This window comes from Paracoccus versutus (assembly GCF_000763885.1).
GTDB lineage: Bacteria > Pseudomonadota > Alphaproteobacteria > Rhodobacterales > Rhodobacteraceae > Paracoccus > Paracoccus versutus.
This window is the reverse complement of record NZ_JRKO01000039.1, coordinates 1-55,028: the sequence shown is the minus strand read 5'-3', so window position 1 is coordinate 55,028 and position 55,028 is coordinate 1. Positions and strand designations below refer to the sequence as shown.

Here is a 55,028-nt window from a genome sequence, read left to right as displayed (position 1 = left end):
CATACAAGATCGCCTGCACGCAGAGGATCGCGCCCCCGACAAGCGCGCCGCCCAGCAGCATCAGCCCCAGATTCGCGGGCAGCATCGCCAGCATCAGCAGCGCCGCGCCGGCGGCGGCGAAGCACAAGGCCACCGGGATGGCAGGGCGCGGGCGATCCAGCATCCGGCCGCCGACCAGGCTGCCCAGGACGCCGCCGATGTTGAACAGGATCTGCACGGTCGAGGCCTCGGACCGTTCCAGTCCGCGCGACACCAGAAGCTGCGGCATCCAGTTCAGCAGCAGGTAAACCACCACCAGCCCAAGGAAGAACGACAGCCACAAGGTCACGGTGGTCATCAGCGTGCCCGGCGCAAAGACCTTTGCCAGGGCGTTGCCGGCCGAGGCGACCTGGTCCTTGACCACCGCAAGCGGCGGCAGCAGGCCATGGATGAAGGGCGCCAGCACCAGCGGCATGACCCCGCCGACCAGGAAGATCGTCTGCCAATCCCCGCCATGCAGTCCCAGAATCGAGACTCCGCTGGCGATGGCCCCGCCCAGGGGCACCCCGGCATACATGATCGCGACGGCCTTGCCGCGGTCCTTCGGCTGGGCCGATTCGGCGGCGATGTTGACCAGGTTCGGCAAGGCCCCGCCCAGGCCGACGCCGGTCAGGAAACGCATCGCGACAAGCTGTTCGAAGCTGGCGGCATAGGCGGTGGCGATCGAGAAGACGCCGAAGGTGACAAGCGAGATCACCAGCCCGGCGCGCCGTCCCCAGGCATCGGCGATCCGCCCCCCCGCCAGCGCGCCGAAGATCAGCCCGAAGGTCGCGGCCGAAAAGAACAGGCCGACCTGCTGGGGCGTCAGCGCGAAGGCCGGCACCAGCTTTGGGGCCGCGACGCCGGCGGCCTGAAGGTCGAAACCCTCGATCACGGCGGCCAGGAAGGCAAGCGTCAGCGCCCGCCCCCCGCCGTGGCGGTGGTCAGAAATGGTCTGCATGTCATCCTCCCAAGGGCGGGGCTCCCTCCCCGCAGGTTTTTCGGCGCGGCCTAGCCGTCGCCGTCTTCTTTCCAGATCAGCGCCAGCATCCGGCGCAGGTCGTCACGCTCGGCCGGGGTCAGGCGGGCCAGCATCCGGTCTTCATGCGTGGCGACCAAGCCCAGCATGTGGCTGGCCTCGTCGCGCCCCTTGCCAGTGGGAAAAAGGCGCTGGATGCGGCTGTCGTTGGGGTCGGTTTCGCGCAGGAACAGCCCGCGCGATTCCAGGTCGGCAAGCACCGGAACGATGTTGGCGCGCTGCATCCGCAGCACGCGGCAAATGTCGGCGGAACTGATGCCGGGCTGTTCGGTGATCGTCAGCAGCACGCTCATCTGCACGGTCCGCAGGCCCGACGCCTCCAGCGCAGCATTGGCGCCGTGCAGGTCAAGGGCCGAGGCCCGCTTAAGGTGATACCCGACCAGATCCCGCAGCTGCCGGGGCGATTCGCCCCGGATGTACTTTGGTTTTCCTGCGGATTCACGGGACATCCCTGTCCTCCCGAGCGAGTTCTGACAATCCTGAAATTAATGCTATGAAGCATAGCAGTCAATCGCTATGTTGAATAGCAAGTTGCCCGTGCTGCGATTCGCGATCGCGCCACGAGCAGACCATGGAGGAGGAAACCATGAGCTTTGTCAGCATGAAGATCGCCGGTGCCGCGCGCATCGCATCCGATGGACGCACGTTCCGGCGCCTGAATCCGATCACGGGCGAGATGGCCAGCGAGGCGCCCGCCGCCAGCGTCGCGGATGCCAATGCCGCCGCTGATGCCGCGGCTGCCGCCTTTCCGGCCTGGGCCGCGCTTGGTCCCAATGCCCGCCGCGCCGTGCTGCTCAAGGCCGCCGATGTGCTGGCCGGCAAGGCCGATGCCTTTGTTGCCGCCATGGCCGAGGAAACCGGCGCGACCGAGCCCTGGGCGCGCTTCAACGTCACGATCGCGTCTTCCATGCTGCGCGAGGCCGCGTCCCTGACCACGCAGGTCGCGGGCGAGGTCATCCCCTCGGACAAGCCGGGCTGCATTTCCATGGCGGTGCGGGAACCCGCGGGTGTCTGCCTGGGCATCGCGCCCTGGAACGCCCCGGTGATCCTGGGCGTGCGGGCCTTGGCGACGCCGCTGGCCTGCGGCAACGCCGTGGTCTTCAAGGCATCCGAAATCTGTCCCCGCACCCATGGCCTGATCGTCGAGGCGCTGGAGGAAGGCGGCCTGCCGCCCGGTCTGGTCAGCCTTGTCACCAACGCCCCCGAGGATGCGGGCGAGATCGTGGGCGCGCTGATCGACCATCCGGCGGTGCGGCGCATCAACTTCACCGGCTCGACCAAGGTCGGGCGGATCATCGCGGAACGTGCCGCGCGGCAGTTGAAGCCCGTGCTGCTGGAACTGGGCGGCAAGGCGCCGTTCCTGGTGCTGAAGGACGCGGACCTGGACGAGGCGGTGAAGGCGGCGATCTTCGGCGCCTTCTTCAACCAGGGCCAGATCTGCATGTCCACCGAACGGATCATCCTGGCGCCCGAGATCGCAGACGACTTCGTCGCGCGTTTCACCAGGCGCGCCGCCGAACTGACGGCGGGCGACCCGCGCGACGGCAGCGCGCCGCTGGGCGCGGTGGTCGATGCCCATACCGTACAGAAGGTCATCGCCCTGATCGAGGACGCCCGCGCCAAGGGCGCGACCGTGCATAGCGCCGGTGCCGCCCAGGGCGTGCTGATGCCGGCGCAGGTGGTGGACCGCGTCACGCCCGCGATGCGCATCGCTACCGAGGAAAGCTTCGGCCCGGTCGTCGCCATCTTCCGCGCCGCGGACGAGGACGACGCCATCCGCATCGCCAATGACACCGAATACGGCCTGTCGGCGGCGGTGTTCACCCGCGACATCGCCCGCGGGCTGACCGTGGCCCGGCAGATCAAGTCCGGCATCTGCCACGTCAACGGCCCGACCGTGCATGACGAGGCGCAGATGCCGTTCGGGGGCACCAAGGATTCCGGCTATGGCCGCTTCGGCGGCAAGGCCGGGATCGCCGAATTCACCGAACTGCGCTGGATCACCGTGGAAACCCGGCCCGGCCACTATCCGCTGTAAGCCAATCCCATCGCAAACCGCATCCCCGCGCCGGACCCTTCGGCGCGGACCGGCCCCGCATATCCCGAAGGAGAACAAGAATGGCCAACGATCACGACACCGTCGCCTATGATGTCCAGGACGGCATTGCCTGGCTGCGCTTCAACCGCCCCGACAAGCGCAACGCCATGTCCCCCACGCTGAACCGCGCCATGATGGAGGCGCTGGACGAGTTGGAGTTCCGCGACGACGTGGGCGTCCTGGTCCTGACCGGCGAGGGCCAGGCCTGGACCGCCGGAATGGACCTCAAGGAATACTTCCGCGAAACCGAGTCGCAGGGCCTCAAGGGCACCCGCAAGGCGCAGCGCGAAAGCTATGGCTGGTGGCGCCGCCTGCGCTGGTATCAGAAGCCGACCATCGCCATGGTCAACGGCTGGTGCTTCGGCGGCGGGTATGGCCCGCTGTTCGCCTGCGACCTGGCCTTCTGCGCGGACGAGGCCAAGTTCGGCCTGTCGGAAATCAACTGGGGCATCCTGCCCGGCGGCGGCGCGACCAAGGTGGCGGTGGAACTGCTGCCCTTCCGCAAGGCCATGTATCACGCCATGCTGGGAGAGCCGATCGACGGCAGGACCGCTGCCGACTGGGGCCTGGTGAACGAAAGCCTGCCCCTGGCGCAGCTTCGCGACCGCGTGACCCAGGTGGCGCGCGCGCTGCTGGAAAAGAACCCGGTCGCGCTGAAGGCCACCAAGGACGCCGTCCGCCGCGTGGGCGCCATGACCTATGACGAGGCGGAAGACTATCTGGTGCGCGCGCAGGAAGCCGCCAACGCCTATGACAACGAGGGCCGCAAGGAAGGCATCCGTCAGTTCATCGACGAGAAATCCTACAAGCCGGGTCTGGGCGCATACGACAAGTCACGCGCAGCAAGCTGAGCCGAGGGAAAAGGGGAGGAGGAAAACAAATGCTGGACTTCATCTCGCCCGACCCGGTGGCGCTTCATGCGCGCCTCCGGCCCGGGGCGCTGGCCTGCATCGACCTGTCAGGCGACCGGCGCTGGAGCTATCGGGAACTGGACCGCGACATCCAGCAGGCCGTCGCCGTGCTGCTGGATGAAGGAGTGGGCCGGGGCGACCGGGTGGCCGTCCTGGCCCGCAACAGCGTGCATCAGGTGATCCTGCAACAGGCGCTGATGCGGCTGGGCGCGATCTTCGTGCCCCTGAACTGGCGGCTGACGCGGCCCGAACTGGGACAGTTGCTGGCCGATTGCACGCCGGCGATCCTGTATACGGACGATGACCTGCCTGCCTTGCCCGCGGGATGCCGCGGCGCCAGCTTCACGGGCTTCGCGGCGGCGGTGGATGCGGCGCGACCCGCCCCGCGCCCCGCGCCCCATTCGGGGCACGATACGTGCATCATCCTTTACACCTCGGGGACATCCGGCGTGCCCAAGGGGGCGCTGCTGACCTCGGCGTTCCTGCTGGCCACCGGCGTGAACTTCAACGTCCTGGGCGAGGTGGATACCGGCGCCGTGTTCCTGTGCGACAGCCCGATGTTCCATGTCATCGGCATCGTCACGCAGATCTGGCCGCCCATGCTGCGCGGAGGCACCTTCATCGTCTCTCCGGGGTTCGAACCGGAACGGACGAACGACCGCCTGGGCCATCCCGCATGGGGGGTGACGCATTACTTCTGCGTGCCGCAGATGGCGGATGCGCTGCGCCATGCGCCGAACTTCGACCCTGACCGCTGGACCCGGCTCAAGGCGCTGTTCACCGGCGGCGCGCCGAACCCGCCCGCCAATATCCGCTGGTGGCTGGACCAGGGCGTGCGCATGGTCGATGGCTATGGCATGACGGAAACCGGCACCACGCTGGGGATGCCGCTGTCGCCCGACCTGCTGCGCGAAAAGGCGGGCGCGGTCGGGCTGTGCGGGCCGCTGACATCCGTGCGCCTGGTGGACGAGGAGGACCGCGACGTTCCCGACGGCACGCCGGGCGAGATCCTGGTGTTCGGCCTGAACGTCATCGGCGGCTATTGGAACCGCCCCGAGGAACGCGAGCGCGCCTTCACCGAGGACGGCTGGATCCGCACGGGCGATATCGGCTGCCGCGACAAGGACGGCTTCATCTCGGTCGTGGACCGGCGCAAGGACATGTTCATCTCGGGCGGCGAGAACGTCTATCCGGTCGAGGTCGAGGCGGCCCTGCGCGAACATCCCGCCGTCCGCGAGGCGGCGGTGATCGGCATCCCAGACGACCGCTGGGGCGAGGTCGGCCGGGCCTATGTGATCGCGGCCCCCGGCCACGACCCGCAGGCCGAGGATCTTGGCCGCCACTGCCAGGCGCTGATCGCGCGCTACAAGGTTCCCAAGGAGTTCGTCTTCGTGTCCGACCTGCCCCGCACCGGATCGGGCAAGGTGATGAAACATATCCTGCGCCGCGAGGCGGTTGACGCCTGAATCTATGCCGCCTGCCCGCCTGGGGTCAGCCCCCAGCCGGCAGGCGGCGGCGAAAGGCGCCGGGGCTTAGTCCCATCTGGCTGCGGAACCGGCGGGTGAACGCGCTCTGGTCGGAATAGCCGCAGGCCTGCGCAACCTCGGCGATCGGGTCAGTGCCGTCTTGCAGCAATTGGATGGCATGGCCCAGCCTCAGCTTGTGCTGGAAATCGCGCAGGGTGGTACCGAAGACCTTCTTGAAATCGCGTTCCAACTGGGACGGCGAAATCTCGGCCATTTCCGCCAGCTTGTGCAGCTCCAGCGGCTGTTCGAAATGTTCCCGCACATGGTCGGCGGCCGTGACAAGGCGGCGCAACTGCATCGTGTCGGCCAGCCATCGCGCCGTGCCGCAGACGCCGACCGTCGTGCCCGCCACGTCGCGCACCGGCGTGCGCGTGAACAGCAGCGCGGCCCGCCGGCTGCGCCGGGTCGAGGTCAGGTGCAGGTGATTGGTCACTGCGGTGCCGGCGGCCAGCACCCCCAGATCAAGCTGTTCGTAATACTGCGCCAGATGCGGCGGGAAGAAATCCCCGGCCATGCCGCCGATCAGATCCGACGCCTGCCGGACCCCGCACAGCTTTGCCATGCTGCTGTTGGCCGCGACATAGCGCAGCTTGTCGTTCTTCACGAAGAACGGGCAATCGGGAAGCGGCTCGAGAATGGCTTCCAGAAACTCCAGATCGGCAAGTCCCAGCAGGCGCGGCATGGACGTTCCTTGTTGTGCCGGTATGAGCAGCGCATCCTAGCAAGTTTTGCATCGGCATGGAATTGGCATGGCTGCGGCTGCGCGCCGAAAAGACGCGCGGATCAAGCCTGGCTGAACGAATCGGAATGGCGGATGCAGCGTCGGCGCGATGCGACAAGGGAACGCTTGTGCCGAAATCGGCATGAAATCCGCCTAGAAGGCGCAAGAACGGGCCGGGCCGTCTTCCCTATTCTGCTCCGACACAGCTATCGGGAGAGTAGCCATGACAATCGCGCAGGTTTCCTTATCGGATCGGTATGACCGGCGCGAGGGCCGCATCCTGATCAGCGGCGTCCAAGCCCTGGTCCGGCTGATGCTGGTGCAGGCGGACCGCGATGCCGCGGCGGGGCTGCGCACCGGCGGTTTCGTCAGCGGCTATCGCGGCTCGCCGCTGGGCACGCTGGACGCGGCCTTCGCCTCGGCGCGCAAGTTCACCGAGACGCGCGACATCGTGGTCAGGCCCGCCGTGAACGAGGAACTGGCCGCCACCGCCATCGCGGGCAGCCAGCAGATCGACATGACGCCGCAGGCCCGCGTGCAGGGCGTCTTCGGGCTTTGGTACGGCAAGGGACCGGGGCTTGACCGGGCCGCCGACGCCATCCGGCACGGCAACTATCAGGGTTCGTCGCGCTTCGGGGGCGTGGTTCTGGCGGTGGGCGACGATCACGTCGCGAAATCCTCGACGGTGGTTTGCTCGAGCGATGAAACCGTGGCCAGCCTGCATGTGCCGCTGTTCTATCCGGCGGATGCGGCAGAGGTGGTGGAATACGGGTTGCACGGCTTTGCCCTGTCGCGGCACAGCGGATCCTGGGTCGCGCTGAAGATCGTCACCGACATCGCGGACGCGACCCGAGTCGTCGATACGGGCCGCGAGGGCTTCGCGCCGGTCCTGCCGCCGATCGCGGCGCCGGGCGGCGTCCACAGCCGCTGGCCCGACACGCCGCTGGAACAGGAACGCCGCGTGCATGACATCCGCCTGCCGGCGGTGCTGGACTATGTGCGGGCGAACCGCCTGGACCAGTCGTTCGGGCGCCGCCCGTCCAGCCGCATCGGCATCCTGGCCGCCGGGAAAAGCTGGCTGGACCTGCGCGATGCGCTTGACGCGCTGGGTCTGGACGAGGCCGCGCTGATCGAACGGGGGATCGCGCTCTACAAGCCCGCGATGATCTGGCCGCTGGAACCTCAGGGGTTGCTGGAATTCGCCTCGGGCCTTCACACGGTGGTGGTGGTCGAGGAGAAGGCGGGCTTCCTGGAACGGCAGGCCAAGGACATCCTCTATGGCCGCCCGGACGCCCCGGCAATCCTCGGCAAGCTGGACGGGACTGGTGCGCCGCTGATGGCGCAGACCGGCGATCTGTCGCCCGAAACCATCGCCGCCGCCCTGGGCCGCGTGCTGCCGGGCCTGCCGCGGGACATGGCCGGGACCGGCCGGAAACTGGCGGACCTGGCCGAATACGCCCTGCCGCCGGTGGTGCGCAAGCCGTTCTTCTGTTCCGGCTGCCCGCACAACCGGTCCACCGTCCTGCCCGACGGCAGCCGCGCCTATTCGGGGATCGGCTGCCACGGCATGGCCGCCCTGGGACGGCCGCGCCATTCCTCGTTCTGCCAGATGGGCGGCGAGGGGGTGCATTGGGTCGGCCTGGCGCCCTTCACGGACGAGCCGCATGTCTTCGCCAATCTGGGCGACGGCACCTATTTCCATTCGGGCATCCTGGCAATCCGGCAGGCGGTCGCGTCGGGGGTGAACCTGACCTACAAGCTGCTTTACAACAGCGCCGTGGCGATGACCGGCGGCCAGGCCGTCGATGGCGAGTTGTCGGTCGGCCAGTTGATCGCCCAGGTCAGGGCCGAAGGCGTGACCGATGTCATCCTGGTCACCGACGAGCCCGGCCGCTACGGCGCCGCCGACCCGCTGCGCGGCCAGGTCCTGCGGATCGCGCACCGGGACGAGATGGACGCCGTCCAGAAAGACATGCGCACCCGTCCCGGCGTCAGCGTCATCGTCTATGAACAGATGTGCGCCACGGAAAAGCGCCGGCTGCGCAAGCGCGGCAAGCTGGCCGAACCGGCCGAACGCGTCTTCATCAACGATCTGGTCTGCGAGGGCTGCGGCGACTGCTCGGCCAAGTCGAACTGCCTGTCGGTGGAGCCGCTTGAGACCGCCTTCGGCACCAAGCGGCGCATCAACCAGTCCAGCTGTAACAAGGATTTCAGCTGCGTGACTGGCTTCTGCCCCAGCTTCGTGACCGTCGCGGGCGGCACGCCGCGCAAGACCCGCAGCGCCGCCCGGCTCGAGGACCTTCCCGTCTTGGACAAGCCGCCCGCCGCCCCCCCGCCCCCGATCCAGCGGACGGTGGTGGCGGGCATCGGCGGCACCGGCGTCGTGACCATCGGCGCGCTTGTCGCGATGGCGGCCCATATCGGCGGGCGGCAGGCGGGCGTCATGGACCAGGTCGGGCTGGCGCAGAAGGGCGGCGCGGTCGCCAGCCACATCACCATCGCCGACCGGCCGATTGCCGCGCTACGCATCCCGGCCCGCGGCGCCGACCTGATCCTGGTCTGCGACCAGATCGTCGGCAACGGCCGCGACATCATGGCGGCGGTCGATCCGGGGCGGACCCATGTCCTGGTCAATTCCGACACGCCGATCACCGGGGATTTCACGCAGGACCGCAACGCGCTTGTCGATCCCACGCTGCTGGGCCGGCGGATCGAGCACCGGGTGGGCACGGGGCGGGTCGCGGCGCTGCCCTTCACCCGGCTGGCGGACCGGCTGTTGGGCGACGCCATCGGCTCGAACCTGATGATGGTCGGCTATGCCTGGCAGCGGGGCTGGATCGCCTTCGACCGCGCGGATTTCGACAGCGCCATCGACCTGAACGGCACGGCGGTGGCGATGACCCGGATGGCCTTCGAATGGGGCCGCAGGCTTGCCGCCGATGCCGATGCCGTCATGCGGATCACCGGACTGGCGGGAGCGGAGCCCCAGGCCGAGACGCTGGACCGGATCATCGCCCGCCGGGCCGAATTCCTGGCCACCTATCAGAACTGCGCCTATGCCGACCGCTTCCTGACGAAGGTTGCCGCCGTGCGCGAGGCCGAGACGCGGATCTCGGCCGATGGCGCGCTGACGCAGGCGGCCGCCCGGTCGCTGTTCAAGCTGATGGCCTACAAGGACGAATACGAGGTCGCGCGCCTCTATGCCGACGGCAGCTTCGCCAAGGCGCTGACGGAGCAGTTCGAGGGCGATCTGAAACTGTCCTTCCATCTGGCCCCGCCCCTGCTGGCGCGGCGCGACAAGGCCACGGGCGCGCCGCGAAAGCTGCGGTTCGGGGGCTGGATGATGCCGGTCTTTCGGGTGCTCGCCCGGTTCCGGGGACTGCGGGGCACCCCCCTCGACCCCTTCGGCCGGACCGGGGAGCGCCGCACGGAACGCGCCCTGATCCGCGAATACGAACAGGTGCTCGACCGGCTGCTGGCCGGGCTGGACGCGGACCGGCTGGCCGAGGCCACCGCCATCGCCGCCTTGCCGATGGAGATCCGCGGCTTCGGCCACGTCAAGGACCGGGCGGTGGCGGCGTTCCGCGCCGAACTGGCGCAACGAATGGCGCGCTACGAGGCGCCTCCGGGGGAGGCCGGGGAGGACCGCGAGCCGAGAGTCGCGCAAGGGGCCGATAGCGGCACGCAGGAGGGCCATCCGACAATTCACGCAAGGGAGGAGAACCATGGGCTACACAATCACGCGGGTGCCGCCCGATGATACGGCACCCCGATCCACCGGACAGTTCGTCTTTCTGGTGGCGACCTGCATCCTGATCATGGTGCTCGAGGGCATCGACATCCAGGCGCTCGGCGTGGCGGCGCCGGTGCTGATGCCCGCGCTTGGCATCGACGCGGCGCAGTCGGGGATCATCTTCGGGATTGCCCAAGTGGGCGGCGTGTTCGGCGCGGTGCTGGGCGGCAGGCTGTCCGACATCTGGGGGCGGCGCAACGCGCTGCTGCTCTCGACGCTCCTGTTCGGCGCGGGCACCCTGGCGACCATCGTCGCCTTCGATTTCAACAGCCTGCTTGTCATCCGCACGCTGACCGGCTTCGGGATCGGTGCGGCCCTGCCCAACGTGATCGGCCTGGCGGCCGAGGCGGCGCCCGCGCGGCACCGGATCAAGACCGTCACCGTGGTGCTGGCGGGAATGCCGCTGGGCGGGGCCGTCGTGTCGCTGTTCGCGGCCGTGATGATGCAGCGGCTGGGCTGGCAGTCGCTGTTCGTTCTGGGCGGCGCCCTGCCGCTGGCGCTGATGTTCCTGCTGATGCTGGTGCCGAACCACCGGCCCGTGCGTCCGGCGGAGGCCGCCGAGCGGGGCAGCGTCGTCCGGCTGCTCAGCGAGCGGCGCCGGGCCACCCTGCTGCTGTGGGTCGTGTTCTTCCTGACCTCGGGCGTTCTCTACATGATGCTCAACTGGCTGCCGAGCCTGATGCACGCCCGCGGCTTCACGGTGGTCGATGGCCAGATGGCGGCGCTTTATTTCAACATCGCCAGCGTTCTAGGGCCGGTGACGATGGGCTGGCTGATCGACCGGCACGGCTACAGGTTCATCCTGCCGCTCTGCTACGGCGGTCTTCTGGCGGGGATCCTGGGCATGGCGCTGACGGCGACGCTTCCCACGCTGCTGGCCAGCGTGACCGTCGTCGGCTTCTTCCTGATGGGCGCGCAGTTCTCGCTCAACGGTGTGACCTCGATGCTCTACCCGCCCGAGATCCGCGGCTTCGGCGTGGGAGCGGCCTTGGCGGTCGGGCGTGTCGGCTCGATCATCGGTCCCTTTGCCGCCGGTGTGATCCTGCAGGGCGGCGGCGGGACCGCGGGCGTGCTTGCCGCGATCATCCCCTTCGTCGCCATCGGTGCGGTGACCATGGCGCTGCTGGGCCGGTCCGAAGCGCGGGCCCCGGCACAATCGGCCTGACGCCGCCGCGGCGGGCCGTCCGCCACCGGGCGGCCCGCAAAGCCGAACCGATAAAGCCACCGATGGAGCCGCATATGACGACCCTTCAAATCCTGCGCGAGCTTCGCAGGGAACTTCCTGCCGAGGTGGTGATCTGCGACCCGGACGCCATGGCACGCTACAGGGACGATGCCTCGGGCGAGCCGGGCGGGATGCCCCTTGCCGTGCTGCGCCCCGCCTCGGTCGATGAGCTTGCCGCGGCGGTGCGGCTTTGCAACCGCCATGCGGTCGGGATCGTGCCCCAAGGCGGGCGCACCGGCTTGTCGGGGGGCGCCTGCGCCCATGCCGGCGGCGTAGTCGTCTCGACCGAGCGGATGAACGGCATCATCCATCTGGACCGCAGGGCGATGACCCTGACGGCATGGGCGGGCACGCCCCTGCAAGTGATCCAGGAGGCGGCGCTGGCCGCGGGCCTCGAATATCCCGTTGACATCGGCGCCAGGGGGACTGCGACGATCGGTGGCACGGTCGCCACCAATGCCGGCGGGATTCGCGTCATCCGGCATGGCATGACGCGCAGCCACGTCGCGGGCCTGGAAGTGGTGCTGGCCGACAGCACGGTCATCGACGATCTGCAACGGCTGGAAAAGGACAATGCCGGCTATGACCTGAAGCATCTCTTCACCGGCAGCGAAGGCACCCTGGGCATCGTGACCCGCGTCTGCCTGCGCCTGAAACACGCAATGCCCTATACCGAAACCGCCCTGCTGGGCCTGCGAGACCACGAGGCCGCCTTTGCGCTGCTGGAAGCCGCGCGGGCCCAGTTGGGCGAGAGCTTGGTGGCCTTCGAGGGGATGTGGCCGGATTTCTTCGCCCATGTCTGCGACGAGGCCGCGCTGTGCCGCGCGCCGCTGGCCGGACGGCAGGGCTTCTATGTCTTGGTCGAGGCCGCCCATCGCAGCGGCGCGGGCGCGGAGGGGTTCCATGCCTGGCTTTCCGAGATGCTGGAAAGCGGCCGGGTCGAGGACGGCGCCGTTGCCCGATCCGGGGCGGATGCGGCGGCGCTGTGGAAGATCCGCGAAAGCGTGACGGAACTGCACCGATCCTTCGGGCCGCACCTCAGCTTCGACATCGGGCTGCCGCCCCCTGTGGTGGGCCATTTCGCCGAGGCGGTGGCCGGGGTGCTGCGGGACCGCAGAACCCTGCAATTCGGCCATGTCGGCGATGGCAACCTGCATCTGCTGGTGGCGAGAGAGGCGGGCGATACGGATCACGACATAGAACAGCCGGTTTTCGAGCTGGTGCGGCAATGGCACGGCACGGTTTCGGCCGAACACGGCATCGGTCTGCTGAAGCGGGACTGGCTAGGGCACAGCCGCAGCCCCCAACAGCGCGACGTCATGCGGCGCATAAAGCACGGGCTGGACCCGGCAGGGATCATGAACCGGGGCAAGCTGCTGACCAGCCCTTCCTGTCCGGAATCGGTCCTAGAAGACCCGACTGCCATGTCGATGTGAGAGGTTGACACTATGGTCAGATCGCAGCCCATGGCACAAGACCAAGGGCCACCGCCAGCGGCACAGGACCGGCTCCTCGGCTCCGGCGCTGATCGGAAGGTGCCTTCCCATGAGACGAGTCCCCTTGTCCACTCGTCGCAAAAACGGACTGCCGTCAGCATCCCGATCCGGTCTCGGGGTGGCCGCGTTGGCAACAAGGACAGGACGAATTCAGCCTCCCTCCCAGTACCCTGCGGAACTTGGACACTGGATGAGTTTGCGCCTTGCCAGCCGTTTTCTTGATATCGCCCAGCATTTGCCCCGTCAGCCCAGATGACCCACCGGTAACAGCCCCACGATGGGACAGCAGGGCAGCGGGGTTTAGGGTGGACAAGCTGGTCGACCCGGCCCAAGATCCTGGAGGCGGTGGTTTCGCAGCGTGCCGGGTCTCGGCCAGATTCCCTACATACGGCAAAGCCCGCAGCCTGCGACGAAACATTCGGAAAACCGCTCAACCGAAAGCCCTGTCATATTTGCTGTCGCGGGTGATCGCGAAACGCAGCCTCGAAAGTCGGGCTGGTTCCGTCCGAGATCGACAAACCGCATCGGGCTGTGGCCGCAAGTGCTGCTGATGATCTGGGTCGGATCGGCGCGCTGAAACATCATGGTGTCGCCTCCGATTTTATCACCTTTTTGGATCGATTCGGTGATCGAGCGTTCCGCGTCGATGACAATGGTGTGGAAATCCTCGTATTGCCGGTTTGGGCGATCAATTGATGGCAGCGCATCGCCACATGGCTAAGATCAAGAAGCGCCCGAAGGCTGTCCAGGACCGTGCATGTTCTGACGGGACAAGGCGTCACGCGCGGCGACCAAGGTGGCGGCGCAGGCCCGCAACAGCGTCTATCAGGTTATTCTGCAACAGACGCTGTTGCGCATCGGCGCGATCTCCATGCCGCTGAACTGGCGCCTGGAGCGGGCATAAAAATCTGTTCGAAGTTGCTATCAACAGCAATTTTCTTAGGCAAGTCAGGTTACGCAGAACTCATCAGATGCTCACCTGGCCACCGACCTTCAGCCACGGTATCGGCCAAGATTGTGGAGATGAGCTTGCGCATCTCGTCATCGACCCTTCGCCGCGGTTGGTTTGCGCGAACGACGAGATAAAGCGTCCGGGTCAGTTCGGGATCTTTAATCCTGCGCGCATGCAGGTGGCCCTGCACAAGCTCTCCGGCCACCGTGGCACGGGCGAGGATCGCACAGCCCAGGCTGGCCCGCATCGCCTGGATCAGCGCGCTAAGTGATTCGATCTCCAGTCGCGGATGCGGGGTGATCTGCCGGCGCAGGAACTGGCTGTGCACGATGGACCGCGAGGATCGCACTAAGTTCAAGGCCAGCACCTTGCCCCTCGGGATCTCCTCGAAGGAGATCGGCGTATCCTGTCGCCCGATCATCTGCGGAAGACCAATAAGATAAAGGTGTTCGTTCAGGACGGGCGTCGCGTCGAAGCGGCTATCGTCCGGCGGATGATAGGCCACGGCCAAGTCGATCTCGCCCCGTAGCAGCATCGCCAACAGGTTGCCGCTGACGCTTTCGACGATGGTCAGGTGCATGCCCGGCAACCGTTCGGCCGCCTTCTGCATGATCGTCAGCGCCGCAACTTCAGTCGCCGTATGGCAGAGACCCAGCACGAACGGCCCGACCGCTTGTTCGGTAAAATCGCGCACATCCGCTTCCGCACGCTCCAACGCGGCAAGGATCGCCTGAGCATGTTCGTGCAGCCGCTCACCCGCCGGGGTCAAGGCGACGCCGCGCGGCCGGCGGTTGAACAGGCGCACGCCCAGCTGCGCCTCGAGTTCGGCGATGTGATGACTCAGCGCGGATTGCGCGACGCCCAGATCCTGGGCGGCATGGCCAATAACGCCGGTGCGGGCGATATGCTCGAAATAGCGAAGCTGGCGCAGGCTCAGCGGCATTCATGACCATCCATCTGATTTACAGATATCGTAGATCTATATCTTCTATTTGTCCGATGCCTTGATGCTTGGCAACCTCCGCACCGAGAGAAATGGGAGAAATCGATGAATCTGCCTTTGAACGGCATCCGCGTCGTCGAGATGAGCCATATGGTCATGGGACCGTCCTGCGGGATGTTCCTGGCCTTCCTGGGCGCCGAGGTCATCAAGATCGAGCCGCCCGAGGGCGACAAGACTCGCAACCTGACCGGCATGGGGGCGGGGTTCTTTCCGACCTTCAACCGCGGCAAGAAATCCGTGGTGCTGGACATCAAGGCGCCCGAGGGCCGCGCCGACCTGGACCGTCTGCTGGCGACCGCCGATGTCTTCGTCGAGAATTTCCGCGCCGAGAGCCTGGCGAAGATGGGCCTGGATCCCGAAAGCCTGCGCCAGCGCTTCCCGCGGCTGATCGTGGCATCCTGCAAGGGTTTCCTGGAAGGCCCCTATGAAAACCGCGCGGCCATGGATGAGCTGGTGCAGATGATGACCGGCATGGCCTATATGACCGGGCCGACCGGGCGGCCGCTGCGGATCGGATCCTCGGCCAACGACATCATGGGCGGGCTGTTCGCGGCCTATGGCGTCCTGGGCCAGGTCATCGCCCGGGGCCGCGATGGCAAGGGCAGCATCGTCCGCTCGGGCCTGTTCGAGAACTGCCTGCTGCTGGTCGCACAGCACATGGTGCAGTTCGACATCGAGGGCACCGAAAGCCCGCCGATGCCGGAACGCATCTTCTCGTGGCCGGTCTACGACATCTTCCAGACCCGCGACGGTCGGCAGATCTTCCTGGGCGCCGTCACCGAAACGCAATGGACCGCGCTGTGCCGCGTGCTGGGGCTGGAACCGCTGCTGTCCGACCCGCGGTTGCGGACCCGCCCCGACCAGATCGCCGCGCGGCACTGGACCCTGCCTATCGTCGCAAAGGCGGTGGCCGGCCGCGACTATGCCGACCTGCTGGCCGTCTGCGACGCCGCCGCGCTACTGTGTTCCCCCATCGCCCGCCCGGCCGAGATGTATGACGACCCGCATGTCACGCGCCCCGGCGGGCTGATCTGGTCGCATTACGCCGACAAGAAGGATTTCCGCGCGCCGGGACTGCCCTTCTCGGTCGATGGCGCGGCGCCGGTGCCGGCCAATGCCGACCTGCCGTCCATCGGCCAGCACACGGCCGAGATCCTGTCATCCCTGCCGCAGATGGAGAAGGCGTGATGGCCGGCGATGTGACGCGCGTCTATCCGGCGGGCCGGGTGATCCTGCGCGAGGTCGGGCTGCGCGACGGGTTGCAACTGACGAAAAGCTTCCCCTCGACCGAAGCCAAGTCCGACTGGATCCGCCGCGAACATGCCGCCGGCGTGCGCCATTTCGAGGTGGGGTCGTTCCTGCCGGCCAACCGCTTTCCGCAATTCGCCGATGTCCGCGACCTGACCGGCCTGGTCAACGGCCTGGGCGCGCACTCGCTGGGCCTGGTGCTGAACGAACGCGGCGCCCGCGACGCGCTGGCGGCCGGGGTGACGGAACTGACCGTGGTTCTGTCGGCGACCGAGGCGCATAACCTGGCCAATGCCCGCCGCCCGCGCGAACAGTCGCTGGCCGAGATCGCCCACACCGTGCGCCTGCGCGACGAGGCAGGGTCGGCGACGCTGATCAACGTGGGAATCGCCATGGCGACCGGCTGCTCGCTGTCGGGCGCCGTCGATCCCGCCGAGGTCGAGCGGCTGGCCGAGGCTTGCCTGGCGGCCGGCGTCGATCTGGTTGGAATCGCCGACACGGTCGGCTATGGCGGGCCGCGCCAGATGGCCGACCTGTGCCGCCGGATGACCGCGCTGATGGGCGACCGGCCCTATGTCGTCCACCTGCACGATACCCGCGGCATGGGCCTGGCGAATGCTCTGGCGGCTTACGACGCCGGGGCTCGGGTCTTCGACGCCTCGCTGGCGGGTCTTGGGGGCTGCCCCTTCGCGCCGGGCGCTACCGGCAATGTCGTCTTCGAGGATCTCGTCTATCTGTTCGAGACCGCCGGCATCCGCACCGGCATCGACCTGGAACAGGTCATCACCATCCGCGAGATCCTGTCGCGCGAAATGCCCGACGAGACGCTGCATGGCAGCCTGGCGCAGGCCGGGCCGCCCAAGGGAATGAGCTGGCAGGCTGGCGCGGCCTGACGGACAACAAACACAGGGGAGGAGGAACCCACATGAACGCACGCACCCTTCTGGCCGGCACGGCCCTGGCCGTTGTCACGACGCTTCCGGCGATGGCGGCGACGCCGATCCGATGCAGCCACCAGTTGCCGCCGCAGCACGAGGTCGCCAAGGTTATCGACCGCTGGGCCGCCGAGGTCGAGACGCTGTCGAATGGCGAACTGGACATCCAGCTGTTCGGCGCCAACGCCTTGGCCAAGCCCGAAGAGAACATCCCCTCGGTTGCCAAGGGCAGCTTCGAATGCGCCTTCTCGGTCAACTTCCAGTGGGGCAAGACCTTGCCGGCGATGAACGTGACCCTGCGCCCCTTCGCCTTCAGCGACCCCGAGATCTGGCGCGACTGGCCGGATTCGGAACCCGCCGCCTATCTCGAGAGGCTGATGGAGGAGAAGCGGCTGAAGAACATCGCCTGGCTGTTCCAGACCCGGATGAGCGTCTTCACCTCGAACGACGAGCCGCTGGTGGCGCCCGCCGATTTCCAAGGCGTCAAGATCCGCGGCCTGAACCCGGCCTTCGACACCGGCCTGACCGCGATGGGCGCGGCGACCAGTTCGATGCCAGGATCCGAGGTCTATCAGGCACTGTCCACCGGCGTCATCGACGCGGCCATCACCGATGTCGCCGCCGCCTATGCCCGCAAGTATTACGAGGTGCAGAACCAGATGACCGTCACGCCGGTCATCTCGGTCTTCTTCAACGGCTACATGAACCAGGCCTTCTATGACGGGCTGACCGATGCGCAGAGGGCGGCCCTGGACGAGGCCGGCAGGAAGGCCGCCGCCTGGGCGGTCGAGGACGGGCTGGCCGCCGAGGAAGCCGCGCCCGGCCTGCTGGAGGCCGAGGGCGTCGCTCTGCATGTCGCCACGCCCGAGGAGAACGAGGCGATCCGCGCCGTGATGCAGCCGGCCTTCGACGCGGCCTTCATCGAGGAAGGCGGCGAGGACGTGACCGAACTGCTGAAGCTGGTCGACGGGATGGTGAAATGACGATGGCGCATCCGTCCGAAGGACAGGGCGCGGCGGGGATCGGGCAGGGTTCGATCTGGACCGTGCTGGCCTGGCCGATCCACGCGCTTGCCGCCGTCTCGGCGGCGCTGGTGGCGGCAGGCTTCGCCGCCGTGGTGGTCGCAGTCTTCTATCGCTATCTGCTGGGCGCGCCGCTGAACGGGGTGGACGAGCTGACCGGCTATCTGGTGGTCGCCATCGCCTCTTGCGGCTTAGGCAGCGCGCTGCTGCTGGACCAGCATATCGGCGTCGACATCCTGACCGCCTCGGCCCGGGGCCGGGCCCGGCGCGGGCTGGAGATCTGGGCGGCGCTCTGCGTGATGGGCGGCGCGGCGATGCTGACCTGGTCGGCCTGGCATACCGTCATCTTCAACCGCGACTTCGGCACCTATTCCACCGGCCCGCTGGAGATTCCGATCTGGTGGGTGCAGGCGCCGATGGTGCCCGGCAGCATCGTGCTGGGCCTTGCCGCATTGATGCGCCTGTTGCGCGCCGCCCTGGGGGATGCGAAATGACCGGATTGCTGATCGTCATCGGGCTGATCGCCCTGCTGCTGTCGGGCATCCCGATCTTCGCGGCCCTGTTGCTGACCGGATCGGCGGTGCTGTTCTTCGCCGAAGGCTCGATCGAGAGCGTCGCCGACACGGTGTTCGCGCATCTCAATTCCCCGGTGCTGCTGACCATTCCGCTGTTCATCCTGATGGCGCAGCTGATGATCCGGTCGGGTGCTGTCGATGACCTGTTCCAGATGGCCAATACCCTGATCGGCCATGTCAAGGGCGGCATCGGCGTGGCGACCATCCTCAGCTGCACGATCTTCGCCGCGATCTCCGGCTCGTCGGTCGCCACCGCGGTGTCGATTGGCCAGACCGCCATCCCGCAGATGAAACGCTATGGCTTCCCCGAGCGCAGCGCCCTTGGCCTGGTCGCGGCGGGCGGCACGCTGGGCATCCTGATCCCGCCCTCGGGGCCGATGATCCTCTATGCCGTGGTCGCCAATGCCTCGATCGGCGCGCTGTTTTTGGCGGGGATCATTCCCGGCCTGCTGCTGGCCCTGGTCTTCGCGGTCTTCTGCCTCATCAGCGCCCGCAGGTCCGGCGATATCGACCGCGCGCCCTTCCCGGGCTGGAAGGCGGTGCTGGCGGCGATGAACAAGTCGATCTGGGCGCTGCTGATGCCGCCGGTGGTGATGGGCGGGATCTATTTCGGCATCTTCACCGCGACCGAGGCCGCAGCGGTCGGCTGTCTCTATGCGCTGCTGGTCGGGCTGCTGGTCTATCGCAACCTGGGGCTGCGCAACCTGGGCCTGTGCCTGCGCGACACGGTGCTGACCTCGCTGATGGTCTTCGCCATCATCGCGGGCGCGGCGGTTTTCGGCAATGCGATCACCATCATCCGCCTGCCGAACCAGATATCCGAACTGATCGTGGCGATGAACCTGACGCCGATGATGTTCATCCTGGTGGTCATGGCGATGATCTTCGTGATGGGCATGTTCCTGGAAAGCATTGCCATCATCCTGATCACCACGCCGATCCTGCTGCCGGCGCTGATCGCCCTGGATATCGACCTGATCTGGTATGGCGTGCTGCTGATGATCAACCTGGAACTGGCGATGATCACCCCGCCGGTCGGCATGAACCTGTTCGTCATCAAGGGCATCACCGGCAGCCCGCTGTCCACCGTGATCCGCGGCGCCGCGCCCTTCGTGCTGCTGATGATCGGCGGGATGCTGACGATCATGGCGCTGCCCGACCTGGCGACCTGGCTGCCGCGCGTCGCCGGCTACAGGTTCTGAGGGTCCGGGGATGAGCATCTACAGGCTGAACGACCGCCAGCCTCGCTTGCCGGACGGGGGCGACTTCTGGGTCGCCCCCACCGCCACGGTGGTGGGCGAGGTGACCATCGGCCCCGAGGTCGGCATCTGGTTCGGCGCTGTGCTGCGCGGCGACAACGAGCCGATTACGGTCGGCGCCCGCACCAACATCCAGGAACACGCGATGATCCATGCCGATCCGGGCTTTCCGGCCAGGATCGGCGCAGACGTCACTATCGGCCATCGCGCCATCGTACACGGCTGCACCATTGGCGACGGGTCGCTGATCGGAATGGGTGCCATGGTCCTGAACGGCGCGCGGATCGGGCGTGGGTGCCTGATCGGCGCGGGTACCCTGGTCACAGAGGGGACGGAGATCCCGGATGGCAGCCTGGTCATCGGCAGCCCCGGCAAGGTGGTCCGCACCCTGAACGAAGCCGCTCGCCAGAGCCTGCTGCAATCGGCAGCGAGCTATGTTGCGAACTGGCGCCGCTTCGCTGCCGGCCTCGCTGAGACCTGATCTCGCATCAACCTGAATCGGGCGTCGTGACCAGACCGGGCGCGACGCCCTTTTCATCCTTCAACGTCCTGAGTACGATTTCCGAGCGCACCTGCGCGACCTGCGAATGTGGCAACAGTTGACGATGGATGAAATCCGAAAACGCCTCGAGGTCGCGCACCCGGACATCGAGCACGTAATCCGCATCCCCCGAGACCGAGAAGGCCGCGCGGATCTGCGGATGCGCCGCGACGAAGCGGGCGAAATCATCGTCCTTCCGCTGGCCGTGGCTGGACAGATTGACCCGAATGATGGCGCGTAGCCCAAAGCCGAGCCTAGTCGCATTCAGCCGCGCCGAATAGCCTTCGATGATCCCGGCCTGTTCCAGGTTCACCCGCCTGCGCGAGCATTGCGAGGCCGACAGGTTCACCACCTCAGACAGAGCGGCGTTGGTCATCGCGCCATCGGCCTGCAATGCAACAAGTATGGCGATGTCAAACTGATCAAGGCTCATTGCGCGCACGAATTCGGCCGATTCCGCTTATTTCATGCAAATATGGGGTAGTTTTCACCAAATTTGCAACCCCCTTGCAGCGACATTGTGTCACATTCCCACCCATAAGCGAACAGGAGGAAATTATGGGACCCTTCCCGCACAACGCCCCCAAGGCCACGATCAGCAAGGCCAACCCGGCTGGCACCGACGGTTTCGAATTCGTCGAATTCGCCCATCCGCAGCCCGAGATCCTCGACCGGATCTTCCGCCAGATGGGTTTCGTGCCGGTCGCGAAGCACAAGTCGAAGGAGATCACGCTCTATCGCCAGGGCGACATCAACTATCTGCTGAATGCCGATCCCGACAGCTACGCGGCGGGCTTCGTCGCCCAGCATGGCCCCTGCGCCCCGGCCATGGCCTGGCGCGTCGTCGATGCGCAGGTGGCGCTGAAGCGGGCGCTTGAGCTGGGCGCGCGGGAATATACGGGCGAGGGCAAGTCGATCGAGGCGCCGGCGGTCCATGGCATCGGCGGCTCGCTGCTCTATTTCATCGACCGCTATGGCGACGAGGGCAGCGCCTACGAGGCCGACTATGACTGGCTGGCCGAAGCGGACCCGCGCCCCGAGGGCTTCGGCTTCTACTACCTGGACCACCTGACCCACAATGTCATCCGCGGCAACATGGACACCTGGTACAAGTTCTACCACGACACGTTCAATTTCCGCGAGATCAAGTATTTCGACATCAAGGGCAAGCAGACCGGCCTGGTCAGCCGCGCACTGACCTCGCCCGACGGCAAGATTCGCATCCCGATCAACGAAAGCACCGACGATCACAGCCAGATCGAGGAATATCTGCGCGAATACAAGGGCGAGGGCATCCAGCACATCGCCATCGCCAGCGAGGACATCTATGCCGGGACCGACGCCATCGCGGCGGCGGGGATGGAATTCATGCCGGGGCCGCCCGATACCTATTACGAGATGTCGCATCGCCGCGTGAAGGGGCATCAGGAACCCATCGAGCGGATGAAGAAGCACGGCATCCTGATCGACGGCGAAGGCGTCGTGGGCGGCGGCATGACGCGGGTGCTGCTGCAGATCTTCTCGAAAACCGTGATCGGGCCGATCTTCTTCGAATTCATCCAGCGCAAGGGCGATGACGGCTTCGGCGAGGGCAATTTCCGCGCCCTGTTCGAATCCATCGAGGAGGACCAGATCCGCCGTGGCGTTCTCAGCGCCGACCCCGCCGAATAAATCGGTACCGCGCAACCTGCCTGCGCTTGCAGGCAGGTTTCTGTCGGAGATCGTTCGATGGCCTGGACCGATTATTCATCCGCCCCTGCCGCCGGCACGCCAGTCTGCGCCGAAGCGCAAGTCGAGGGCATCCTGTCGCTGTCCGTGACGACCGACAGGGGCTCGTTCCCGATGCTGGTGGTCCGCGTCGGCGATGAACTGCTGGCCTATGTGAATGCCTGCCCGCACCAGTATCTGCCGCTCGACTATCGCGGCGACCAGTTGGTCTCGGCAGACGGAACCAAATTGATGTGCACCGCTCATGGCGCCTGCTTTGACATTCGCTCGGGAGATGTGGTCGAGGGCGCGGATTGCGGCCTCGATGCCGTGCCGGTAAGCGTGCGGGACGGGATCATCGTTATCTCAGGCTGATCCTGTGACTTGGCATTGGCCGTGATTTTGCATCGCGCGAGGAGGTTTCACGAGCAAGATCGCTCAATACAGCAGGTCCGGCTACAAGATCGGGCTGCAGCCGGACATCCTCTTGATCTGCCTGAAGTTCCACCATCCGCCCACATGGCTTGGACACCATAATGGACCGATGTTTCTGCCGTGACCGTCAAGATGGCTGCCTCTTCGAGTGGAGTTCGGCGATATCACCTGAAAGCATCCACCGAGGAACCGCTGGACCATCTGGATCTGTCAAGCCGGATCGGTTGGATCAGGACGATAGCAGATCACACTTCCGTTCCGGTCAGCCGGGTCAGCGCCCGTCCGAGCACCGCGGCATCGTCGCCCAACTCGGCCAGCAGCTCCGCCTGGAAATCCTCGGCGATGCGGCCCAGGCGCTGCATCAGCGCCCGGCCCGCAGGCGTGAGTTCCAGCGCGACCAGCCGCCGGTCGGTGCTATGGCCGGATTTCCGCACCAACCCCGCCGTTTCCAGCCGCGTGGCGGCGCGGCTGACGATGGATTTCTCCAGGTTCACCCGCGCCGTGATGTCGCGCACGCTGACCGCGCCCGCCTTGTCCAGATGCGCCAGCACCCGCCATTCGGGGACGGTCAGCCCGGCCTCGGCCTCGTAGAGCGCGGCGAAGCGGCGGCTGATCCGGGCTGCCGCGACGCTGAGCCGATAGGGCAGGAACTGGTCCAGATCGAACGACATGCGTGCCTCCTGCGCGCAACACAGCAGAAATTCATTGCGGTTGCAACAAGCGCGCGCCGCTCGCAGATCGCCGTTGACATCGTTGCATATGCAACAGTATGATCGTTGCAATCCCAACGAATATGCAGGAGAGTTGCAATGACGACCCATGATCTTCCAGTGGGGATGATGCGGGCCGCGACTGCCACCGGCACGCATCCGGGCTACATGCCCGGCTTCGGCAACGACTTCGAGACCGAGGCGCTGCCCGGCGCCTTGCCGCAGGGCCAGAACAGTCCCCAGAAATGCGAATACGGCCTTTACGCCGAGCAGCTGTCGGGCACCGCCTTCACTGCGCCGCGCGGCCAGAACGAGCGGACCTGGTGCTATCGCATCCGGCCCTCGGTCCGCCATACCGGCGATTTCGCGGCGATCGAGCTGCCGCATTGGAAGACGGCGCCGAACCTGCGCGACGACATCGTCAGCCTGGGCCAGTATCGCTGGGACCCGATCCCGGTCCCGGAGGAGGAGCTGACCTGGATCACCGGCATGCGCACCATGACCACGGCCGGCGACGTGAACATCCAGGTCGGCATGGCGTCGCATGTCTACCTGGTTACCCGCTCGATGCAGGACGAATATTTCTTCTCGGCCGACAGCGAGTTGCTGGTGGTCCCGCAAGAGGGCCGGCTGCGCTTCTGCACCGAACTGGGCGTGATCGACCTGGAGCCGAAGGAGATCGCCATTCTCCCGCGTGGCTTGGTCTATCGCGTCGAGGTGCTGGAAGGTCCCTGCCGGGGCTTCGTCTGCGAGAATTACGGCCAGAAGTTCGATCTGCCCAGCCGCGGCCCCATCGGCGCCAACTGCCTGGCCAATCCGCGCGACTTCAAATGCCCGGTGGCGGCCTTCGAGGATCGCGAGGTCCGGTCCCGCGTGGTCATCAAGTGGTGCGGCCAGTTCCACGAGACCTGGATCGACCACTCGCCGCTGGACGTGGTGGCCTGGCACGGGAATTACTGCCCATACAAATACGACCTGCGGACCTACTCGCCGGTGGGCGCGATCCTGTTCGACCATCCCGACCCGTCGATCTTCACCGTGCTGACCGCGCCCTCGGGACAGGAGGGCACGGCGAATATCGACTTCGTGCTGTTCCGCGAGCGCTGGATGGTGGCCGAGCACAGCTTCCGCCCGCCCTGGTATCACAAGAACATCATGTCCGAGCTGATGGGCAACATCTACGGCATCTACGACGCCAAGCCGCAGGGCTTCGCGCCGGGCGGCATCAGCCTGCACAATTGCATGCTGCCGCACGGCCCCGACCGCGACGCCTTCGAGGGCGCCAGCAATGCGGAACTGAAGCCCGAGAAGCTGGAGGAGACCATGAGCTTCATGTTCGAGACCCGCTTTCCCCAGCACCTCACCGAATTCGCCGCCCGCGAGGCCCCGATGCAGCAGGACTACATCGAGGTCTGGGACCGGCTCGAGAAGAAGTTCGACGGAACGCCCGGCGTCAAGTGAGGCCCCAAGGTCGAAGGCCGGGGGCCGGGGATATTTGCACAAGAAAGAAGGAGGCCGGTTGTGGCTCTATTGCGGTCCTGGCTCGAAAGCGCCAATCAGGCGGATTGCCCGTTTCCCCTGAACAACCTGCCCTATGGGGTGTTCTCCGTGTCGGGCGATGCGCCGCGCTGCGGGGTGGCCATCGGCGACATGATCCTCGACCTGGCCGAATGCGAGGCGCGCGGGCTGGTCGATGCGGGCGGCACGTTCGCGCAGCCGGGGCTCAACGATTTCATCGCGCTGGGGCGGGCGAAATGGGACGAGATCCGCGCCCGGCTGACCGCGCTTCTGGCCGAGGAGGGCGACCGCAGCCTGCCGCTGGTCGCCATGGCCGAGGCACAACTGCACCTGCCGATCCGGGTCACGGAGTTCACCGATTTCTACGCCTCGAAGAACCATGCCTTCAATGTGGGCGTGCTGTTTCGCGGTCCCGAGAACGCCCTGCCGCCGCAATGGACGCATATGCCCATCGGCTATAACGGGCGGGCGTCCTCGGTCGTGGTCTCGGGCACGCCGATCCGCCGTCCGATGGGTCAGTTGAAGGGCGAGGCCGGGCCGGAATGGGCGCCTTGCCGCAGGCTGGACCTGGAGCTTGAGCTGGGCGCCATCGTCGGCGCGGACAGCGTGATGGGCCAGCGCCTGAGCGTCGAGGACGCAGAGCAGGCGATCTTCGGCTATGTGCTGCTGAACGACTGGTCGGCGCGCGACGTGCAAGCCTGGGAATACCAGCCGTTGGGCCCGTTCCAGTCCAAGGCGCTTGGCACCACCATCGGCGCATGGATCGTGACCCAGGCGGCGCTGGAGCCGTTTCGCTGCGCGGGTGCCGAGCGGGCGAACCCGCTGCTGCCCTATCTGCACGAGCGGCGGCCGGGGCTTTACGACCTGGAGATCGGCTGGACCATGAACGGCCAGGTCATGGGGCGGACGAATTACGGCGTCATGTATTACTCCAGCGCCCAGCAACTGGCGCATCACACCAGTTCCGGCTGCCCGATGCGGGTCGGCGACCTGCTGGGCTCGGGCACGATCTCGGGGCCGGAGCGCGAGCAGACCGGGGCGCTGCTGGAGATGACCGGGGGCGGCAAGGTGCCGGTCACGGTCAATGGCGCGCCCCGCACCTTCATCGAGGACGGCGACGAGATCGGGCTGTTCGCCCAGGCGCGGGGCGAGGGTTATCGCATCGGCTTCGGCCCCTGCACCGGGCAGGTCCTGCCTGCGCTGCCATGACGGTCGTGCTGCACGACTACTGGCGCTCTTCCGCATCCTACCGGGTGCGGATCGCGCTGGCGCTGAAGGGCATCGCCTATGAGCGGGTGGCGGTGGATCTGGTGGCCGGTGAGCAGCGGCGCGCGGATCATCTGGCGCTGAACCCGCAGGGGCTGGTGCCGGTGCTGGAGATCGACGGGCTGCGGCTGACGCAGTCGCTGGCGATCCTGGAATACCTCGAGGAAACCCGGCCGCAGCCGGCGCTGCTGCCCGAAGGCGCGGCGGCGCGGGCGCATGCCCGGGCGTTGGCGCTGGCGGTGGCCTGCGAGATCCATCCGCTCTCGAATCTGGGGGTGCTGGCGCGGGTGGAGGCATTGGCCGGATCCGAGGCGCGCACCGCCTGGAACCGCGAGAACATCGCCCGCGGCTTGGAGGCCGTCGAGCGGCTGCTGGACCATCCGGGCTTTGCCGGGCGGTTCTGCCATGGCGACAGGCCGGGCATGGCCGATTGCGTGCTGATCCCGCAGATCTACAACGCCAGCCGCTGGGGGGTGGAGTTTCAGGATCTAGCTCGCGTTTCGGCGGTGGCAACAAATTGCGTGACCGTTACGGCCTTTGTCGCCGCTCATCCCGACAATTGCGTCCCGCATAGGCGTCAATCAGATTGGTAAAATCCCCGGTCGGCTACCCTGCCATCACGCATGCCACCATCCGGGGCGGGAATTCTTTCAGGCTGCATAGTATGACAACTTTACCTGATGACCAAGTGGCGTGAGCAACCCCAGCATTTATACAATCTTTCCTAAGGCAACAGGATAGCGAGCTGTAGTTACCGCTACTGAACCGCAGCAGATTCGTTGCTAGGAGGGATTACCACTGCACGCCCGATCCTGGGAAATAGCTGCAGTAGGGGTGCGGGAGGCAATGAAGCCATGGTCATGCGGACTCATGCCGACGAGGTGAATCAACTCCCCATCGTGCCCTGGATCGAGTTTCGGGACCAGAGCGGCTGGAATGACGCGCTGCATCTCGGCCGTAAGGTGACGTGGAACGCGCGTTTCGTCGTCCAGCGGCCCGAGGACGCGGTGGCAAGCATCTTCCTGTTGCGCTCGGGCACGATCAAGGTCGCCGCCGCCAGCGAGACCGGCCTGCAACGGACGCTGTGGCTGAGCGGGCCGGGTTCGACCCTCGGCGAAGCGGCGATGTTCGGCCACCACCCCTACATGCACCACATCACCGTGATCGAGCCCTGCGTCGCCTACGAGTTCTCTCGCCGGGTGGTGCTGGAGGAGCTGCTGCCCCGCCATCCCGCCGTCAGCGTCGCGCTGATCTCGAATCTTGCCGCCAAGTGCTACGTGATGTCGACGCAGGTCGAGGAGATCACCTTCCTGTCGGTGCCCCAGCGGCTGGCCCGGTTCTTCTATGGCCTGTACCTGGCGCGCGGTTCGGAGCGGCTGCCGCTGTCGCACGCCGACATAGGCGACCTGCTGGGCCTGCATCGCGTGACCGTCAGCCGCACGATAAGCGCGATGAAGCGCGCCGGCCTGCTCGAGAGCGACACGCACGAGATCGTCGTAACCGACATCACCGCACTTGCCACCTTCGTCACGGAAACCACGCCGCAGGATATGCGGCCCTAAGGGAGAGAGAAATGACCAAACATTACGTCGCCGAGCCGTACAAGATCAAGGTGATCGAACCGATCTCCGTCACCACCAAGGCCGAGCGAGAACGCTTCATCGCCGAGGCCGGGTACAACACCTTCCTGCTGCGCTCGAACCAGTGCATGATCGACCTGCTGACCGACAGCGGCACCACCGCGATGAGCGACAACCAATGGGCGGGCATGATGCTGGGCGACGAGGCCTATGCCGGCAGCCGGAACTTCCTGCACCTGCAAGAGGTGGTGCGCGAATATTACGGGTTCCGCCACATCGTGCCGACGCATCAGGGCCGCGGTGCCGAGAACCTACTGTCGATGATCATGATCAAGCCGGGCGATTGCGTGCCGGGCAACATGTACTTCACCACCACGCGCGCGCATCAGGAGCGCAACGGCGCGACCTTCGTCGATATCATCGTCGACGAAGCGCATGATTCGCAGCTCGACCTGCCCTTCAAGGGCAATGTCGACCTGTCCAAGCTGGAGCGGCTGATCGCCGAGGTCGGCGCCGAGCGCATCCCCTATCTGTGCCTCGCGGTCACGGTGAACCTTGCCGGCGGCCAGCCAGTCAGCATGGCCAACATGCGCGCCGTCCACAAGCTGTGCGCCGCGCACGGCATCAAGGTGATGTATGACGCCACCCGCTGCATCGAGAACGCCTATTTCATCAAGACACGCGAGGAGGGCTATGCGGACGTGACCATTGCCGCGATCCTCAAGGAGATGATGTCCTATGCCGACGGCTGCACGATGAGCGGCAAGAAGGACTGCCTGGTCAATATCGGCGGCTTCCTGTGCATGAACGACGAGGAGCTTTACCAGAAGGCCTCGGAACTGGTCGTGCTGTTCGAGGGGATGCCCAGCTATGGCGGGATGGCCGGACGCGACATGGAGGCGATGGCCCGCGGCATCGTCGAGTCGGTCGATTACAACTATATCCATCACCGCGTGGCGCAGTGCCGCTATCTGGCCGACAAGCTGGACGAAGCCGGCATCCCGGTGGTGAAACCGACCGGCGGCCACGCCGTCTTCATCGACGCCAGGGCCTTCCTGCCGCATGTGGCACAGGACCGTTTCCCCGCCCAGACCCTGGCTGCCGAGCTTTATGTCGAATCGGGAGTGCGCGCCATGGAACGGGGGATCGTCTCGGCCGGCCGCAATCGCGAAACCGGCGACCATCATCGGCCCAAGCTGGAACTGGTGCGGCTGACCCTTCCGCGGCGGGTCTATACCTACGCGCATCTCGACACGGTCGCCGAGGCGTGCATCGCCGTCTACAAGCGCCGGGGCAGGATCGCCGGTCTGGAGATGATCCACGAGCCGAAGGTGCTGCGCTTCTTCACGGCGCGGTTCCAGCCGCTCGTTGATCTTGCGAAGACCAAGGCGAGACAGCCTGCAGATATCGAGAAAGACGACGTTTCGGCACAATACCGTCCTGCCGTTCTTCGATGAATTATCGCCTTGCTCAAAAGAATAAAGGTGTGGCTGCCACTACTGGCCGTGCGCACCATCAGAACTCGATCGTAAGGATCCCCTGATCCAAGCGCCGCGTTGTGTCGTTCGAATGCAACAGCCGGCCTACCGGAAGCGCTTCAGGAACAGGCAACAGTTCGCAGCTTGGCTCGGCTGGCCCTGAAACAGAGGTCATAGACGGCGTGACGGTACTCTGTACCGCCAGACGGGCTAGGCGATATCAGTACACGCTCGAAATTTTCCTAATGCTGCACGCCGACTCGAGATCCCGCGATTTATAAGCATCGCCCTTAAACGCCCCGTTTCGGGATCTATCGACAGAGACAATAGCGCGTATGGATCTTCGGCATCTCCGATATGTTGTCGCGACAGCCCGCAATGGCAGCTTCAGCGCCGCCGCGCTGGAACTGGAGGTCCAGCAGCCGGTCGTAAGCCGACGGATCCGCGAACTCGAGGAAGAGCTTGGCGTTGCCTTGTTCGACCGCTCGACAGCAGGGGCAACTCTGACTCCCGTCGGCGAGGATTTCACGGTCATGGCCGGACGCATCCTGAACGATCTCCAGCACCTGACCGACCGCACGCAGGCCGCTGTCCAAGGCAGGCGAGGCAGCGTCATGCTAGGCTTCTACAAATCGCTGTCCTCGGGCAACCTGCGCTTCATCCTGCGCCGCTTCCGCGAAAACCATCCCGACATCGGCCTGGATCTGCTGGAAGCGCCCTTCGTCGAACTGATGGCCGATATCCATTCGGGCAAGCTGGACGTCGCGGTCATCCTCGGCGATCCGGATCGGTGCCCGGTGCTTCACACCATGGCGATCGGCACCGAGCAGTTGGTGGTTGTTTTGCCTGAAAGCCATCCGCTGGCTGAAAAACCGTTCGTCTACTGGTCGGACCTGAAAGGAGAACGCCTTCTGATCTCGCATCAGGATCCTGGTCCTGACATCCGCAACATCCTGATCGGCAAACTCGCAGCGCCATCGGACAGCCCCGAGATCGTCAACCTGCACGTCAGCCGCGAGAGCATCCTCAGCCTGGTCGGAGCGGGTGAGGGCATCAGCCTGCAATGCGAATGCGCGAGCGGTTTGACGGGGCTGGGTGCGGTGTTCCGGCCGGTTCATGACGCCAATGGCGCGACCCGGATCGGCTACGTCGCCTGCTGGCATCCGGGGAACGACAATCCGGTTCTGAAGACTTTCCTGGAGGCGCTTCGCCCGGAAGTGTGAGAGGCATCGGAAGCTACCCTGTGCCGCCTGCGCAGAAAATCCTTGCCGCAGGTCTCCTGTATTTTTTCGCTCCCCTACGATCCACCACGATTTCAGAAAGTTAGCTGTTGCGCGAACCTGTTTTGAGGCTCTTTTAGTCGACCCCATCCGGGGATCTTCTCTCGCCGCCCCGGAGGAACGGGGGACGGGATGGCAGGTCCAGACCACAGACAGGCAGTGGTAGCGCGCGGTGTCCGCATGCTCCGCACCGCGCTGGGGCCTGCCATCTCGTCCCTGCTGCGCGATCCCGAGATCGTCGAGGTCATGCTGAACCCGGACGGCCGGATCTGGGTCGACCGGCTGCGCGACGGGCTGGTCGAGACCGGCCAGATCCTGTCCCCGGCCGACGGCGAGCGCATCATCCGGCTGGTCGCGCATCATGTCGGCGTCGAGGTCCATGCCCGCAGCCCGCGCGTTTCCGCCGAATTGCCGGAAACCGGAGAACGCTTCGAGGGTCTGCTGCCGCCCGTGGTCGCGGCCCCAGCCTTCGCCATCCGCAAACCCGCTGTCGCTGTCTTCACCCTCGACGACTACGTCGGCTCGGGTATCATGACCCGGATGCAGGCCGAGGCGCTACGTCTCGCGGTCGCGACCCGCGCCAACATCCTCGTCGCCGGCGGCACCTCGACCGGCAAGACCACCCTGACCAACGCGCTGCTGGCCGAGGTGGCGAAGACGCAGGACCGGGTGGTGATCATCGAGGACACCCGCGAGTTGCAATGCGCGGCGCCCAATCTGGTGGCGATGCGGACCAAGGACGGCGTCGCCAGCCTGTCCGACCTGGTGCGCTCATCGCTGCGGCTGCGTCCCGACCGTATCCCGATCGGCGAGGTGCGCGGGTCCGAAGCGCTGGATCTGCTCAAGGCCTGGGGCACCGGACATCCCGGCGGCATCGGCACCATCCATGCCGGATCGGGAATCGGCGCCCTGCGCCGCCTCGAACAGCTGATCCAGGAGGCCGTCGTCACGGTGCCGCGCGCCATGATCGCGGAAACCATCGATCTCGTTGCCGTTCTCGCCGGGCGCGGTTCCGCGCGCGAGCTGGTCGAACTGGCCCGCATCGCTGGGCTTGGGCCGGAGGGCGACTACCGCATCGCTTCCGTCATTCCTGACGCCGACACCCCACAAGATACTGGAGAACCAGAATGATCCGCCATGCCCTGCACATCCGTCATTACGTCGCGACGGCGGCGACCGCGCTCTATGTCAGTCTGTTCATCGCTCCGGCCGCACATGCCGCCGGTTCCTCGATGCCCTGGGAAGCACCGCTGCAATCGATCCTCGATTCCATCGAGGGGCCGGTGGCGAAAATCGTGGCGGTGATCATCATCATCGTCACCGGCCTGACGCTGGCCTTCGGCGATACCGGCGGCGGTTTCCGCCGCCTGATCCAGATCGTCTTCGGCATCTCCATCGCCTTCGCCGCCTCCAGCTTCTTCCTGTCCTTCTTCAGCTTCGGCGGCGGGGCGCTGGTGTGATGTCGGCGACGTTCGAACAGCTGGATACGATACCGGGCTTCTCGGTCCCGGTGCATCGCGCCCTGACCGAGCCGATCCTGCTCGGTGGAGCACCCCGAAGTGTCGCAATCCTGAACGGCACCCTGGCCGGGGCCGTGGGCCTTGGGCTGCAGCTTTGGCTCGCGGGTCTCCTGATCTGGGCCGTCGGCCATGTCGCGGCGGTCTGGGCGGCGAAACGCGACCCGCTCTTCGTCGAGGTCGCGCGCCGCCATCTGCGCCTGCCTGGGCGGCTGGAGGTCTGAGGGAGCCCGGTCATGATGAACCTCGCCGAATACCGTCGCACCACCAGCCGTCTCGCCGATTTCCTGCCCTGGGCGGCGCTGATCGGCGAGGGCATCGTGCTGAACAAGGACGGCTCGTTCCAGCGCACGGCCCGGTTCCGCGGTCCCGATCTGGATTCTGCCGTCGCGGCCGAGCTGGTCGCAGTGGCCGGACGGCTCAACAATGCCTTTCGCCGCCTCGGCTCCGGCTGGGCGATCTTCGTCGAGGCGCAGCGGTCTGAGGCCGCGACCTATCCCGATAGCACCTTCCCCGATCCGGCCTCGGCGCTGGTCGATGCCGAGCGCAAGGCGGAATTCGAGCAGGAAGGCAGCCATTTCGTTTCCGGCTATTTCCTGACCTTCCTCTGGCTGCCGCCCGCCGAGGAAGCCGCGCGATCCGAATCCTGGCTCTATGAGGGCCGCGAGACCACAGGCGTGAACCCCTGGGAACAGGTGCGGGGTTTTGCCGACCGCACCGACCGGATGCTGGCGCTGCTGGACGGCTTCATGCCGGAATGCGCCTGGCTCGACGATGCCGGGACGCTGACCTACCTGCATTCCACGATCTCGACCAACCGGCAGCGGGTGCGGGTACCGGAGGTGCCGGTCTATCTGGATGCGCTGCTGGCCGATCAGCCGCTGACCGGCGGGCTGGAGCCGCGCCTCGGCGACCGGCATCTGCGGGTGCTGACCATCACCGGCTTTCCGGGTGCCACCACGCCCGGCATTCTCGACGACCTGAATCGCATCGCTTTCCCCTATCGTTGGTCCACCCGTGCCATCCTGATCGACAAGGTGGATGCGACCCGGCTGCTGACCGGGATCCGGCGGCAATGGTTCGCAAAGCGCAAGAGTATCGCGGCCATCCTCAAGGAAGTCATGACCAGCGAACCCGCGGCGCTGGTGGACACCGACGCGGCGAACAAGGCCGCCGATGCCGACATGGCACTGCAGGAACTTGGGGCAGACATCGCCGGCATGGGTTTTGTCACGGCGACGATCACGGTCTGGGATGAGGACGCCCGCGTCGCCGACGAGAAGCTGCGGCTGATCGAGAAGATCGTTCAGGGCCGAGATTTCACCGCCATGATCGAGACGGTCAATGCCGTCGACGCCTGGCTCGGCTCTCTGCCCGGCCACGCCTATGCCAATGTCCGCCAGCCGCCGATCTCGACGCTGAATCTGGCGCACATGATCCCACTCTCTGCCGTCTGGGCCGGCGAGGCGAGGGATATGCATTTCGACGCGCCGCCGCTACTCTACGGGCGTACCGAGGGCTCGACGCCGTTCCGGTTCTCGCTGCATGTCGGCGATGTCGGCCATACGCTGGTCGTCGGCCCGACCGGCGCGGGCAAGTCGGTGTTGCTGGCGCTGATGGCACTGCAATTCCGGCGCTACGAAGGATCGCAGGTCTTTGCCTTCGATTTCGGCGGCAGCATCCGCGCCGCCGCGCTCGCGATGGGCGGCGACTGGCACGATCTCGGCGGCGGGCTGAGCGAGGGTGACGAGGCTTCCGTCGCCCTGCAGCCGCTGGCCCGCATCCATGAGACCGCCGAGCGGGCCTGGGCGGCGGATTGGATCTCCGCCATTCTTTCGCGCGAGAGCATCGCGGTCACCCCGGAGGTGAAGGAACATCTCTGGACGGCGCTGATCTCGCTGGCCTCGGCCCCGGTCGGGGAGCGCACCATCACCGGCCTCGCCGTGCTGCTGCAATCCAACGAGTTGAAGCAGGCGCTGCGGCCCTATTGCGTTGGCGGCCCCTATGGCCGACTGCTTGACGCCGAGGGCGAGCATCTCGGCGCGGCCGATGTCCAGGCCTTCGAGATCGAGGGGCTGGTCGGCACCAGCGCGGCGCCCGCGGTTCTGTCCTATCTGTTCCACCGCATCGGCGACCGGCTCGATGGCCGCCCGACGCTGCTGATCATCGACGAGGGCTGGCTGGCGCTGGACGACGATGCCTTCGCGGAGCAACTGCGCGAATGGCTGAAGACGCTGCGGAAGAAGAACGCCTCGGTCGTCTTCGCGACGCAAAGCCTGTCCGACATCGACAATTCCGCCATCGCGCCCGCAATCATCGAAAGCTGCCCGACTCGGCTGCTGCTGCCGAACGAACGCGCCGTCGAGCCGCAGATCACCGCCATCTATCGCCGCTTTGGGCTGAACGACCGCCAGATCGAGATCCTCGCAAGGGCGGCGCCGAAGCGGAACTATTACTGCCAGTCCCGGCGCGGCAACCGTCTGTTCGAGCTGGGGCTCTCTGAGGTCGGCCTCGCGCTCTGCACTGCATCCTCGAAGTCCGATCAGGCGCTGATCTCGAGCATCCTCGCCGAGCATGGCCGCAACGGTTTTCTCGCTGCTTGGCTCAAGGCGCGCGGCGTCGACTGGGCGGCGGAACTGATCCCGGATCTCGACAATCTGGCTCCCAATGAGGTTGGCGTGCCCCTTTTTGAACCGAGTGGTTCGAAGCCCGTGCCCGCTGACGCCGACATCGACGCCACCACCGCCCGCGAACCAGACGATTCCGTTCCGGCTGAACCGGAACCCGCACCCACTGACGCCACAGAGGAGATTCTTCCATGACACGAACCCGCATGCCCCGCGTCGTCGGCACCTCGCTGCTGGCGCTCACCCTTGCCGCCCCGCTGGCGCTGGCCCCGATCCTTGCGACGCCAGCCCACGCCTTCTTCGGCGGGTTCGGGCGCATCGTCTACGATCCGACCAACCATGCCGAGAACCTGCTGACCGCGGCGCGGACGCTGGAGCAGATCAACAACCAGATCGCTTCGCTGCAGAACGAGGCGCAGATGCTGATCAACCAGGCCCGCAATCTCGAAAGCCTGCCCCACAGTTCGCTGCAGCAGTTGCAGCAGAATGTCCAACGCACGCAACAGCTGCTGGACGAAGCACAGAACATCGCCTTCGACGTGCAGGACATCGACCGGATGTTCCAGCAGGACTACGGCACCCTCTCCCCGACCGCGAGCGACGCCCAGATCATCGCCGATGCCCGGACCCGCTGGCAGAACAGCATCGGTGGCTTGCAGGACGCCATGCGCGTCCAGGCCGGCGTCACCGGCAATATCGACAGCAATCGCGAGGAGATGGCGACGCTGGTCGATGAGAGTCAGAATGCCGTCGGCGCGCTGCAGGCCACCCAGGCCGGCAACCAGCTGCTCGCGCTCCAGTCCCAGCAGATCTCGGACCTGATCGCCGTGGTCTCGGCCAATGGAAGGACCGAGGCGCTGACCGAGGCCGAGCGCGCGACGGCCGCCGAACAGGGCCGCATCCAGCGCGAACGCTTTCTGACGCCCGGCAGCGGTTACCAGCCCGGCAATGCCCGGATGTTCAACAACTGAAACCCGAGGCGGCGCAACCATGGGAGGCAAGGCGATGGCCCGGCTCATTGCCATCCTGTTCCTGGCGATCGTGATGACCGTGACGCTGATCCGGATGGAACGGAGCGGCGATCTGCCGCCGCTGCCCGGGCGGGAAGATCGGTCGCAGCCGGAAGATCCGCTACGCGCCGATCAGCGGCGCTGCCAGCGCATGGGCGAGGCCGCAGCCAAGGACGCCGAATGCCTCGCGATCTGGGCCGAGACCCGCGACCGGTTTCTAGGGCGCTATCCTGCTCCGGCATCGTTCGGCCCATCCACTTCGCCCGAAGCGGAGTGATCATCCATGGGCGGCACCGGGGTCATCGACGAGTTCCTGGCTGTCTTCACCAGCTATATCGACTCGGGCTTCGGGCTGCTGGGCGGCGAAGTCGCCTTCATCGCCACCACCCTGATCGTCATCGACGTGACCCTGGCCGCCCTGTTCTGGACCTGGGGCGCCGATGACGACATCGTCGCCCGGTTGGTCAAGAAGACCCTCTTCGTCGGCGTCTTCGCCTGGCTGATCACCAACTGGAACAGCCTCGCCCGGATCGTCTTCGAGAGCTTCGCCGGGCTTGGGCTCATGGCCTCGGGCACCGGCTTTTCCGCCGCCGATCTGATGCGTCCCGGCCGCGTCGCCCAGACCGGGCTCGATGCGGGGCGGCCGCTGCTGGAATCCATCTCCGACCTGATGGGCTGGGTCGCGGTCTTCGAGAACCTGATCCAGATCCTCTGCCTGTTCTTCGCCTGGGCGCTGGTCATCCTCGCCTTCTTCATCCTCGCCGTGCAGCTTTTCGTCACCCTGATCGAGTTCAAGCTCACCACGCTGGCCGGTTTCGTGCTCATCCCCTTCGGATTGTTCGGCAAGACGGCGTTCATGGCCGAGCGGGTGCTGGGCAATGTCGTGTCATCGGGGATCAAGGTGTTGGTGTTGGCGGTGATCATCGGCATCGGCAGCACCTTGTTCGGCCGGTTCACCACCGGCTTCGGCGGCGTTTCCCCCACCGTCGACGATGCCATGGCCATCGTCCTCGCCGCCCTGTCCCTGCTGGGTCTCGGCATCTTCGGCCCCGGCATCGCCACCGGGCTGGTTTCCGGCGGCCCGCAACTGGGCGCGGGTGCCGTCGCCGGCACCGGCCTCGCCATCGGGGGTGCGGCGCTGGCTGCGGGCGGGGCGACGGTGCTCGGCGCCAAGGGCGTCGCCGCGACCGCGCGCGGCGGGGCTGCCACGGCAGGAGCCGCCTCCACCGCATATACCCTCAACTCCGCCGGGCAATCCGGGATCGGTGGCGCACTCTCCGGTGCCGCCGGCGTCGGCAAGGGCGCGGGCATCGCCGCCATGACCCCGCTGCGCCGGGCGGCGGCCAGTCTCAATGCCAGCCGCGAAGCCGGCGTGAAGGCCGGTTTCACCAGCACCGGAGGATCGACCACGCAAGGCACGCTTGGCGGCACGAGTGCCGGTGTTGGTAGCTCGAATGCCGGTGCCGGCGGCAATGCGCCCGCCTGGGCGCAGCGCATGCGCGGCCAGTCACTTGCCCGGGGCGCAGCCGTCACCGCCCATGCCGTGCGCTCCGGCGACAGCCATGGCCCCGGCGCCTCCGTCTCCCTTTCCGAAAGCGACAAGCCATGAATCTCTTCAAACGCCCCGCCACCCATTTCGGCAAGACCCCGGAACCGGTCACGCCCTATCAGAAGGCGGCGCAGGTCTGGGACGAGCGCATCGGCTCGGCCCGGGTCCAGGCGCGGAACTGGCGGCTGATGGCCTTCGCCTGCCTGTTCCTGGCCGGGGGTTTCGCTGCGGCACTGGTCTGGCAATCGTCGCGCGGCACCGTGATGCCCTGGGTGGTGCAGGTCGACGATCTCGGTCAGGCTCAGGCTGTCGCCCCGGCCGCGGCCGACTACCGCCCCACCGATCCGCAGATCGCCTGGCATCTCGGCCGCTTCATCGAGCAGGTCCGGTCGATCCCCGCCGATCCGGTGATCCTGCGCCAGAACTGGCTCAGGGCCTATGACTGGACCACCGACCGTGGCGCTGCGGCGCTGAACGACCATGCCCGCGGCAGCGATCCCTTCTCCAACCTGGGCGAGCGGCAGGTCTCGGTCGAAGTCTCCAGCGTCATCCGCGCCTCGCCCGACAGTTTTCGGGTCGCCTGGACGGAAAAGCGCTACGAGAACGGCCAGCTGTCCGCCACCGAGCGCTGGACCGCGATCCTGACCATCGTCATCCAGACGCCCCGCACGGCCGACGCCCTGCGCGCCAATCCCCTCGGCATCTACGTCAATGCGATCTCTTGGTCGCGGGAGATGAGCCAATGAGCATCGTTCTCACCGAAGGAGCGACCGGGAATCCGGTGAAGCGTTTGCCCGGATGCATGCTGGCCGCGGTCCTGCTGTCGGCCACCGTGCTGGCGGGCTGCGCTACCAGCAAGGCCCCGCAGTTCAGTTACGACGACCATGTCCCGCCGCTGCCGTCGCCGCCCGCTGCCGTTCAGGCTGACCCTGCCCCGAAACCGCTGCATGTGCCACCGGGCTGGACGCCAGCGAAAGGCGGCAATGTGGCGGAGAACCCCACCGGCCGGGTGGCCAATGCCAATCTCGCGGCCCGGGTGGAGCCGCGCCGCGAGGGCTATTACAATGCCATCCAGGTCTATCCCTGGTCCGAGGGCGCGCTTTATCAGGTCTATGCCGCGCCGGGACAGATCACCGATATTGCGCTGGAGCCGGGCGAGCGGCTGACCGGAACCGGTCCCATCGCCGCCGGCGACACCGCGCGCTGGATCATCGGCGATACCGAGAGTGGCAGCGGCGCGTCCCGCCGCGTGCATGTGCTGGTCAAGCCGACACGGTCTGAGATCACCACCAATCTGGTCATCGCCACCGACCGGCGCAGCTACATGCTGGAACTGCGCGCCGGCGAGGAGACCTGGATGCCGGCGGTGTCGTGGCACTATCCGGAAACCTCCTCGTCCACAGCCACGCAGCGGCGGGCGATGCCCATGACACCGGCGATTCCTGCGGCTGCCGCGCGCAACCACCGCTACGGCTTGCAGATCGTGGGCACGAGCCCGCCCTGGCGGCCGGTCTCGGTCTTCGACGATGGCCGCCGGGTCTATGTCGTCTTCCCGTCCGGCATCGCGCAAGGCGAGATGCCGCCTCTCTTCGTCATCGGCACCGACGGCGCGCCGGAGATCGTCAACAGCCGCGTCCATGGCAATGTGCTGATCGTCGACCGCATCTTCGCCGCCGCCGAACTGCGACTGGGTAGCCGCAAGCGCCAGCAGGTGGTCCGGATCCATCGGTTGCCGCCAGCGCAGCAGGCTGTTGCGCCGGCGAGCGGGCACGTTGGCGCTAAAACCCAGCAGGGATCGTGATCATGAGCGAGAAGGAATCTGCCGCCGCACCGATGCGGCTGCGGGCCGAGCCGCCCCGCGTCACCCGGCTCTCGCGAAAAGTGCTGGCGGGCATGGCCGGGGGTGCCGCGCTCGGCATCGGTGCCGCGCTGATCCATGCGCTGCAGGGCAAGGATGTGGAGCGCGGCGGCGAGGAGCTGTTTTCCACCGAGAACCGCGCCACCGCCGACGGGCTGGCCGAACTGCCGCGCGACTATGCCGGTCCCGCGCTCGGACCGGCGCTGCCCGGCGATCTCGGCCGCCCGATCCTCAATGCCCGCAATCGCGGCGAGCCAGTGCCGGCGCCGGACATCGCAGCCCCGCTCGAGGCCGCGCCCGCCATGGATGCCGCGGAGCAGCAGCGGCTGGCGGAAGAAGAGGCGGCGCGGCTCAGCGGCGTGTTCTTTCAGGGTGGGCCGCGGCCTGCAGGTGGATCGGATGGTGGTGGAGCCAACGCCGTTCAACCTCCTGGTGGCTATGACCCCATGGGGCAGCCCGAGGCTGCAGGCGCGCAGGACCGGCACGCGGCGTTCCTGGGCGCTGCCGCGGATCGCATCACCGTTGCCCCGGATCGCATCGAGCCGCCGGCCTCGCCCTATGTCCTGCAGGCCGGATCGGTGCTCCCGGCGGCGCTGATCACCGGCATCCGTTCCGACCTGCCCGGCCAGATCGTGGCCCAGGTCACGCAACCCGTCTACGACAGCCCGACCGGCTCGATCCTGCTGATCCCGCAGGGCACGCGGGTCATCGGCGAATACGACAATGACGTCGCCTTCGGCCAGCGCCGCGTTCTCCTCGTCTGGAACCGGTTGATCTTTCCCGATGGCCGCTCGCTGGTGCTGGAGCGCCTGCCGGGCGCCGATGCGTCCGGCTACGCCGGGCTCGAGGACGGGGTCGATTACCATTGGTGGGATCTGATGAAGGCGGCCGGGCTCTCGACCATTCTGGCGGTGGGCACCGAACTCGCCGCCGGCGACGAGGAGGACCGGCTCATCCGCGCCATCCGCGACGGCGCCCAGGACACCGTCGACCAGGCCGGCCAGCAGATCGTCCAGCGCCAGTTGCAGGTCGCGCCGACGCTCACCATCCGGCCGGGATTCCCGGTCAGGATTCTCGTGAGCCGAGATTTGGTCTTCGGGAACGGAGGAGGATGACACCATGACGAAGCTGAAGCTGGGACCGATCGTGGATGATACCCCGGTGAAGATGGCCGTCGAATTGCCCGCCGGCCTGCACAGGGATCTGGCGCTTTATGGCGAACTGCTCGGCCGCAGCGGCATGGGCGGCGGACAGGAGACTGCAGTTCCGCCGCAGAAGCTCGTCGTGCCGATGCTGGAGCGGTTCCTCGCCTCGGATCGCGGGTTTGCGAAGGCGAAACGGAGCGTCAGTGCCGGGCGTCAATCTGGCGACTGATTTTCTACATTTTCTTGCTGTCTTGTGCCGACAAAGCCCGCGCCAGGCTGAGCAAGCGGCGCAGGGCCGGATTGTCGCATAGCGTCTTCACGCCTTGCCACTGAACTGTGGCATGGCCTGTCCCGTCGTGCTATCTTGTACACAGCACAGCACAAGGCTTTCACCATGACGGCGAGCACCACCATGACGATTCGGGTTTCCCCCGAGACCAAGCGGAAGCTGGAGCGGATCGCCGGAGAAACCCGGCGCAGCAAGTCGTTCCTCGCGGCCGAGGCCGTTTCCGCCTATGTCGAGCGCGAGCTGGAAATCATCGACGGCATCCGGCGCGGCATGGCCGATGCGGCGGCTGGCCGCGTCGTGTCCCATGACGAGGCCATGGCCGAGATCCATGCCGTGCTCGACGCGGCGGAAGCGAAGCACACAGGAAAATCGTGAAGCGGCCGGTGACCTGGGCCCGCACGGCCCTGGACGACATCAAGGAGCAGATCGCCTTCATCGCCCAGGACAACCCGGCAGCCGCGCGACGGGTTGCGGATCGGCTCCGGGACACCGACGCAGCCCTCGGAGACATGGCAACCGGGCGCCCCGGCCGGGTCACCGGCAACTATGAGAAATCCGTCAGCCGCCTGCCCTATATCATCGCTTACGAGTTGCGGGTCATTGCCGGCCGGGAAAGCGTCGTCATCCTGCGCGTCATCCATACCTCGCGGGACTGGGCCGATGAGGACTGGCCGCACTGATCCGGAACACATAGCCTACTCGCGCTCCTCCGGCACTTCCTGCCGCAGCTTAGGACCACTGGCGAGGCGGCGGCCGAGGGCTTCGAGGAAGCGGTCGTAGCGCTGGCCGCCCTGCGCCTGCGCGGCGGCCTGCGCCGCCTCGGGCAGTGGCGGGGTCGCGGTCAGCCAGGAGCGCATGAAGATCGCGAAAGCCTCGTTGGCGATACCGATATCGCGTTCCAGCCGCTGAATGCTGCGGTCGATACGATCGAGCCGCCGGGCCATCGCCGCCTCCTGTCTCTCATCAGCATCGGGAGTCAGGAAGGAGGCGATGGCCGCCTCGGCCACCAGCGAGCGGGATTTCCCGCGCCGGTCGGCATAATCGGCCAGCAACAGCATCAGGTCAGGATCGAGATAGACCGAGAGGCGCTTCTTCTTGTCGGCATGTTCCGGCATGGCTCAAAGCTCCAACCCATCGTCCTGGTTCATGGAGATCTGGCGCGCAACCCGGCGCATGTCGCGCACCAGACCCCGATTGCGGACCGCCTGCCGCTCCGAGGCATCGAAGTCCGGATCGAATTCGTTCTGGGGAGGCGCAGCCGGTTCCGGGGCGATGTCCTGATAGGGCTCCAGCCCCGGCTCGCGGCGCAAACCGGCATTGTCCGCATCCCCGGACGCGTTCGTGCCGGCCTGCCCACGACCGGTGTTCTGCGCCGCACGGGCATCTGCCCCCTGCCCCGCGGGATTCGGCTTCGGCGGCTTCAGCCCCGTCCAGTCGTCTACCCGTTGCGATGGCACGACCTCGCGCGGCTCAGGAGGCGACAACACCCGCTCGCGGAACCGCGGATCGGCATAATAGCGCGCCTTCCTGGCCCGGATCGGCGGGGTCCCGGCGACCATGACGATCTCGTCCTCGGGTGGCAGCTGCATCACCTCGCCGGGGGTGAGCAGCGGCCGGGCGGTCTCGGAGCGCGAGACCATGATATGGCCGAGCCAGGGGGCGAGGCGATGGCCGGCATAGTTCTTCATCGCCTTCATCTCGGTGGCGGTGCCGAGGGCGTCGGAGACCCGCTTCGCGGTGCGCTCGTCGTTGGTGGCGAAGCTGACCCGGACATGGCAGTTGTCGAGGATCGAATTGTTCGGGCCATAGGCCTTCTCGATCTGGTTCAGCGACTGGGCGATCAGGAAGGACTTGATGCCGTAGCCGGCCATGAAGGCCAGCGCGCTCTCGAAGAAGTCGAGCCGTCCCAGCGCCGGGAACTCGTCGAGCAGCATCAGCACCCGGTGCCTGCGGTCCTTCGCATGCAGGTCCTCGGTCAGCCGCCGGCCGATCTGGTTCAGCACCAGCCGGATCAGCGGCTTGGTGCGCGAGATGTCCGAGGGCGGCACCACCAGATAGAGCGTCGAGGGGGTCTCGCCCGCGATCAGATCGGCGATGCGCCAGTCACAATGCGACGTCACGGCCGCCACGACCGGGTCGCGATAAAGGCCGAGGAAGGACATCGCCGTGCTCAGCACGCCGGAGCGTTCGTTCTCGGATTTGTTCAGCAGTTCCCGTGCGGCGCTGGCGATGACCGGATGCGGTCCGGCCTCGCCGAGATGCGGGGTCTTCATCATCGCCGCCAGCGTCGCCTCGATCGAGCGCCGCGGATCGGAGAGGAAGGCGGCGACGCGCGCCAGGGTCTTGTCCTCCTCGGCATAGAGCACATGCAGGATGACGCCGACCAGCAGGGCATGGCTGGTCTTTTCCCAATGGTTGCGCTTTTCCAGCGAGCCCTCGGGATCGACCAGGATGTCGGCGATGTTCTGGACGTCGCGGACCTCCCATTCGCCGCGCCGCACCTCCAGCAAGGGATTGTAGGCGGCGGAACCCGCATTGGTGGGATCGAAGAGCAATACGCGGCCATGCCTGGCCCTGAATCCGGCGGTGAGCTGCCAGTTCTCGCCCTTGATGTCGTGGACAATGGCCGAGCCCGGCCAGGTCAGCAGGGTCGGCACCACCAGCCCGACACCCTTGCCGGAGCGGGTGGGCGCGAAGCAGAGCACATGTTCCGGCCCGTCGTGGCGCAGATAGTCCTGATCGTATCGGCCGAGCACCACGCCGTCGGAGCCGAGCAGCCCCGCCCGCTCGATCTCGGCCCGGCCCGCCCATTTGGCCGAGCCGTAGGTCTCGACGTCTTCGGCCTCGCGGGCCCGATAAACCGACATCAGGATGGCGATGCCGATGGCGAGGAAGCCGCCCGAGGCGGCGATGATGCCGCCCTCGACAAAAATGCGCGGGGCGTAGGGGTCATAAAAGTACCACCACCAGAACAGCGCCGGCGGGTAGTAGACCGGAATGCCCCCGATCTCGAACCAGGCCGGACCCAGTTGCGGCTGGAAGCCGAGCCGCCAGGCCGTCCATTGCGTCCCCGACCAGACGAAGATCAACACGATCAGGAAGACGATGAGAATCTGGCCCCAAAGGATCTTCGTGCCGGACAAGGCGGTTCCAGCCTCCCTGCAGGTATCCGATGCAATGAGGAAAACCCGTCCGTCGCAAGTTTCAACCGCGATGTTGGCGCTGATCGCAGCCTGTCGCAGGGAGACGTAAAAATACTTGCGGGCTTCGGCGCACGGCCGCCAGCGATGTGAAACCCGTCTATCTGACGTCAATCCTGCAGCCGCCGATAGATCCCACCATGACCGAATGATTTACGGCCACCCGATGCAGCGAATCGCCGGGTTCGCAGCAGACTTATGCTCCTAAGACGCGGGCAGCTCCTTCAGCGGATTGGCATAGGGCACGCCGAGCGGCGCGAAATGCCGCTCGTTGGCGGTCAACACCGTCAGACCGTGCGCGGCGGCCGTCGCCGCGATGGCGATGTCCTCGAAGCCCGGATCATGGGCGCGCGCCCGGTCGAGGATCGCGCCGGCCTGACGCGCTTCCCCGATGCCGAAGGGCAGTATCCGGCTGGCGTAGAAATGCTCGATGGCGGCGAGCCATCGGCGCAGCGCCGGAGCCTTGCTGCTGGCGCCGATCCTGACCGCGCGGGCGATGCCGGCCTCGATCTCGGCGATGGTGATGGCCGAGAGATAGAGCCGGTCGCTATAGGCACGCATCCAGACCGCGAGCGCCTCTGCATCGGCATCGCGCCGCGTCGGCGCGGAGGCCGAGAGAATATTGGTGTCGAGCAGATACAAGAATCAGAGACCCGTATCCCGCAGCGCCCGCGCAGGCTTGCGGGCGCGTTCGGGGATGTCCTCCGGCTCGCCGGGGAAGGCCAGCAGCAGATCGGCGAAATCCGGCACCCGGGAGATGCGCTGCCATTCCTCGAAGGAGAGCAGCACCGCCTCCTTGCGGCCGTGCCGGGTGATCACCGTCGGCTCGCCGGCCACGGCCTGATCGACCACGGCGGAAAGCGTCGCCTTCGCATCCCTGAGCTGGAGTTCCTTCATGGCCGATCCTCACTATGACTATCTGTAGTCATATGGGATGATCCCGCTGATCGTCAAGGTGGGCGTGGTCGCATTCCCATGCCTTGAAGGGCTGGCCCTCGTCGGTGATCTCACAATCCCAACCCGCGCTTGCGGCCGAAGCTCCAGTCCACGCCGCCATCGCCGCGCGCGATGCCCGAAACATGCCGGTCAAGATGACGCTCGAGCGAGGGCGTCCACGGGACCAGCTTGAAACCCAGTCCATCGTCGATCATGGCGAAGCGGCCCGAGGCCAGAGCGAAGCGCCGGCGATAGGTGCCCGCGACATGCTCGCCACCGGTCGTCCGGTCGAACGGCAGGCCGGTCTCGTGGGTAAGCCTCTCGGCCAGATCACCGACCTCGCGCTCGCGCAGCCGGTCGAGCAGCCGCCGCGCGAAGACCACGCGGCCGCCCTGCCGCTCGGCCAGCCCCTCCTCGATCAGATGTTCCGCGCGCCGCTTCATCGCCTGGCGCACCTCGATGCCGAAGCCGGCCTCCGACAGTTCCACGGGATCGCGGGCTACCGCTTGGCGGTCGAGCCAGGTGGCACCGCTCGCGGTAACCTGGGCACGGATATCCAGATCGGAGCGGACGGCGAGGGCGGCGCGGCGCTCGCCGCGCGCATCCTCGTATCGGCGCAACTCGACGATGGAGCCGGGGGCGCTGTCGCCGGCGGCGTCGAAACTCGGCAGCCGGAAGTGATGGGTACGGCCATCAACACCGTCGATCACCGCATAGGCGCTGCCCTTCAGCTCGTCGTCATGGCCGCGCTCGACCAGCCGGCCGAGGATCGGGCCATCGGCCTCGCCGGCGAAGACGTAGTCCGAAACGCCGCGCTCGATCCCCTGCCCCGACAGAGCGCGATGCATGCGCTTGATGATATCGTCGCGCTCGCCGAGGTCGCGCAGCACGGTCTCGGCCTCGCGCCGGATCACCCATTGCGCCTGCCCGACCTGATCGGCCAGGCCGAGGCGTTCCAGATGCCGCAGCCGACCGACCTTCTGCGGCAGGTAATCGTCGCGCGGACCATCGGCGGGTGGCGCCATGTCGATGATGCCGGACTTGCCGGCATCCCGGACCAACTGGCGATCGAGCGCGGTCCAGCGTTCCGCCTCGATCTGACGCACCAGGTTGCGGCGGATCTCGTGGTCATGGCGCGGCCCAAGTTCCTGCGTGATCAGATCCTGCGCCCGACCACGCAACCCTTCGCGGATATAGTCGCGCGAGATGACCAGGTCCTTGCCGTCGTCCGCCCGTCCCCGGAGGATGACATGGACATGGGGATTGTCGGTGTTCCAGTGATCGACGGCGATCCAGTCCAGCTCCGTGCCGAGGTCCTTTTCCACCTGCGCCATGAAGTCCCGAGTGAAGCGCTTCAGGTCGGCCATGTCGGCGGCATCCTCGGGCGAGACGATGAAGCGGAAATGATGGCGGTCGTCCTCGCTGCGCTCGGCGAACTCCTTGACGTCGGCATTGTCAGTGTGCGGGTCGAACATGCGGGCCTTCTCCCCGCCGCGGGTGACGCCGTCGCGGCCGAGATAGCCCAGATGCCGGGGCAGCGCGGCGACCTGCGCGGTTCTGCGCACCACCCGGACCTTGACGGTGCAGAGCCGGGTGCGGCGGGTGATCAGCCTGTTGGCGCGGACAGCGGCGCTACGGCCCCGGCCGAAGCGCGATGCCCCCGGCGAAACGATCCTGCCGCCGCGCGAGACGCGCCCGCCGGCCTTCTGGGCAGCAGCCAGCGCCTGGGCCAGGAAAGGCCGGGCACGCTGGCTGCGGCTGGAGCGGATGCGCCCGGGGCGGATGCGGAAATCGTCCTCGTTGCTCATGGCCTGATCTCCTGCGAGGTGCGGGATTCGTTCGAAGACCTGCATAATCCGCGAAGCTGCGAGGTGCGGTTTGGCGCCGCGAGGTGCGGAAATGCCTCGAAACCCCGGCAAACACCCCCGACCGTCCAGCCCGCACCTCGCGGGCTTTTATCTTGCATGTTTTTCAAGGGCGGCGTGGCCCAAAGGGCCGCGCCGCCCGTTCTTTCTCCGCTGCACCCCACAGCGCGATTTCCCCGATAAACGCTCATCACGAGCCTCCTGGACGGGATCGCCCGCGGCGGGCGCTGTCGGGCTGAGGAAAGGCGGGCAGCGGATCGTCCGGCAGGGTGAACTTTCGCTGCCATGAGTGCCACGCCGCGGTGACGGCACCGGTGCCGGGAAACAGATCTTCGAGCGTATCCTCGGGCCGCGCGGCGACCATCTCGAAGCACCAGTGGCAGACGGCTTCCGGCTTGGCGCCGGTCAAACCGCGGCGCAGGGTGATGCTTTCCTGGACCCAGTCGCGCAGCACCAGCCGCTTGCTGACCACGGGCTTGCGGGCGGGCTTGACGATCACCGGCTCCCAGGCCCAGGCGACCGGCACGTTGCGCTTGAAGGCGGCGAACCCCTTCACCCAGGCCATCCAGCGGGCGCCGGTCGGCTCGACCAGCGGGGCGAGCACGGCGAAGGAGCGCGGCGTCGCGGCGGCGTGCAGGATCCAGCCGTCGTAGTCCCGTTCCAGCCGGTCGATCAGCGCCGCATGATCGACCTCGCCGGCGTAATCGGGTCGGGCGCGGTAGAGATGTGCGCAGCCGATATAGGGTGGGTCCGCGTAGGCGATCTTCATGACTACGGGCTCCCATCTGTGCAGGTGGCGCAACGTCTGGAATGTTTTTTCATTGCACCGATCCTGCGTCGGAGCGGCGGACGAACAGCCCGTCGGATTGCGGTGCGCGGGCGTCTGAAGTGGTGTCGGACGGCTCGGGAGGCGGTCCTGGATCGGCAGCCAAGGCGCCATCGGACTGCGCTGGTTCTGCATCGGACCGACGCACGAACAGACCGCCGGGTTGCGACCGTTCCGCATCCGAACCGCCGGCCATGCTGCCGGTGAAGAGCGGTGCCTCGCGCCAGTCGGCTGGCGGTGCGGCGGAGAAACCGGCGCCGGGCAGCGGCTCGCCGCCGAGCAGCGGCGCGAGCGTGGCGACATAGGCGCGGGTCTCGGCCGGCAAAGCCCGGCCCGAGACCAGATGCTCGTCGTAGCGCCCCGGCCCGGCATTGTAGGCGGCCAGCATGCCGGCGATGCTGCCGTAGCGGTCGTGCATCTCGCGCAGATAGGCGGCGCCCGCAAAAATGTTGTCGCGCGGATCGAACGGATCGCTGCCGAGAGCATGGCGGGCGCGCAGCGCCGCCCATGTCTCCGGCATGATCTGCATCAGACCCATGGCGCCCTTCGGCGAGACGGCCTGCGGATCGCCGCGGCTCTCGACATGGCGCACGGCGCGGATCCAGCCGGGCGGGATGCCGAAGCGCAGCGAGGCTTCCGCGACATGGGCCGCGAAGGGATCGCCAGCCTGCTGCGCGACCGGTGGCACGGTCTGCGCCAGCGAGCCGGCGGCCGGGAGGGCGGTGAAGGCCAGGCCGGAAAGCAGAAGGGAGGCGATGCGACTGGCGGCGCCAGCCCGCCCGTCTGCATGGTGATCGCGGAAAACCGGCATGGCTCAATCCCGCTCGTCGCGTTTTCTGGGGCGCGACCAGTGCAGCGCCCAGGAACGACCGGATTCGTCCGATTGGAACAGCCGGGCGCGGATCGGCTGCACGAGGGCGGGATCGTCGAGGGCGACTGAGATGTAGGTCCCGGCCTTCTCGCCGCTATGCGTCCAGCCGGCGCCGATCTCCGGGCCGTCCTCGCCATCGAGATGGATCCGGTAATCCGGCGCCTTCTCGATGTCGGCATTGTGCGCCGGCACGAAGACCAGGTTCAGGTCGAGGGTGACGGTGCGGATGCGGCCCTCGTAGCCGGATTGCGTGCGGGTGAATTCTCCGATCTGTGGCATGTTATCTCTCCATGTGCTGGTGGTTGATGGTGGGATCGGGGGCCGTGTCCGCACTGGCCACGGGCCCGCGGAAGCGGCCGCCGCCCGCCGCATCGGTCCAGAGCGGAACGATGCGGGCGGTGACACTGCTGACCGGGAGCGGGCCGAAATAGCGGCCGTCGAGGCTGTCCCCACCCTCCCGGTTCATGAGAAAGATCTCATCTTCGCCGACGACCCGGCAGCCCTGCCAGGAGGGCAGCGGCCTGCCGAGGCGGTCGCGCTCGCGCGCCGCGCCGAGGATCTGGCCGTCGACGGTGATCGTGCTGCCGCTGCGGCAGACCCGCGAGCCGGGAAGCGCCGCGACGCGCTTCAGCAGCGGCACGCTGGGGCCGATATAGCCGCGCGCGGTGACAAACTGGGCCAGCGGTTCGGGCGGCGTGACCGCGACCAGATCGCCGAGGGCGAGAAGGATCGGCGGCTCGACGCGGTAGAGGCCGATGGGCAGACTGGCACTGGCGTTCCAGATCAGCCGCGGCGAGATGTCGGTGACGGAGATGCTGCCGATCACCAATACTGCGAAGCCGGTTGCGGCGAGATAGGCGGCGCGGGTTCTGCGCATCATGACGCACCCCTGGGATCCGCAGGATTGTCGGTGGATGCATCGGCGGTGCGACCGGCGGCTGCATGGTCGTCGGCACCGGCATTGCCGCCGTCTGCGCTGGTGCATGCGGTGTCTGCGGCAGGGTCAACCATTGATGCGCCGCCGAGGACCGCGTTCAGCGCGGCCTCGCTGCGCAGGATGGCGCGGCCGATGGCCTCGGGGATCTGCGGCACCACCGCGTCGCCGAAGGCCTCGACGATCAGGCTCGCCGCAGACGTCCCCTTGCGGCTGCCGAGCGCAATGCGCGTCCGAGCCAGCCAGGCGGAAATCCCATCATCCATGCGTATGTGATGGGCAATGCCGCCGTTCCAGTGAGGCCATGGCTCCGCAGCATCGCCGCCAGCGCCCGCGCCCCGGCCCATTTGTCCGGCGCGCGATCCGTCATCGCACCATCCATCGCTCTGGCCATCACCGCGTCCATGGTCGGCGATTTGCGGCGGTCGTAGGCCGGGCTCCAGCCGTCCATGCGGCTGTCCCGCTTGGTCGGCGTCGGCAGGGTCTCGGGCGCCCGTCCGTCGAAATGCAGCGCCTCGCCGATCGTCGGCCTGCGGTCGAAACGGTCCTGATCCGAGGTCATCCGGCCCTTGTGCCTGCGCAGCACGCTGCCCCGTGGCGCCGCATTCGCCGTCGGCGTGCCCATCATCCCCGCGTGGCGGCTGTTGTGGCCCTGCAACTGGCTCAGCAGATCGCCCCGGCCGCCCCGATCCGCATCCGTCTTCCGCGGCGTGGCGAGGATCATGCGCAGCGGCCAGGTCGATCCCGCCCCGCCGCCGGCGCCGTCCTTCATCCCGTCCGAGGCCATCGGCGTCGGCAAGGGACGGTTGCGGAACAGGTCGGAGAGACCCGACTCCTTCATTGCCTTCCGTGCCCCCGAGCCCCCTTCCAGCCGCATCCCGCCTTGCTGGGACTGCGACACGGGTGTGGGCAAGCTGCTGCGGATCGCAGCCGATGAGCCAGGACCGCTTGCGGACATGGTTTGCGCCGATATCCGCAGCACCCACCACGCATGGCCAGCAGGCGTAGCCGAGCGCTTCCAGCTCATCGAGCAGCCGGTCGGCGCCGCGAGTTCTGAGGTTAGAGCTATTTTCAAAAGCGAACCAGCGAGGCCGGCAGTCTCCGACCAGCCGCACGGCCTCGAGATAGAGGCCCGAGCGTTCACCCTCGATCCCCTTGCCCTTCGTGTTGGCGCTGCTGATGTCCTGGCAGGGCGGCGAGCCGACGATGATCTCGGGCAGGCATCCGAGGTCGGAAACAAGTCGAGCTGCCGTGAGGCCGCGGATATCGGCGTAGAGTCTGACATGCGGAAAATTCTCCGAATAGAGGACGCGCCGCCATTCGATGATCTCGCAGGCGGCGATGGTGGTGAGCCCGGCGCGATGCAGGCCGAGCGACCAGCCGCCCGCGGCACCGCTGAAGAGGTCGAGGGCGCGGAACGGCAGAGAAAGGTGTGCGTGATCCGCAGTCATCCGCCCACCCTCCGGCGCTTCACCCAGGCGGCGTGCTGGGCCCTGGTGTAGGTCCGGAAAGGCTCCCCCGCGGTGATACGGTTATGGACATGCCGCCAGTGCTCCGGCGAGACCTCGCTAGGATCGATGCCCAGCGCCTCGATGGCGTCGACCGCCTGCAGCACCCGCTCGACCTTGGGCCAGCCGCTGATCCGAAGCAGGATCTCGGCGCCGGGACGGACGCAGGTCAGCGTCTGGAACGGCTCGCCCGGCCCGACGGCGCGCAGGATGTCGAGGCGCGAAACCACGGTGCCGAAATCGTTGCCCGCCCAGCGCACCAGCGCGAAGATGCTGCCGGGGGCGAAGCCGAGGGTCCGGCGCTGGCTGCCGATCCGATGTTCGTGGCAGAACCGCCCGAAGCGCAGCCAGTGCTCGTCCCGGCTCTCCTGCCAGATCAGGTCCACCTCGGTGATCGGGACCGGCGCGGATTTCACGGTTTCGGAGGGGCGCGCGTTCATTCGTCACCCCTTTTCGGGGCTCTGTCAGTCTCCGATTTAAGGGGAAAAACGGCGTTATCCACCGCCTGTCGCGCCCCTACAATGTTAGGATTCCTTAAGTTAGGTAAGTTAGGAGGGGCCGAATTCCTGTTCGGATTCAGCAGGGTTACACGGCCTCCGGGTTCCCGATAGTACGAGGATCGGGTTCCCGATAGTACGGGTCGAGGGGTTCCGGATAGTACGAGAGGTTCCACAGCTTGTTCACAATCTGATCCCGCCGCCCGAGGGCCGGCGCGGATCGTTGTCTTCGGGTTGGAAACACAGCCGCGGCAGACCGTCGGAACCGACGGCAAACGACAGGCGATAGCCGGGCAGCGGCTGGCGTTGAACGATGGCCCGGACTTCGAAGGCAAAGCGCTTGAAGGGCGAGAGGCTGGCGGACTTCAGGTGCAGGTGCCGGAGGTCGAAGCTCCAGCCGCCGGGCTGGCGGCCGCCATGGCGGCGCACCAGCCGGTAGAGCCAGCGCTCCAGCCCGCCCTTCAGGTCGAAATAGGCCCGGTCGATGGTCAGGACCAGCGCGTCGTCCATCACCCCGGCATAGAACCAGTCGGGCAGGATCAGCTCGACCCCCAGCGACCGGCGCCGGTCGTCGAGCAGTTCCTTCCATTCGTTGATCCAGGAGAAGCGGTGCCGCCGCCGCTCCGCCGGCTGGCGGATCGAGGTGGCGACGGTCGTCGACTGCAGCCGGTCGAGGGCGGCCTTCAGGCGGCGATACCCGAGACCGGAATCGGTTCGACCGATGAAGGTGAGGATCTCGTAGGGCGTCGCGGCCATCAGGCGGGAGGTCCGCAAGCCGTGGTTGCGGGCCTCGACGATCTGGCTGGCGGCCCAGATCAGGATGTCGGCATCCCAGATCGTCGCCATGCCGTGTTCCGGCGTCGCCTCGACGCGGATCGAGACCGCACCCATGTGGAAATCGATCGGCACCACCCGGCGCGACTTGGCCAGCGAGAAGAACGGCCAGGACATCAGGTCGCGGGAATCGCGCGCGGCGATGTCGCGGGCGACCGGCCGGAACAGGTCCATCTGCCGGCCGTCGCAGATGCGGCGCAGGGACAGTGAAGAGGTCATCGCGCCTTTCCCCGTCCAGTACCTATGCTGCCGGCGACTCGCCCATCGGGACAGCGTGCCGCCGTCGCCATCTCCGATGTAGATTGCCGCGCCGAGCCCTCGATCCAGGCGCGCAGATCGGCGATGGTGTAGACGACACGGCCGCCGAGCTTGCGGTAGACCGGGCCGGTGCCGCCGCAACGGTGCTTTTCCAGCGTGCGCGGCGAGAGGTCCAGAAGCCGGGCGGCTTCCTCGGTGCGCACGAAGCGCGGCCAGGCGGGATCGGGTTCGTTCTGCATCGTCGGTCTCCGTCGCAAGACCCGCCGGAGAGGCGGGATTGCGGCGACGATGGCGCAAAAGCGGCACCAGGCCGGAGTGACAGAATGACGGCCCGGTTTTTGTCACCCCCTTCGCTGGGGGCCGGAGCCCGGTCGACGAAAAGCTTGGCCGGCTCACGAATCCCCATTATACTGGGTGGCACCGGATCGGGTGCCCGGCGACTCCTCCGGCATGAGACTGCGGGAGCGAGTTGCGAGGAATCTGCGCCGGCTGAGACAGGAGAAATCCCTGTCGCAGGAGGAGCTTGCCGACCGTGCGGACATCAACCGGAACTATGTCGGTATGCTGGAGCGCGAGGAGAACGCGGCGACGGTCGACATGCTGGAAAAGCTCGCCGCGGTGCTGGAGGTCGACCCGGTGGAGCTGCTGCGTCGCGACAAGACGTAAGCTGTCGGCGGCTGTTTGCCCGTTTGCGCGACAATTCGCAGGTTTGCGCCGATCGCCAGGACACGCTCCTACCCATTCCGGAATCCGTGTATTCGGAAATGCCCGATACCCGGTATCGTTGTTTCCCCTAGAAAGGGAACGCCGCGTCCCCCATCCTGGACACGGCTCGGATACAGGAGAGCCCCATGGCCGCTGACGCCTTCGAGGAGACCCCGCCGCAGTCGGAACGGCTGACCGGCTACGACGAGGCCCATCTGACCACCTATCTGCGGCTGCTCGACGCGGAGGAGGACGGCGCGGACTGGCGCGAGGTCGCCCGGATCGTCTTCGGTCTCGATGTGGACGCCGATCCGGACCGGGCGAAGCGCGTTCACGACAGCCATCTGGCCCGGGCGCGCTGGATGACCGAGGCCGGCTACCGTCAGCTTCTGAAACCCGGCTTGCGCTGACGCAGGGAACGTCGGCCCTATTTGTCTGCGCTTTTGTGTCGTTTGCGCCTGCCCCGTATTCCCGGCGGCGATCTTCGCGCAATTGCCGGTTGTCCGCATACTCCCGGTTTCCGACCCGCCTTTCCTTCCGATGGAGAACAGAGCCATGCCGTCTTCCACCGATTGGAGGTCTCCGGGATATGACGACCGGTTCCGGACGCTCGACCGCGCCCGGATGACCTTCCAGTTCCTGCGCCGCAACCGCCGCTATCGGGCGGAATATGCCCGGATCCGCAAGCATATCGGGCGCGGGGCGCCCGTTGCCGATGCCGCGAGAGAGGAGATCGCCCGGATGGCCCGCCGCTGGGGGCTGATGTTTCCCGGTCGATCCGGCCCTTCCGGCATCGGAGGCGCGGCCGCTCTGGCGTCCTGATGCGTTTCCCGCCGCCCTGATCCTCACCGCGGCACCCGAAGGCTACGACCGGCCAGCCCTGCTCGGCCCGGCCGACCTACCGTTGGCGCCGATGTTGCACGCCCGTGACGGGCTGCACGGCATCGTCGCCGATGCGGACAGCGATCACCGGCTGTGGTTTCCCCGTGGCGCGGCCCGGATCAGGCTGGCGGTCCTGGTGCCGCTCGACGAGGATCTGATGCTCCGGCTGAACGGCATCCGGCGGTTCCACCGGCTGCTGACCGGCAGGCCGGTCAGGCCGATCCCGTCCCTGCAGGCGCTTTCGGCATCGGAGCGGCAACGGGCGGTCCTGATGCTGCGCGCCTGGGACGGTGCCGCCTCCGGCGCCTCGCGCCGCGACATCGCCGGGGTGCTGTTCCGGTCGGATTTCAGCGGACTCAGCGCCGCCGAGTGGAAATCTGCCTCCGAGCGCCGACAGCTGGCCCGCATCCTCGCCGAGGCGCGGGCCATGGTCGGCGGGGAATACCTGACCTTGCTGCGGGAACACTCGCACGGGCGGCGCTGAACCGGCTTCCGCTCGCGGCGTCAGTCGCTGGCGAGGTCGGCCTCGTATTGTGCGCGGCGCAGACGGAGGAATTCCTCGATCTCCGCTGCGGTGGTCGCGCCGTATTCGACCATCTGGCCGAGCAGTTCGAGAGCTTCGTGGATGTCGTTGCGGTCGAAGCCGAACTCGCATTCGGCGTGGATCTTCGCCGCGAGGGCGGTGGTCTCGGTTTCACAGGTCATGGCTGTTCTCCTGTCGGAGCGTGGGGCTGATGGTGGTCAGATCAGGCCAGCCTTTTGCAACCAATCGGCGGCGTCTGCGGCATCGGTTGCGCGGACAATGACCGTCAGGGTCATGCTGTCGCGGCTGGCGCGGGCCCTGACCCCGGCATCGGCGTCCATGCCCATCTCGATGTCCTCGAGGTTGATACGGCGGGCCAGCGGGTTGCCGGGGATGTTGATCTCGAATGTCGCGGTATGCATAGGCTCGTCTCCGGCTTCGGGGGCCGATCCGTCCGGCCCCTTCCACCACCCCGACCCCGCGTTGCGGGGAGCATGGCGCCGGCCGGTGTCGACCACCTGCTCGACTTACGAATAGTCTAGCAAAAACAGGGCGCTAACGCAAGCGGATTGTGGCATTTTATCCATTACTTTCAGCCTGTTAGAGGGGTTATCAGCTTCTTTCCGCATCCGCCGAAACGCCCGCGGATGGCCGGCTCTTTTGCCGGCCGGCGCCGGTTCTCCTTCTGCTCCGAAGCAAAATGCGCCGGTCCCGACCAAGCGCCGAAGGTGATGCAAAGCCCATCGGTGGCGCCATGGAACTGCTTCGGCCCCCAGCCGTCTTTCCCAAGCCCCTGTTTCACCAGTCCGGGAGAAGGATGGGGTCTGGGGAAGGAAGGAGGGAACCGTCTCCTTCCCC

60 protein-coding genes (1 of these 60 running past the window's edge) are annotated in these 55,028 nt (G+C 66.8%); 38 read left to right on the top strand and 22 right to left on the bottom strand.

Annotation, left to right across the window (positions count from 1 at the left end; all coding sequences use genetic code 11):
• Both mhpT and IT40_RS17520 read right to left on the bottom strand, forming a co-directional pair.
• On the bottom strand, positions 1–979 hold the 5' portion of the coding sequence (gene mhpT, locus IT40_RS17525; protein WP_052096103.1) for a 3-(3-hydroxy-phenyl)propionate transporter MhpT. Its footprint begins 233 nt before the window's first position; 979 of the gene's 1,212 nt are visible here — the first part of the coding sequence; the start codon lies at positions 977–979; its stop codon lies off the left edge, out of view.
• 50 nt (positions 980–1,029) lie between these two features.
• Positions 1,030–1,506 (bottom strand): MarR family winged helix-turn-helix transcriptional regulator, encoded by a 477-nt coding sequence (locus IT40_RS17520; protein ID WP_052096102.1) that lies wholly within the window; start codon positions 1,504–1,506, stop codon positions 1,030–1,032.
• A 137-nt stretch (positions 1,507–1,643) separates the two neighbouring features.
• On the opposite strand from IT40_RS17520, the gene IT40_RS17515 reads away from it, so the two are divergent.
• The 3 genes from IT40_RS17515 (at position 1,644) to IT40_RS17505 (ending at position 5,532) form a co-directional block, all read left to right on the top strand.
• On the top strand, positions 1,644–3,095 hold the full coding sequence (locus IT40_RS17515; RefSeq protein WP_116171165.1) for an aldehyde dehydrogenase: 1,452 nt from the start codon (positions 1,644–1,646) through the stop codon (positions 3,093–3,095).
• A gap of 80 nt (positions 3,096–3,175) precedes the next feature.
• The gene (locus IT40_RS17510; protein ID WP_036757850.1) at positions 3,176–4,006 is read left to right on the top strand and encodes a p-hydroxycinnamoyl CoA hydratase/lyase; all 831 of its coding nucleotides are present in this window, start codon (positions 3,176–3,178) and stop codon (positions 4,004–4,006) included.
• Positions 4,007–4,035: 29 nt separating this feature from the next.
• The gene (locus IT40_RS17505; RefSeq protein WP_116171162.1) at positions 4,036–5,532 is read left to right on the top strand and encodes an AMP-binding protein; all 1,497 of its coding nucleotides are present in this window, start codon (positions 4,036–4,038) and stop codon (positions 5,530–5,532) included.
• Between the two features lie 25 nt (positions 5,533–5,557).
• Here the strand turns inward: IT40_RS17505 and IT40_RS17500 are convergent, their stop codons facing one another.
• Positions 5,558–6,274 carry an AraC family transcriptional regulator gene (locus tag IT40_RS17500; RefSeq protein WP_036757848.1) on the bottom strand — a complete coding sequence of 239 codons (717 nt, stop codon included), beginning with the start codon at positions 6,272–6,274 and terminating at the stop codon, positions 5,558–5,560.
• Between the two features lie 262 nt (positions 6,275–6,536).
• On the opposite strand from IT40_RS17500, the gene IT40_RS17495 reads away from it, so the two are divergent.
• The 4 genes from IT40_RS17495 to IT40_RS28775 all read left to right on the top strand — a co-directional run bounded on the left by IT40_RS17495 (position 6,537) and on the right by IT40_RS28775 (position 13,523).
• Entirely contained in the window at positions 6,537–10,073 is a 3,537-nt protein-coding gene (locus tag IT40_RS17495) for an indolepyruvate ferredoxin oxidoreductase family protein (RefSeq protein ID WP_084197247.1), read from the top strand.
• Positions 10,039–11,271: an MFS transporter gene (locus IT40_RS17490; RefSeq protein WP_036757847.1), complete on the top strand. Its 1,233-nt coding sequence runs from the start codon at positions 10,039–10,041 to the stop codon at positions 11,269–11,271. Before IT40_RS17495 ends, IT40_RS17490 begins: the two co-directional genes overlap by 35 nt.
• A 74-nt stretch (positions 11,272–11,345) precedes the next feature.
• On the top strand, positions 11,346–12,767 hold the full coding sequence (locus IT40_RS17485) for an FAD-binding oxidoreductase (RefSeq protein ID WP_166436110.1): 1,422 nt from the start codon (positions 11,346–11,348) through the stop codon (positions 12,765–12,767).
• A gap of 591 nt (positions 12,768–13,358) precedes the next feature.
• The gene (locus tag IT40_RS28775) at positions 13,359–13,523 is read left to right on the top strand and encodes a hypothetical protein (RefSeq protein WP_157034086.1); all 165 of its coding nucleotides are present in this window, start codon (positions 13,359–13,361) and stop codon (positions 13,521–13,523) included.
• A 257-nt stretch (positions 13,524–13,780) separates the two neighbouring features.
• Here IT40_RS28775 and IT40_RS17480 read toward each other — a convergent pair whose 3' ends face one another.
• The gene (locus tag IT40_RS17480; RefSeq protein ID WP_036757845.1) at positions 13,781–14,722 is read right to left on the bottom strand and encodes a LysR family transcriptional regulator; all 942 of its coding nucleotides are present in this window, start codon (positions 14,720–14,722) and stop codon (positions 13,781–13,783) included.
• A gap of 105 nt (positions 14,723–14,827) precedes the next feature.
• Between IT40_RS17480 and IT40_RS17475 the strand changes: the two genes are divergently transcribed.
• The 6 genes from IT40_RS17475 to IT40_RS17450 are packed head-to-tail and all read left to right on the top strand — an operon-like array spanning position 14,828 to position 20,302.
• On the top strand, positions 14,828–15,970 hold the full coding sequence (locus IT40_RS17475) for a CaiB/BaiF CoA transferase family protein (RefSeq protein WP_036757843.1): 1,143 nt from the start codon (positions 14,828–14,830) through the stop codon (positions 15,968–15,970).
• Positions 15,970–16,923, top strand: a complete 954-nt coding sequence (locus IT40_RS17470) for a hydroxymethylglutaryl-CoA lyase (protein WP_036757842.1) — start codon at positions 15,970–15,972, stop codon at positions 16,921–16,923. Before IT40_RS17475 ends, IT40_RS17470 begins: the two co-directional genes overlap by 1 nt.
• 32 nt (positions 16,924–16,955) lie before the next feature.
• Entirely contained in the window at positions 16,956–17,948 is a 993-nt protein-coding gene (gene dctP, locus IT40_RS17465) for a TRAP transporter substrate-binding protein DctP (RefSeq protein WP_036757841.1), read from the top strand.
• Positions 17,945–18,481: a TRAP transporter small permease gene (locus tag IT40_RS17460; protein WP_084197246.1), complete on the top strand. Its 537-nt coding sequence runs from the start codon at positions 17,945–17,947 to the stop codon at positions 18,479–18,481. Before dctP ends, IT40_RS17460 begins: the two co-directional genes overlap by 4 nt.
• A complete protein-coding gene (locus tag IT40_RS17455) occupies positions 18,478–19,764 on the top strand; it encodes a TRAP transporter large permease (protein ID WP_036757840.1) in 1,287 nt (428 codons plus the stop codon). Before IT40_RS17460 ends, IT40_RS17455 begins: the two co-directional genes overlap by 4 nt.
• A 10-nt stretch (positions 19,765–19,774) precedes the next feature.
• Positions 19,775–20,302: a gamma carbonic anhydrase family protein gene (locus tag IT40_RS17450; protein ID WP_036757839.1), complete on the top strand. Its 528-nt coding sequence runs from the start codon at positions 19,775–19,777 to the stop codon at positions 20,300–20,302.
• 7 nt (positions 20,303–20,309) lie between these two features.
• Here IT40_RS17450 and IT40_RS17445 read toward each other — a convergent pair whose 3' ends face one another.
• Complete coding sequence (locus IT40_RS17445; RefSeq protein ID WP_036757838.1) at positions 20,310–20,795, bottom strand: Lrp/AsnC family transcriptional regulator; 486 nt, start codon at positions 20,793–20,795, stop codon at positions 20,310–20,312.
• A 125-nt stretch (positions 20,796–20,920) separates the two neighbouring features.
• Between IT40_RS17445 and hppD the strand changes: the two genes are divergently transcribed.
• Positions 20,921–22,033 (top strand): 4-hydroxyphenylpyruvate dioxygenase, encoded by a 1,113-nt coding sequence (gene hppD / locus IT40_RS17440; RefSeq protein WP_036757837.1) that lies wholly within the window; start codon positions 20,921–20,923, stop codon positions 22,031–22,033.
• A 57-nt stretch (positions 22,034–22,090) separates the two neighbouring features.
• Positions 22,091–22,444, top strand: a complete 354-nt coding sequence (locus IT40_RS17435) for a Rieske (2Fe-2S) protein (RefSeq protein ID WP_036757836.1) — start codon at positions 22,091–22,093, stop codon at positions 22,442–22,444.
• Positions 22,445–22,749: 305 nt separating this feature from the next.
• On the opposite strand, the gene IT40_RS17430 is transcribed toward IT40_RS17435, so the two are convergent.
• Positions 22,750–23,175, bottom strand: a complete 426-nt coding sequence (locus tag IT40_RS17430) for a MarR family winged helix-turn-helix transcriptional regulator (protein ID WP_036757835.1) — start codon at positions 23,173–23,175, stop codon at positions 22,750–22,752.
• Between the two features lie 138 nt (positions 23,176–23,313).
• Between IT40_RS17430 and hmgA the strand changes: the two genes are divergently transcribed.
• From hmgA to IT40_RS17335, 19 genes are all read left to right on the top strand, one after another.
• A complete protein-coding gene (hmgA, locus tag IT40_RS17425) occupies positions 23,314–24,675 on the top strand; it encodes a homogentisate 1,2-dioxygenase (RefSeq protein WP_036757834.1) in 1,362 nt (453 codons plus the stop codon).
• Between the two features lie 60 nt (positions 24,676–24,735).
• Entirely contained in the window at positions 24,736–25,941 is a 1,206-nt protein-coding gene (gene fahA, locus IT40_RS17420) for a fumarylacetoacetase (protein WP_084197244.1), read from the top strand.
• On the top strand, positions 25,938–26,591 hold the full coding sequence (maiA, locus tag IT40_RS17415; protein ID WP_036757832.1) for a maleylacetoacetate isomerase: 654 nt from the start codon (positions 25,938–25,940) through the stop codon (positions 26,589–26,591). Before fahA ends, maiA begins: the two co-directional genes overlap by 4 nt.
• A 267-nt stretch (positions 26,592–26,858) precedes the next feature.
• Positions 26,859–27,560 carry a Crp/Fnr family transcriptional regulator gene (locus IT40_RS17410; protein ID WP_166443850.1) on the top strand — a complete coding sequence of 234 codons (702 nt, stop codon included), beginning with the start codon at positions 26,859–26,861 and terminating at the stop codon, positions 27,558–27,560.
• 11 nt (positions 27,561–27,571) lie between these two features.
• The gene (locus IT40_RS17405; protein ID WP_084197242.1) at positions 27,572–29,035 is read left to right on the top strand and encodes a tyrosine phenol-lyase; all 1,464 of its coding nucleotides are present in this window, start codon (positions 27,572–27,574) and stop codon (positions 29,033–29,035) included.
• Between the two features lie 356 nt (positions 29,036–29,391).
• A complete protein-coding gene (locus tag IT40_RS17400; RefSeq protein WP_036757830.1) occupies positions 29,392–30,279 on the top strand; it encodes a LysR family transcriptional regulator in 888 nt (295 codons plus the stop codon).
• Between the two features lie 237 nt (positions 30,280–30,516).
• Positions 30,517–31,467, top strand: coding sequence for a P-type conjugative transfer ATPase TrbB (trbB, locus tag IT40_RS17395; protein ID WP_243700197.1), 951 nt, complete (start codon positions 30,517–30,519; stop codon positions 31,465–31,467).
• Positions 31,464–31,796, top strand: coding sequence for a TrbC/VirB2 family type IV secretion system protein (locus tag IT40_RS17390; protein ID WP_036757828.1), 333 nt, complete (start codon positions 31,464–31,466; stop codon positions 31,794–31,796). Before trbB ends, IT40_RS17390 begins: the two co-directional genes overlap by 4 nt.
• Positions 31,796–32,077, top strand: coding sequence for a VirB3 family type IV secretion system protein (locus tag IT40_RS17385; protein WP_036757827.1), 282 nt, complete (start codon positions 31,796–31,798; stop codon positions 32,075–32,077). Before IT40_RS17390 ends, IT40_RS17385 begins: the two co-directional genes overlap by 1 nt.
• 12 nt (positions 32,078–32,089) lie before the next feature.
• On the top strand, positions 32,090–34,675 hold the full coding sequence (gene trbE, locus IT40_RS17380; protein ID WP_084197240.1) for a conjugal transfer protein TrbE: 2,586 nt from the start codon (positions 32,090–32,092) through the stop codon (positions 34,673–34,675).
• On the top strand, positions 34,672–35,451 hold the full coding sequence (trbJ, locus tag IT40_RS17375) for a P-type conjugative transfer protein TrbJ (protein WP_036757826.1): 780 nt from the start codon (positions 34,672–34,674) through the stop codon (positions 35,449–35,451). Before trbE ends, trbJ begins: the two co-directional genes overlap by 4 nt.
• 19 nt (positions 35,452–35,470) lie before the next feature.
• Positions 35,471–35,767: a putative entry exclusion protein TrbK-alt gene (gene trbK-alt, locus IT40_RS17370; RefSeq protein ID WP_036757824.1), complete on the top strand. Its 297-nt coding sequence runs from the start codon at positions 35,471–35,473 to the stop codon at positions 35,765–35,767.
• Between the two features lie 6 nt (positions 35,768–35,773).
• Positions 35,774–37,099, top strand: a complete 1,326-nt coding sequence (gene trbL / locus IT40_RS17365) for a P-type conjugative transfer protein TrbL (protein ID WP_036757822.1) — start codon at positions 35,774–35,776, stop codon at positions 37,097–37,099.
• Positions 37,096–37,785, top strand: a complete 690-nt coding sequence (trbF, locus tag IT40_RS17360; RefSeq protein ID WP_036757821.1) for a conjugal transfer protein TrbF — start codon at positions 37,096–37,098, stop codon at positions 37,783–37,785. The genes trbL and trbF overlap by 4 nt, the downstream gene beginning before the upstream one ends.
• 56 nt (positions 37,786–37,841) lie before the next feature.
• Positions 37,842–38,840, top strand: a complete 999-nt coding sequence (trbG, locus tag IT40_RS17355; RefSeq protein ID WP_052096099.1) for a P-type conjugative transfer protein TrbG — start codon at positions 37,842–37,844, stop codon at positions 38,838–38,840.
• Positions 38,841–38,842: 2 nt separating this feature from the next.
• Entirely contained in the window at positions 38,843–40,012 is a 1,170-nt protein-coding gene (locus IT40_RS17350) for a TraB/TrbI/VirB10 family type IV secretion system protein (protein ID WP_036757820.1), read from the top strand.
• Between the two features lie 4 nt (positions 40,013–40,016).
• Positions 40,017–40,271 (top strand): DUF2274 domain-containing protein, encoded by a 255-nt coding sequence (locus IT40_RS17345; protein ID WP_036757818.1) that lies wholly within the window; start codon positions 40,017–40,019, stop codon positions 40,269–40,271.
• 165 nt (positions 40,272–40,436) lie between these two features.
• Positions 40,437–40,706 carry a CopG family ribbon-helix-helix protein gene (locus IT40_RS17340; protein WP_036757817.1) on the top strand — a complete coding sequence of 90 codons (270 nt, stop codon included), beginning with the start codon at positions 40,437–40,439 and terminating at the stop codon, positions 40,704–40,706.
• Positions 40,703–41,011, top strand: a complete 309-nt coding sequence (locus IT40_RS17335) for a type II toxin-antitoxin system RelE/ParE family toxin (RefSeq protein ID WP_036757816.1) — start codon at positions 40,703–40,705, stop codon at positions 41,009–41,011. Before IT40_RS17340 ends, IT40_RS17335 begins: the two co-directional genes overlap by 4 nt.
• A 15-nt stretch (positions 41,012–41,026) precedes the next feature.
• On the opposite strand, the gene IT40_RS17330 is transcribed toward IT40_RS17335, so the two are convergent.
• The 13 genes from IT40_RS17330 to IT40_RS17270 all read right to left on the bottom strand — a co-directional run bounded on the left by IT40_RS17330 (position 41,027) and on the right by IT40_RS17270 (position 52,299).
• The gene (locus IT40_RS17330; RefSeq protein ID WP_036757815.1) at positions 41,027–41,446 is read right to left on the bottom strand and encodes a ribbon-helix-helix protein, CopG family; all 420 of its coding nucleotides are present in this window, start codon (positions 41,444–41,446) and stop codon (positions 41,027–41,029) included.
• A gap of 3 nt (positions 41,447–41,449) precedes the next feature.
• Complete coding sequence (locus tag IT40_RS17325) at positions 41,450–43,474, bottom strand: conjugal transfer protein TraG (RefSeq protein ID WP_036757814.1); 2,025 nt, start codon at positions 43,472–43,474, stop codon at positions 41,450–41,452.
• A 261-nt stretch (positions 43,475–43,735) separates the two neighbouring features.
• Positions 43,736–44,173 (bottom strand): PIN domain-containing protein, encoded by a 438-nt coding sequence (locus IT40_RS17320; protein WP_036757813.1) that lies wholly within the window; start codon positions 44,171–44,173, stop codon positions 43,736–43,738.
• A 3-nt stretch (positions 44,174–44,176) separates the two neighbouring features.
• On the bottom strand, positions 44,177–44,428 hold the full coding sequence (locus tag IT40_RS17315) for a type II toxin-antitoxin system Phd/YefM family antitoxin (protein ID WP_028714431.1): 252 nt from the start codon (positions 44,426–44,428) through the stop codon (positions 44,177–44,179).
• Between the two features lie 110 nt (positions 44,429–44,538).
• Positions 44,539–46,275 carry a relaxase/mobilization nuclease domain-containing protein gene (locus IT40_RS17310; protein ID WP_036757812.1) on the bottom strand — a complete coding sequence of 579 codons (1,737 nt, stop codon included), beginning with the start codon at positions 46,273–46,275 and terminating at the stop codon, positions 44,539–44,541.
• A gap of 247 nt (positions 46,276–46,522) precedes the next feature.
• Positions 46,523–47,101, bottom strand: a complete 579-nt coding sequence (locus tag IT40_RS17305; RefSeq protein ID WP_036757811.1) for a hypothetical protein — start codon at positions 47,099–47,101, stop codon at positions 46,523–46,525.
• Between the two features lie 49 nt (positions 47,102–47,150).
• Positions 47,151–47,969 carry a lytic transglycosylase domain-containing protein gene (locus tag IT40_RS17300; RefSeq protein WP_036757810.1) on the bottom strand — a complete coding sequence of 273 codons (819 nt, stop codon included), beginning with the start codon at positions 47,967–47,969 and terminating at the stop codon, positions 47,151–47,153.
• Positions 47,970–47,972: 3 nt separating this feature from the next.
• Positions 47,973–48,308 carry a DUF736 domain-containing protein gene (locus tag IT40_RS17295; RefSeq protein WP_036757809.1) on the bottom strand — a complete coding sequence of 112 codons (336 nt, stop codon included), beginning with the start codon at positions 48,306–48,308 and terminating at the stop codon, positions 47,973–47,975.
• A gap of 1 nt (position 48,309) precedes the next feature.
• Positions 48,310–48,909: a S26 family signal peptidase gene (locus IT40_RS17290; RefSeq protein ID WP_052096098.1), complete on the bottom strand. Its 600-nt coding sequence runs from the start codon at positions 48,907–48,909 to the stop codon at positions 48,310–48,312.
• Complete coding sequence (locus IT40_RS27765; RefSeq protein ID WP_036757808.1) at positions 48,906–50,414, bottom strand: DNA cytosine methyltransferase; 1,509 nt, start codon at positions 50,412–50,414, stop codon at positions 48,906–48,908. The genes IT40_RS17290 and IT40_RS27765 overlap by 4 nt, the downstream gene beginning before the upstream one ends.
• Positions 50,411–50,911, bottom strand: a complete 501-nt coding sequence (locus tag IT40_RS17280; RefSeq protein WP_036757807.1) for a DUF2840 domain-containing protein — start codon at positions 50,909–50,911, stop codon at positions 50,411–50,413. Before IT40_RS17280 ends, IT40_RS27765 begins: the two co-directional genes overlap by 4 nt.
• A gap of 240 nt (positions 50,912–51,151) precedes the next feature.
• Entirely contained in the window at positions 51,152–52,021 is an 870-nt protein-coding gene (locus tag IT40_RS17275) for a replication initiator protein A (RefSeq protein WP_208021343.1), read from the bottom strand.
• On the bottom strand, positions 52,018–52,299 hold the full coding sequence (locus IT40_RS17270; protein WP_036757806.1) for a helix-turn-helix transcriptional regulator: 282 nt from the start codon (positions 52,297–52,299) through the stop codon (positions 52,018–52,020). Before IT40_RS17270 ends, IT40_RS17275 begins: the two co-directional genes overlap by 4 nt.
• 211 nt (positions 52,300–52,510) lie before the next feature.
• On the opposite strand from IT40_RS17270, the gene IT40_RS17265 reads away from it, so the two are divergent.
• The 4 genes from IT40_RS17265 to IT40_RS27760 all read left to right on the top strand — a co-directional run bounded on the left by IT40_RS17265 (position 52,511) and on the right by IT40_RS27760 (position 54,131).
• Positions 52,511–52,726, top strand: coding sequence for a helix-turn-helix domain-containing protein (locus IT40_RS17265; RefSeq protein ID WP_036757805.1), 216 nt, complete (start codon positions 52,511–52,513; stop codon positions 52,724–52,726).
• A 185-nt stretch (positions 52,727–52,911) separates the two neighbouring features.
• On the top strand, positions 52,912–53,175 hold the full coding sequence (locus IT40_RS17260; RefSeq protein ID WP_036757804.1) for a DNA -binding domain-containing protein: 264 nt from the start codon (positions 52,912–52,914) through the stop codon (positions 53,173–53,175).
• Between the two features lie 145 nt (positions 53,176–53,320).
• On the top strand, positions 53,321–53,587 hold the full coding sequence (locus tag IT40_RS17255; protein WP_052096106.1) for a transcriptional regulator domain-containing protein: 267 nt from the start codon (positions 53,321–53,323) through the stop codon (positions 53,585–53,587).
• Positions 53,588–53,603: 16 nt separating this feature from the next.
• Positions 53,604–54,131, top strand: coding sequence for a DUF2285 domain-containing protein (locus tag IT40_RS27760; RefSeq protein WP_425011772.1), 528 nt, complete (start codon positions 53,604–53,606; stop codon positions 54,129–54,131).
• A gap of 20 nt (positions 54,132–54,151) precedes the next feature.
• Here the strand turns inward: IT40_RS27760 and IT40_RS17245 are convergent, their stop codons facing one another.
• From IT40_RS17245 to IT40_RS29660, 3 genes are all read right to left on the bottom strand, one after another.
• Complete coding sequence (locus tag IT40_RS17245; RefSeq protein WP_036757803.1) at positions 54,152–54,352, bottom strand: hypothetical protein; 201 nt, start codon at positions 54,350–54,352, stop codon at positions 54,152–54,154.
• 36 nt (positions 54,353–54,388) lie between these two features.
• A complete protein-coding gene (locus tag IT40_RS17240) occupies positions 54,389–54,592 on the bottom strand; it encodes a hypothetical protein (protein WP_036757802.1) in 204 nt (67 codons plus the stop codon).
• 170 nt (positions 54,593–54,762) lie between these two features.
• Positions 54,763–55,028 (bottom strand): hypothetical protein (locus IT40_RS29660; RefSeq protein ID WP_208855405.1); only part of this gene is annotated, 266 nt, incomplete at its 5' end.

Excerpts from the sequence above, each read along its gene's own strand:
- IT40_RS17520 (WP_052096102.1), bottom strand. The coding sequence starts at position 1,506 with ATGTCCCGTGAATCCGCAGGAAAACCAAAGTACATCCGGGGCGAATCG.
- IT40_RS17515 (WP_116171165.1), top strand. The coding sequence starts at position 1,644 with ATGAGCTTTGTCAGCATGAAGATCGCCGGTGCCGCGCGCATCGCATCC.
- IT40_RS17510 (WP_036757850.1), top strand. The coding sequence starts at position 3,176 with ATGGCCAACGATCACGACACCGTCGCCTATGATGTCCAGGACGGCATT.
- IT40_RS17505 (WP_116171162.1), top strand. The coding sequence starts at position 4,036 with ATGCTGGACTTCATCTCGCCCGACCCGGTGGCGCTTCATGCGCGCCTC.
- IT40_RS17500 (WP_036757848.1), bottom strand. The coding sequence starts at position 6,274 with ATGCCGCGCCTGCTGGGACTTGCCGATCTGGAGTTTCTGGAAGCCATT.
- IT40_RS17495 (WP_084197247.1), top strand. The coding sequence starts at position 6,537 with ATGACAATCGCGCAGGTTTCCTTATCGGATCGGTATGACCGGCGCGAG.
- IT40_RS17490 (WP_036757847.1), top strand. The coding sequence starts at position 10,039 with ATGGGCTACACAATCACGCGGGTGCCGCCCGATGATACGGCACCCCGA.
- IT40_RS17485 (WP_166436110.1), top strand. The coding sequence starts at position 11,346 with ATGACGACCCTTCAAATCCTGCGCGAGCTTCGCAGGGAACTTCCTGCC.
- IT40_RS17480 (WP_036757845.1), bottom strand. The coding sequence starts at position 14,722 with ATGCCGCTGAGCCTGCGCCAGCTTCGCTATTTCGAGCATATCGCCCGC.
- IT40_RS17475 (WP_036757843.1), top strand. The coding sequence starts at position 14,828 with ATGAATCTGCCTTTGAACGGCATCCGCGTCGTCGAGATGAGCCATATG.
- IT40_RS17470 (WP_036757842.1), top strand. The coding sequence starts at position 15,970 with ATGGCCGGCGATGTGACGCGCGTCTATCCGGCGGGCCGGGTGATCCTG.
- dctP (WP_036757841.1), top strand. The coding sequence starts at position 16,956 with ATGAACGCACGCACCCTTCTGGCCGGCACGGCCCTGGCCGTTGTCACG.
- IT40_RS17460 (WP_084197246.1), top strand. The coding sequence starts at position 17,945 with ATGACGATGGCGCATCCGTCCGAAGGACAGGGCGCGGCGGGGATCGGG.
- IT40_RS17455 (WP_036757840.1), top strand. The coding sequence starts at position 18,478 with ATGACCGGATTGCTGATCGTCATCGGGCTGATCGCCCTGCTGCTGTCG.
- IT40_RS17450 (WP_036757839.1), top strand. The coding sequence starts at position 19,775 with ATGAGCATCTACAGGCTGAACGACCGCCAGCCTCGCTTGCCGGACGGG.
- IT40_RS17445 (WP_036757838.1), bottom strand. The coding sequence starts at position 20,795 with ATGAGCCTTGATCAGTTTGACATCGCCATACTTGTTGCATTGCAGGCC.
- hppD (WP_036757837.1), top strand. The coding sequence starts at position 20,921 with ATGGGACCCTTCCCGCACAACGCCCCCAAGGCCACGATCAGCAAGGCC.
- IT40_RS17435 (WP_036757836.1), top strand. The coding sequence starts at position 22,091 with ATGGCCTGGACCGATTATTCATCCGCCCCTGCCGCCGGCACGCCAGTC.
- IT40_RS17430 (WP_036757835.1), bottom strand. The coding sequence starts at position 23,175 with ATGTCGTTCGATCTGGACCAGTTCCTGCCCTATCGGCTCAGCGTCGCG.
- hmgA (WP_036757834.1), top strand. The coding sequence starts at position 23,314 with ATGACGACCCATGATCTTCCAGTGGGGATGATGCGGGCCGCGACTGCC.
- maiA (WP_036757832.1), top strand. The coding sequence starts at position 25,938 with ATGACGGTCGTGCTGCACGACTACTGGCGCTCTTCCGCATCCTACCGG.
- IT40_RS17410 (WP_166443850.1), top strand. The coding sequence starts at position 26,859 with ATGCGGACTCATGCCGACGAGGTGAATCAACTCCCCATCGTGCCCTGG.
- IT40_RS17405 (WP_084197242.1), top strand. The coding sequence starts at position 27,572 with ATGACCAAACATTACGTCGCCGAGCCGTACAAGATCAAGGTGATCGAA.
- IT40_RS17400 (WP_036757830.1), top strand. The coding sequence starts at position 29,392 with ATGGATCTTCGGCATCTCCGATATGTTGTCGCGACAGCCCGCAATGGC.
- trbB (WP_243700197.1), top strand. The coding sequence starts at position 30,517 with ATGCTCCGCACCGCGCTGGGGCCTGCCATCTCGTCCCTGCTGCGCGAT.
- IT40_RS17390 (WP_036757828.1), top strand. The coding sequence starts at position 31,464 with ATGATCCGCCATGCCCTGCACATCCGTCATTACGTCGCGACGGCGGCG.
- IT40_RS17385 (WP_036757827.1), top strand. The coding sequence starts at position 31,796 with ATGTCGGCGACGTTCGAACAGCTGGATACGATACCGGGCTTCTCGGTC.
- trbE (WP_084197240.1), top strand. The coding sequence starts at position 32,090 with ATGATGAACCTCGCCGAATACCGTCGCACCACCAGCCGTCTCGCCGAT.
- trbJ (WP_036757826.1), top strand. The coding sequence starts at position 34,672 with ATGACACGAACCCGCATGCCCCGCGTCGTCGGCACCTCGCTGCTGGCG.
- trbK-alt (WP_036757824.1), top strand. The coding sequence starts at position 35,471 with ATGGGAGGCAAGGCGATGGCCCGGCTCATTGCCATCCTGTTCCTGGCG.
- trbL (WP_036757822.1), top strand. The coding sequence starts at position 35,774 with ATGGGCGGCACCGGGGTCATCGACGAGTTCCTGGCTGTCTTCACCAGC.
- trbF (WP_036757821.1), top strand. The coding sequence starts at position 37,096 with ATGAATCTCTTCAAACGCCCCGCCACCCATTTCGGCAAGACCCCGGAA.
- trbG (WP_052096099.1), top strand. The coding sequence starts at position 37,842 with ATGCTGGCCGCGGTCCTGCTGTCGGCCACCGTGCTGGCGGGCTGCGCT.
- IT40_RS17350 (WP_036757820.1), top strand. The coding sequence starts at position 38,843 with ATGAGCGAGAAGGAATCTGCCGCCGCACCGATGCGGCTGCGGGCCGAG.
- IT40_RS17345 (WP_036757818.1), top strand. The coding sequence starts at position 40,017 with ATGACGAAGCTGAAGCTGGGACCGATCGTGGATGATACCCCGGTGAAG.
- IT40_RS17340 (WP_036757817.1), top strand. The coding sequence starts at position 40,437 with ATGACGGCGAGCACCACCATGACGATTCGGGTTTCCCCCGAGACCAAG.
- IT40_RS17330 (WP_036757815.1), bottom strand. The coding sequence starts at position 41,446 with ATGCCGGAACATGCCGACAAGAAGAAGCGCCTCTCGGTCTATCTCGAT.
- IT40_RS17315 (WP_028714431.1), bottom strand. The coding sequence starts at position 44,428 with ATGAAGGAACTCCAGCTCAGGGATGCGAAGGCGACGCTTTCCGCCGTG.
- IT40_RS17310 (WP_036757812.1), bottom strand. The coding sequence starts at position 46,275 with ATGAGCAACGAGGACGATTTCCGCATCCGCCCCGGGCGCATCCGCTCC.
- IT40_RS17305 (WP_036757811.1), bottom strand. The coding sequence starts at position 47,101 with ATGAAGATCGCCTACGCGGACCCACCCTATATCGGCTGCGCACATCTC.
- IT40_RS17300 (WP_036757810.1), bottom strand. The coding sequence starts at position 47,969 with ATGCCGGTTTTCCGCGATCACCATGCAGACGGGCGGGCTGGCGCCGCC.
- IT40_RS17295 (WP_036757809.1), bottom strand. The coding sequence starts at position 48,308 with ATGCCACAGATCGGAGAATTCACCCGCACGCAATCCGGCTACGAGGGC.
- IT40_RS17290 (WP_052096098.1), bottom strand. The coding sequence starts at position 48,909 with ATGATGCGCAGAACCCGCGCCGCCTATCTCGCCGCAACCGGCTTCGCA.
- IT40_RS27765 (WP_036757808.1), bottom strand. The coding sequence starts at position 50,414 with ATGACTGCGGATCACGCACACCTTTCTCTGCCGTTCCGCGCCCTCGAC.
- IT40_RS17280 (WP_036757807.1), bottom strand. The coding sequence starts at position 50,911 with ATGAACGCGCGCCCCTCCGAAACCGTGAAATCCGCGCCGGTCCCGATC.
- IT40_RS17275 (WP_208021343.1), bottom strand. The coding sequence starts at position 52,021 with ATGACCTCTTCACTGTCCCTGCGCCGCATCTGCGACGGCCGGCAGATG.
- IT40_RS17270 (WP_036757806.1), bottom strand. The coding sequence starts at position 52,299 with ATGCAGAACGAACCCGATCCCGCCTGGCCGCGCTTCGTGCGCACCGAG.
- IT40_RS17265 (WP_036757805.1), top strand. The coding sequence starts at position 52,511 with ATGAGACTGCGGGAGCGAGTTGCGAGGAATCTGCGCCGGCTGAGACAG.
- IT40_RS17260 (WP_036757804.1), top strand. The coding sequence starts at position 52,912 with ATGGCCGCTGACGCCTTCGAGGAGACCCCGCCGCAGTCGGAACGGCTG.
- IT40_RS17255 (WP_052096106.1), top strand. The coding sequence starts at position 53,321 with ATGCCGTCTTCCACCGATTGGAGGTCTCCGGGATATGACGACCGGTTC.
- IT40_RS17245 (WP_036757803.1), bottom strand. The coding sequence starts at position 54,352 with ATGACCTGTGAAACCGAGACCACCGCCCTCGCGGCGAAGATCCACGCC.
- IT40_RS17240 (WP_036757802.1), bottom strand. The coding sequence starts at position 54,592 with ATGCATACCGCGACATTCGAGATCAACATCCCCGGCAACCCGCTGGCC.